General features: G+C 60.9%; 48 protein-coding genes and 1 tRNA gene (1 of these 49 only partly in view). 25 read left to right on the top strand and 24 right to left on the bottom strand.

The window, feature by feature from the left end; all coding sequences use genetic code 11:
• Positions 1-861, bottom strand: partial view of a DcaP family trimeric outer membrane transporter gene (locus B5E60_RS05915; RefSeq protein WP_087310280.1) — the 5' portion only. Its footprint begins 492 nt before the window's first position; only the first 861 of its 1,353 coding nucleotides appear in the window; its start codon is at positions 859-861; its stop codon lies beyond the left edge, outside the window.
• 329 nt (positions 862-1,190) lie between these two features.
• Here B5E60_RS05915 and B5E60_RS05910 point away from each other — a divergent pair, with 329 nt between their 5' ends.
• The 6 genes from B5E60_RS05910 to B5E60_RS05885 all read left to right on the top strand — a co-directional run bounded on the left by B5E60_RS05910 (position 1,191) and on the right by B5E60_RS05885 (position 8,412).
• Positions 1,191-2,348, top strand: a complete 1,158-nt coding sequence (locus tag B5E60_RS05910; protein WP_087310278.1) for a metallophosphoesterase — start codon at positions 1,191-1,193, stop codon at positions 2,346-2,348.
• On the top strand, positions 2,339-3,424 hold the full coding sequence (locus B5E60_RS05905; protein WP_087310276.1) for a dihydrofolate reductase family protein: 1,086 nt from the start codon (positions 2,339-2,341) through the stop codon (positions 3,422-3,424). Before B5E60_RS05910 ends, B5E60_RS05905 begins: the two co-directional genes overlap by 10 nt.
• 109 nt (positions 3,425-3,533) lie before the next feature.
• A complete protein-coding gene (locus B5E60_RS05900; RefSeq protein WP_087310274.1) occupies positions 3,534-4,988 on the top strand; it encodes a TolC family protein in 1,455 nt (484 codons plus the stop codon).
• Between the two features lie 12 nt (positions 4,989-5,000).
• Entirely contained in the window at positions 5,001-5,990 is a 990-nt protein-coding gene (locus B5E60_RS05895) for an HlyD family secretion protein (protein WP_087310272.1), read from the top strand.
• Positions 5,991-5,993: 3 nt separating this feature from the next.
• On the top strand, positions 5,994-7,172 hold the full coding sequence (locus B5E60_RS05890) for an ABC transporter permease (RefSeq protein ID WP_087310270.1): 1,179 nt from the start codon (positions 5,994-5,996) through the stop codon (positions 7,170-7,172).
• Between the two features lies 1 nt (position 7,173).
• The gene (locus B5E60_RS05885) at positions 7,174-8,412 is read left to right on the top strand and encodes an ABC transporter permease (protein WP_087310268.1); all 1,239 of its coding nucleotides are present in this window, start codon (positions 7,174-7,176) and stop codon (positions 8,410-8,412) included.
• Between the two features lie 252 nt (positions 8,413-8,664).
• Here B5E60_RS05885 and B5E60_RS05880 read toward each other — a convergent pair whose 3' ends face one another.
• From B5E60_RS05880 to mazG, 7 genes are all read right to left on the bottom strand, one after another.
• Complete coding sequence (locus tag B5E60_RS05880) at positions 8,665-8,946, bottom strand: hypothetical protein (RefSeq protein ID WP_087310266.1); 282 nt, start codon at positions 8,944-8,946, stop codon at positions 8,665-8,667.
• A gap of 83 nt (positions 8,947-9,029) precedes the next feature.
• On the bottom strand, positions 9,030-11,999 hold the full coding sequence (locus B5E60_RS05875; RefSeq protein ID WP_087310264.1) for an outer membrane beta-barrel protein: 2,970 nt from the start codon (positions 11,997-11,999) through the stop codon (positions 9,030-9,032).
• 229 nt (positions 12,000-12,228) lie between these two features.
• The gene (locus B5E60_RS05870) at positions 12,229-12,681 is read right to left on the bottom strand and encodes a DUF4890 domain-containing protein (RefSeq protein ID WP_204246447.1); all 453 of its coding nucleotides are present in this window, start codon (positions 12,679-12,681) and stop codon (positions 12,229-12,231) included.
• 158 nt (positions 12,682-12,839) lie between these two features.
• On the bottom strand, positions 12,840-13,607 hold the full coding sequence (locus B5E60_RS05865) for a LytR/AlgR family response regulator transcription factor (RefSeq protein ID WP_087310401.1): 768 nt from the start codon (positions 13,605-13,607) through the stop codon (positions 12,840-12,842).
• Positions 13,607-14,911 (bottom strand): histidine kinase, encoded by a 1,305-nt coding sequence (locus tag B5E60_RS05860; protein ID WP_087310262.1) that lies wholly within the window; start codon positions 14,909-14,911, stop codon positions 13,607-13,609. The genes B5E60_RS05865 and B5E60_RS05860 overlap by 1 nt, the downstream gene beginning before the upstream one ends.
• A 96-nt stretch (positions 14,912-15,007) precedes the next feature.
• Positions 15,008-15,538 (bottom strand): gamma carbonic anhydrase family protein, encoded by a 531-nt coding sequence (locus tag B5E60_RS05855; RefSeq protein ID WP_087310260.1) that lies wholly within the window; start codon positions 15,536-15,538, stop codon positions 15,008-15,010.
• A gap of 53 nt (positions 15,539-15,591) precedes the next feature.
• Positions 15,592-16,368: a nucleoside triphosphate pyrophosphohydrolase gene (mazG, locus tag B5E60_RS05850; RefSeq protein WP_087310258.1), complete on the bottom strand. Its 777-nt coding sequence runs from the start codon at positions 16,366-16,368 to the stop codon at positions 15,592-15,594.
• Positions 16,369-16,459: 91 nt separating this feature from the next.
• Here mazG and B5E60_RS05845 point away from each other — a divergent pair, with 91 nt between their 5' ends.
• Positions 16,460-18,676 carry a beta-N-acetylhexosaminidase gene (locus tag B5E60_RS05845; protein ID WP_087310256.1) on the top strand — a complete coding sequence of 739 codons (2,217 nt, stop codon included), beginning with the start codon at positions 16,460-16,462 and terminating at the stop codon, positions 18,674-18,676.
• 152 nt (positions 18,677-18,828) lie between these two features.
• On the opposite strand, the gene dinB is transcribed toward B5E60_RS05845, so the two are convergent.
• From dinB to pheT, 4 genes are all read right to left on the bottom strand, one after another.
• Positions 18,829-19,884, bottom strand: a complete 1,056-nt coding sequence (gene dinB, locus B5E60_RS05840) for a DNA polymerase IV (protein ID WP_087310254.1) — start codon at positions 19,882-19,884, stop codon at positions 18,829-18,831.
• Between the two features lie 107 nt (positions 19,885-19,991).
• Positions 19,992-20,372 carry a DUF4186 domain-containing protein gene (locus B5E60_RS14465; protein WP_446697997.1) on the bottom strand — a complete coding sequence of 127 codons (381 nt, stop codon included), beginning with the start codon at positions 20,370-20,372 and terminating at the stop codon, positions 19,992-19,994.
• A 251-nt stretch (positions 20,373-20,623) separates the two neighbouring features.
• Positions 20,624-21,262 carry a nitroreductase family protein gene (locus B5E60_RS05830; protein ID WP_087310250.1) on the bottom strand — a complete coding sequence of 213 codons (639 nt, stop codon included), beginning with the start codon at positions 21,260-21,262 and terminating at the stop codon, positions 20,624-20,626.
• Between the two features lie 306 nt (positions 21,263-21,568).
• A complete protein-coding gene (pheT, locus tag B5E60_RS05825) occupies positions 21,569-24,034 on the bottom strand; it encodes a phenylalanine--tRNA ligase subunit beta (protein WP_087310248.1) in 2,466 nt (821 codons plus the stop codon).
• Positions 24,035-24,407: 373 nt separating this feature from the next.
• Here pheT and B5E60_RS05815 point away from each other — a divergent pair, with 373 nt between their 5' ends.
• Positions 24,408-25,769, top strand: coding sequence for a TrpB-like pyridoxal phosphate-dependent enzyme (locus B5E60_RS05815; RefSeq protein WP_087310244.1), 1,362 nt, complete (start codon positions 24,408-24,410; stop codon positions 25,767-25,769).
• A 73-nt stretch (positions 25,770-25,842) separates the two neighbouring features.
• On the opposite strand, the gene B5E60_RS05810 is transcribed toward B5E60_RS05815, so the two are convergent.
• Entirely contained in the window at positions 25,843-26,742 is a 900-nt protein-coding gene (locus B5E60_RS05810; RefSeq protein WP_087310242.1) for a DMT family transporter, read from the bottom strand.
• Positions 26,743-26,826: 84 nt separating this feature from the next.
• A complete protein-coding gene (gene lysA / locus B5E60_RS05805) occupies positions 26,827-27,990 on the bottom strand; it encodes a diaminopimelate decarboxylase (RefSeq protein WP_087310240.1) in 1,164 nt (387 codons plus the stop codon).
• Between the two features lie 133 nt (positions 27,991-28,123).
• Between lysA and lepA the strand changes: the two genes are divergently transcribed.
• From lepA to B5E60_RS05770, 7 genes are all read left to right on the top strand, one after another.
• Positions 28,124-29,914 (top strand): translation elongation factor 4, encoded by a 1,791-nt coding sequence (gene lepA / locus B5E60_RS05800; RefSeq protein WP_087310238.1) that lies wholly within the window; start codon positions 28,124-28,126, stop codon positions 29,912-29,914.
• Between the two features lie 5 nt (positions 29,915-29,919).
• Entirely contained in the window at positions 29,920-31,827 is a 1,908-nt protein-coding gene (locus B5E60_RS05795) for an AMP-dependent synthetase/ligase (protein WP_087310236.1), read from the top strand.
• Between the two features lie 63 nt (positions 31,828-31,890).
• Positions 31,891-31,966 (top strand) — tRNA-Gly (locus B5E60_RS05790).
• A gap of 366 nt (positions 31,967-32,332) precedes the next feature.
• Positions 32,333-33,622 (top strand): aldo/keto reductase, encoded by a 1,290-nt coding sequence (locus B5E60_RS05785; RefSeq protein ID WP_087310234.1) that lies wholly within the window; start codon positions 32,333-32,335, stop codon positions 33,620-33,622.
• A gap of 43 nt (positions 33,623-33,665) precedes the next feature.
• Positions 33,666-34,847 (top strand): iron-containing alcohol dehydrogenase, encoded by a 1,182-nt coding sequence (locus tag B5E60_RS05780; protein WP_204246446.1) that lies wholly within the window; start codon positions 33,666-33,668, stop codon positions 34,845-34,847.
• 53 nt (positions 34,848-34,900) lie between these two features.
• On the top strand, positions 34,901-35,560 hold the full coding sequence (locus tag B5E60_RS05775; RefSeq protein ID WP_087310230.1) for a flavodoxin: 660 nt from the start codon (positions 34,901-34,903) through the stop codon (positions 35,558-35,560).
• Between the two features lie 12 nt (positions 35,561-35,572).
• A complete protein-coding gene (locus B5E60_RS05770; RefSeq protein WP_239403238.1) occupies positions 35,573-36,616 on the top strand; it encodes an amidohydrolase family protein in 1,044 nt (347 codons plus the stop codon).
• Here the strand turns inward: B5E60_RS05770 and B5E60_RS05765 are convergent.
• A complete protein-coding gene (locus B5E60_RS05765) occupies positions 36,579-37,478 on the bottom strand; it encodes a helix-turn-helix domain-containing protein (RefSeq protein ID WP_087310226.1) in 900 nt (299 codons plus the stop codon). The two genes, B5E60_RS05770 and B5E60_RS05765, sit on opposite strands and share 38 nt — an antisense overlap.
• 234 nt (positions 37,479-37,712) lie before the next feature.
• Here B5E60_RS05765 and B5E60_RS05760 point away from each other — a divergent pair, with 234 nt between their 5' ends.
• Positions 37,713-38,660 (top strand): flavin reductase, encoded by a 948-nt coding sequence (locus tag B5E60_RS05760; RefSeq protein ID WP_239403244.1) that lies wholly within the window; start codon positions 37,713-37,715, stop codon positions 38,658-38,660.
• Between the two features lie 65 nt (positions 38,661-38,725).
• Here the strand turns inward: B5E60_RS05760 and B5E60_RS05755 are convergent, their stop codons facing one another.
• A complete protein-coding gene (locus B5E60_RS05755; protein ID WP_087310222.1) occupies positions 38,726-39,610 on the bottom strand; it encodes a radical SAM mobile pair protein B in 885 nt (294 codons plus the stop codon).
• A gap of 128 nt (positions 39,611-39,738) precedes the next feature.
• On the opposite strand from B5E60_RS05755, the gene B5E60_RS05750 reads away from it, so the two are divergent.
• On the top strand, positions 39,739-40,638 hold the full coding sequence (locus tag B5E60_RS05750; protein WP_087310220.1) for a helix-turn-helix domain-containing protein: 900 nt from the start codon (positions 39,739-39,741) through the stop codon (positions 40,636-40,638).
• A 302-nt stretch (positions 40,639-40,940) separates the two neighbouring features.
• On the opposite strand, the gene B5E60_RS05745 is transcribed toward B5E60_RS05750, so the two are convergent.
• The 8 genes from B5E60_RS05745 to glpA form a co-directional block, all read right to left on the bottom strand.
• Complete coding sequence (locus B5E60_RS05745) at positions 40,941-41,627, bottom strand: MIP family channel protein (RefSeq protein ID WP_087310218.1); 687 nt, start codon at positions 41,625-41,627, stop codon at positions 40,941-40,943.
• Positions 41,628-42,011: 384 nt separating this feature from the next.
• Positions 42,012-42,785, bottom strand: a complete 774-nt coding sequence (locus B5E60_RS05740) for a DeoR/GlpR family DNA-binding transcription regulator (RefSeq protein ID WP_087310216.1) — start codon at positions 42,783-42,785, stop codon at positions 42,012-42,014.
• Between the two features lie 38 nt (positions 42,786-42,823).
• Positions 42,824-43,573 carry a hypothetical protein gene (locus B5E60_RS05735; RefSeq protein WP_087310214.1) on the bottom strand — a complete coding sequence of 250 codons (750 nt, stop codon included), beginning with the start codon at positions 43,571-43,573 and terminating at the stop codon, positions 42,824-42,826.
• Between the two features lie 13 nt (positions 43,574-43,586).
• Positions 43,587-44,324 (bottom strand): MIP/aquaporin family protein, encoded by a 738-nt coding sequence (locus B5E60_RS05730; RefSeq protein WP_087310212.1) that lies wholly within the window; start codon positions 44,322-44,324, stop codon positions 43,587-43,589.
• Between the two features lie 197 nt (positions 44,325-44,521).
• On the bottom strand, positions 44,522-46,015 hold the full coding sequence (gene glpK / locus B5E60_RS05725) for a glycerol kinase GlpK (RefSeq protein ID WP_087310210.1): 1,494 nt from the start codon (positions 46,013-46,015) through the stop codon (positions 44,522-44,524).
• Between the two features lie 111 nt (positions 46,016-46,126).
• A complete protein-coding gene (gene glpC, locus B5E60_RS05720) occupies positions 46,127-47,350 on the bottom strand; it encodes an anaerobic glycerol-3-phosphate dehydrogenase subunit GlpC (protein ID WP_087310208.1) in 1,224 nt (407 codons plus the stop codon).
• Between the two features lie 25 nt (positions 47,351-47,375).
• Positions 47,376-48,632 (bottom strand): glycerol-3-phosphate dehydrogenase subunit GlpB, encoded by a 1,257-nt coding sequence (glpB, locus tag B5E60_RS05715; RefSeq protein ID WP_087310206.1) that lies wholly within the window; start codon positions 48,630-48,632, stop codon positions 47,376-47,378.
• Positions 48,629-50,248: an anaerobic glycerol-3-phosphate dehydrogenase subunit A gene (glpA, locus tag B5E60_RS05710; protein ID WP_087310204.1), complete on the bottom strand. Its 1,620-nt coding sequence runs from the start codon at positions 50,246-50,248 to the stop codon at positions 48,629-48,631. Before glpA ends, glpB begins: the two co-directional genes overlap by 4 nt.
• A 644-nt stretch (positions 50,249-50,892) precedes the next feature.
• Here glpA and atpD point away from each other — a divergent pair.
• Genes atpD through atpG form a run of 8 tightly spaced genes read left to right on the top strand, consistent with a single transcriptional unit; the run spans position 50,893 to position 57,601 of the window.
• On the top strand, positions 50,893-52,413 hold the full coding sequence (atpD, locus tag B5E60_RS05705; RefSeq protein WP_087310202.1) for a F0F1 ATP synthase subunit beta: 1,521 nt from the start codon (positions 50,893-50,895) through the stop codon (positions 52,411-52,413).
• A 23-nt stretch (positions 52,414-52,436) separates the two neighbouring features.
• Positions 52,437-52,712, top strand: coding sequence for a hypothetical protein (locus B5E60_RS05700; protein ID WP_087310200.1), 276 nt, complete (start codon positions 52,437-52,439; stop codon positions 52,710-52,712).
• Entirely contained in the window at positions 52,712-53,788 is a 1,077-nt protein-coding gene (gene atpB, locus B5E60_RS05695; RefSeq protein ID WP_087310399.1) for a F0F1 ATP synthase subunit A, read from the top strand. Before B5E60_RS05700 ends, atpB begins: the two co-directional genes overlap by 1 nt.
• Positions 53,789-53,840: 52 nt before the next feature.
• Complete coding sequence (gene atpE / locus B5E60_RS05690) at positions 53,841-54,056, top strand: ATP synthase F0 subunit C (RefSeq protein ID WP_087310198.1); 216 nt, start codon at positions 53,841-53,843, stop codon at positions 54,054-54,056.
• Positions 54,057-54,077: 21 nt separating this feature from the next.
• On the top strand, positions 54,078-54,596 hold the full coding sequence (gene atpF, locus B5E60_RS05685) for a F0F1 ATP synthase subunit B (RefSeq protein ID WP_087310196.1): 519 nt from the start codon (positions 54,078-54,080) through the stop codon (positions 54,594-54,596).
• On the top strand, positions 54,581-55,138 hold the full coding sequence (atpH, locus tag B5E60_RS05680) for an ATP synthase F1 subunit delta (RefSeq protein ID WP_087310194.1): 558 nt from the start codon (positions 54,581-54,583) through the stop codon (positions 55,136-55,138). Before atpF ends, atpH begins: the two co-directional genes overlap by 16 nt.
• A gap of 2 nt (positions 55,139-55,140) precedes the next feature.
• Entirely contained in the window at positions 55,141-56,730 is a 1,590-nt protein-coding gene (gene atpA, locus B5E60_RS05675; RefSeq protein ID WP_087310192.1) for a F0F1 ATP synthase subunit alpha, read from the top strand.
• A gap of 4 nt (positions 56,731-56,734) precedes the next feature.
• On the top strand, positions 56,735-57,601 hold the full coding sequence (atpG, locus tag B5E60_RS05670) for an ATP synthase F1 subunit gamma (RefSeq protein WP_087310190.1): 867 nt from the start codon (positions 56,735-56,737) through the stop codon (positions 57,599-57,601).
• Positions 57,602-57,671 lie beyond the last annotated feature (70 nt).

The raw sequence follows: 57,671 nt of genomic DNA, 5'->3' as shown, positions 1-57,671 counted from the left end.
GACGCCCGATGCCCGGATATGGCTGTCGCGGTCGGCTCCCCAGGCATACTGCAGGTAGAGCGGCACGTCGGGAACCCGCTGGCGCAGCGAGGCGAAATTGTCGTTGTAGGTACCGCTGACGTTGGGCATCTCGGCCGCAATACCGAAGGTCAGGTGGTCGCGGGCGAACGTCTTCTCGTAACGGATCATCGTTGCGAAGTTGAAGTTGTAGGCGTTCGGACCCTGGAAATCAATGGTCGTGGGGGCGGCCGTCAGATCGCAGAAGGTCGTTACGTCGCGGCCCAGCGTGAGGCCCAGCATCGAGACGTAGGCCGAACGCACTCGCGGCGTATAGCTGCCCGGAGCCCCGCCGCGGAAGTCGGCATCCATGAAGATCACCACACGTCCCAGCGTTGCGGTATTCGTCACGGCCTTCATGTAGAGCCGCGAGGTCGAGGCATCCATGATCAGTTTCTGGCGCGTATCGTAGCTGCTCGTGGTCGAGATGTCGTAGGGTATGAAGTCGAGGTTGTTCGAGATACCCTCGAAGTCGTAGCCGGCGCGCAACTGCACGAAACCGCCCAATGCAAACGAGAAGCGGTTGTTCTTCGTGGCGAAGATGAACTGGGGCTTCTCAACCTGCTGGAAACCGGGTCGATGCGTATCAAGATAATCCTGTGTGGCCTGGTTCATCGCCTGGTTGTTCATCGCCACGGCCCGCTGAACCGCCGAGGGCGAATAGTAGATCGTATCGGTCTGATGCAGCGAGATGAGATAGACCGTCGGAGAATAGTCTCCGCGCATGGCCCGGCGTTCGTGATGCTGGGCCGAGGCCGTGCCCGCAAGCAGCAGGGCGACAAGAAGAAGTCGGAATGTTTTCATAAGCCTGTAAAAATGGTTTCGTTAATGTTCTTTCCCGTTCTCAAGGAGTTGATGTTCACCGGCAATTTCGCAAGTTATATGCCAAAGAAATTTCGGAGCTCTGCAAATTTTTCTATCTTTGTTTCCCGGGGCTCGGGATGAGGCGTTCCGATGCCGCGTTTCGGAGGGTGGGGCAGAATCGGCTCACAAGGGGTCAAGAGACCGCTTCACGGCGAAAAGGCCGCTGAATCCCGGCCGACGGATACCCTTTTGCCGAAAGGCTCGGCAGCAATACGATTTTCCGGGGCTACACCGTTATAGTTATATATACATACAAACTGGATGGAAAGATGCTTCTGACACTGACTTTGATACTTACCCTGGCTGCTTTTGCGGCCGACTGGATCCATTTCCGCCGTCAGCGCCGCCGCGGAACCCCCGCACGTCGGGTTCTGATCGGCTGGGCTCTGGCAACCGATGCGCTGCCGCTGGTCTCGGCGCTTGTCGGAGCCGTGAGCCGCGATAACTCTCCGGCTCTGATGACTCTCTACATGTGGCTCATCTGGGCATGGATCGTCACGGTCATCCCGCGGCTGCTCTACTATGTGTTCCACTTCCTGAAACTGCGCCGCACGGGAGTGGCGCTGGCCGCCCTGCTGACACTCTTTCTGGTGTGGGGCACCACCTTTGGACGCACGCGAATCCGTGTGAACCGGGTCGAAATCTGCTCCGACCGCATCCCCGCAGTCTTCGACGGATTCCGTTTCGTGCAGTTCTCCGACGCCCACGTCGGGGCACTCGTGCGGCCCGAACGCGAACTCACCCGGCTCGCCGATACGATCAATGCGCTGCATCCCGATGCCGTCTTCTTCACGGGCGATCTGGTCAACATCCGTTCGGCGGAGCTCGACGCTCAGACAATGGCCCTGCTGCAGCGCATCGAGGGTCCGGTTTGGTCGGTGACGGGCAACCACGACGTCGGCACCTACATCCGCGATTCGATCCGCTTCCCGGCCGATGTCGAAGCCCGTACGGTCGTCGAACGGCAGCGGGCGATGGGGTGGTGCGTGCTGGAGGATACGACCGTCTATCTGCGGCGCGGCGGCGACAGCATCTCGCTCACGGGCATCTCGTTCGACCCGGCCCTGCGCAAGCGCCGTCACGACCGCCATCTGCCGGCCGACAACCTGCCCGAAATCTATGCGGGCGTACCCGAATCGTCGTACAACATCACGCTGGTCCATCTGCCGCAGCTCTGGGTGCTGGTCACGGCGGCCGGACGCGGCGATCTGACCCTCTCGGGACATGTTCATTCGATGCAGTTCAAGATCCGTCCCTGGGGGCGCGGCTGGTCGCCCGCCCGGTGGATCTACGACCGCTGGAGCGGCCGTTACGACGAGGGGCGGCACACCCTTTATATCAACGACGGCACGGGATACGTCGCCTATCCGATGCGTCTCGGCGCCTGGCCCGAAGTCACACTCTTTACCCTGAAGCGATGCGAATAACCCTCTCCTTTGCCACGACGGCCGACGGATACCTCGATGACCGGAGCGACCGGCGGCTGATGATCTCCACGCCCGAAGACTGGGCGGAGGTTCTGCGCCTGCGGGCCCGGCAGGACGCCATTCTGGTCGGCGCCGAAACGCTGCGCCGCGACAATCCGGCCCTGCTGCTGCACAATCCCGACGCACGGCTCCGGCGCATGACCGACGGGCTGCACCCCGATCTGACCAAAGTGACCGTAACGCGTTCGGGAAGACTCGATCCGGCGATGAAGTTCTTCACCGAGGGCGATGCCGACCGGTACGTCTTCTCGGAGCGGGAACTCCCTGCGATCGAGCCCTTTGCAACGGTCATCTCAAGCCATGGTCCGCTGACGGCCGCCTTCGTGGTCACCGAACTCGAACGGCGCGGCATCGGAAGCCTGCTGGTCGAGGGCGGCGCCGAGGTCCTGCGCATGTTCCTCGACGCAGGGCTGGCCGATATCGTGCGGCAGGCGGTCAATCCGGCCCTGCATCTCGGCGAAGCGCAGGGCGGCGCGCGATTCCTCTTCGAACCGCCCAAGGAGGCCTGGTGCACGACGGAGCGCCTCGGAGGCATGGAGGTGCTGACGGCCGTTCTGCACCCCGACACCCGAAAGGAGGATCTGGTATGGCTGACGCGTGCCACGCAGGAGGCTTTCCGCTGCACGCCCTGCGATTCGTGCTACTGCGTGGGGGCGGTGATCGTCCTGCGCGACGGCCGCACCTTCACGGGCTACACCCACGAAACCTCACCCACGCATCACGCCGAACAGGAGGCCCTGGCCAAGGCCCTGGCAGCCGGTGCCGGAGCCGATCTGCACGGTGCGGCGATCTACTCCTCGATGGAGCCCTGCTCGAAGCGCAGCAGCGAACCCGAAAGCTGTACGCAGCTGATCCTCCGCTACGGATTCGCGCGCGTGGTCTTTGCGGCCTACGAACCCGACTGTTTCGTGCAATGTCAGGGCGCTCAGCAACTTCGAGAAGCCGGTGTCGACGTGAGGGTCTACCCCGAGCTGGCGCAGGCCGTACGCAAGGCCAATGCCCATCTGGAACGTTGATTCGGTACGATTTGTGTTCGTTATGGACTAAAAATGTTCTAAAGTGCCGGTCAGGCGCAATTCTTGCCGCCGGATTGCCTATATTTGCGGAATCAAAGATTTTCAACCTATGAAAAAAGCTTTTACGATCCTCCTTGCGGCTTCGGTGGCGGGCCCGGCGCCCCTCTTCGCCCAGTCCTCGGGACAGATGATCTCCCTCGAGGAGGCGATCACCGTGACCCTGACCGAGAATCCCGCTCTGAAGGCCGCCGCCTACGAGGAGCGGGCCGCACAGCAGGAACGTCGCGCCGCAATCGGTCTGCGCATGCCGCAGATCAACCTCACGGGCGCTTACGCCTACATGCAGAAGGACATCGGACTCGACTTCAACGACATGAAGGGGCCCGTCAAGGATTTTACGGGCAAGGTGCTCGGCAGCGGAATCATCACCGACCCGGCGCTGCTGCAGGGAATCCAGGGGCTGCTCAACCCGATGATGAATGCCGACTGGTTCCTCACGCTGCAGGACCAGAGCCTCGGATTCGTCGGCGGCGAGGTGACCCTCCCGATCTGGATGGGCGGCAAGATCAACGCCGCCAACCGTGCCGCGAAGATCAATGAAAAGACGGCCGTCGAACAGGGCAACCAGACCCGCAACGCGCTGATCTCGGAGCTCGTCGAACGTTACTTCGGACTGGCGCTGGCACGTCAGGTCGTCCTCGTGCGGCAGCAGGTCGTCGACGGCGTGCGCCGCCACCTGGAGGATGCCCGGGCGCTGGCCCGAAACGGCATGATCGCCCAGAGCGAACTCCTCTACGTGGAGTTCAAGATGGCCGAGGCCGAACGCGAACTGGCCAATGCCCGCCTGCAGGCCGAGACCATCGCCAGCGCCCTGTCGAACACCCTCGGCAAGGAGAACGACTGGCAGCCCGTCACGGCCATGTTCATGCTCTCCGAAGTCGAGGAGCTGGCCTATTACCAGGATCTGGCACAGGCCCGCAACCCGCTGCTCACGCAGGTTTCGCTCAAACGCCAGTTGGCCGAGGAGGGGATGCGCGCCCAGCGGGCCGGATTCCTGCCGCAGGTGGTGGCCATGGGCGGCGGATCGTTCTATAATTATCAGGTGGCAGGGTTCATCCCCCGGTGGGCCGTGGGAGTCGGCGTGAACATCAAGCTCTTCGACGGTCTGAACCGTGAATACAAGTACTCGGCCGCCCGGCAGACCGTGCGCCGCGTCGGCGAACTGCAGAACAAGGCCGGACAGGATGTCTCGGTACTGGTCGAGAAACTCTACAACCAGATGATGAACTACCGCAACCAGATGACCTCGATCGACGCTTCGCTGGCCTTCGCCGAGGAGTATCTGCGCATGAAGAATGCGGCGTTCCTCGAGGGGATGAGTTCGTCGTCGGATCTGATCGACGCCGAGCTGAATCTGGCCGCCGTTCGCACCGAACGCCTGCAGGCCGCCTACAACTACGACCTGCTGCTGGCCCAGCTGCTCGAGGCTTCGGGCATCAGCGAGGAGTTCGCCGCCTATGCCCGCCGCAGCGATGCCCGTCCCATTCTTTTCGACAAAAAATAATACAGACTCGATATGAAACGAAACAACGTTATCGGAATTCTCGTGACCGCACTGGTCATCATTCTGGCGGTCGTACTGGTCAGCTGGTATCTCGACAGGCGGACCCCGATGCTGATTCAGGGTACGGTCGAATGCACCACCTACAAGGCTTCGTCGAAGGTCCCCGGACGTATCGACGACATGAAGGTCGAAGAGGGCGAGCGGGTCGAAAAGGGACAGTTGCTCTACACGCTCTCGACCCCCGAACTGGATGCCAAACTCCAGCAGGCGCAGGCCGTGAAGAGCGCCGCGTCGGCCCTGGATCAGGCAGCGCTGGCCGGAGCCCGCGTGCAGCAGATCGAGGCCGCCATGAACATGTGGCAGAAGGCGCAGGCCGGGCTCGAACTGGCCCGCAAGACGCTCGACCGGGTGCAGAACCTCTACAATCAGGGGGTCATCCCTGCGCAGAAACTCGATGAGGCCACGGCCAACTACCAGGCCATGGAGGCCACGGCTCAGGCCGCCAAGGCACAATACAATCTGGCCATGGACGGCGCCCGCAAGGAGGACAAGGAGGCCGCCGCAGCCCGCGTCCGCCAGGCCGAAGGAGCCGTCAGCGAGGTAGAGTCCTACATCCGCGACGCCATGGTCTATTCGCCCGTCACGGGCGAGGTGTCGACGATCATCGCCGAACAGGGCGAACTCGTCGGCAGCGGCTATCCCGTGGTGGCGATCCTCGACATGAGCGACATGTGGGTCACCTTCAACGTCAAGGAGACGATGCTGCCCGGCATCAAGACGGGCATGCACTTCACGGGACACGTCCCGGCGCTGGATGCCGACGTGGAGCTCGAGGTGACCTACATCGCCCCGCAGGCCGACTTCGCCACCTGGGCCGCAACCCGGACGCAGGGCGGGTTTGACATCCGCACCTTCGCCATCAAGGCCAAGCCCGTCTCCGAGGTCGAAAACATGCGTCCCGGCATGAGCGTACTCGTCAACTGGGACCAAATCGGCAAATAGGCAATGCCCGGATTCTTCCAGAACCTCTGTGCCGTCGCCCGGCGCGAAACCCGGCGGTTGATCCATCAGCCGATGTATCTCGTACTGATGGTCATCCTCCCGGTGGTGTCGTTCTCGTTCTTCGCCATTCTGTTCGGGCAGGGAGCCATCCGCAACGTCCCGATCGCCGTGCTCGACGAGGACAACACGACGCTTTCGCGCAAGGTCGTGCAGATGATCGACGAAACCCCTACGGCCATGGTCTCCTACGGCATTCAGGACATGGCCGAGGGCGAACGCCTCATGCGCGAAGGCAAGGTCGTGGCCATTGTCCAGATCCCGGACTCGTTCGAGAAGTCGATCCTGAGCAACTCGCAGACCCACCTCGAAAACTACGTTTCGGGAACCAACATCACGGTCAACGGTCTCCTCTCGAAGGATATCCAGACGGCCGTGACCACCTTCTCGGCCGGCATTCAGCTGCAGCTGCTCATGAAGCAGGGGCTGACCGAGGCACAGGCCATGGCACAGCTGATGCCCGTGCGCTTCGACAAGCACGTGTTGTTCAATCCGCACATCAACTACGGATACTATCTGGCTCCGAGCTTCATGCCCATGATGCTGATGATCTTCGTCGTCATGGTGACCATCTTCTCCATCGGCACCGAACTCAAGAACGCCACTTCGCGCGACTGGATCCAGACGGGCGGCGGTTCCATCTGGGCGGCTCTCGTCGGCAAACTGGCCCCGATCACCGCGGGGATGTTCCTCATCTCGCTGGTGATGCTGATCATCAACTTCAAGGTAGTCGGCACGCCGCTGAACGGCAGTCTTGCGGTGATTCTCCTCGGCACGCTGCTCTTCATCCTCGGCTACCAGTCGATCTCGGTGCTGATCGTCTCGCTGCTGGCCAACCTGCGTCTGTCGCTCTCGATCGGCGGCGGATACTCCGTGCTGGCCTTCACCTTCTCGGGACTCACGTTCCCGATCATGGCCATGTGGGAACCCATGCAGTGGGTGAGCCGGATCTTCCCGTTCACCTACTACACGGACATCTTCGTCGATCAGATGCTGCGCGGCACGCCGTGGGTCTATTCGCTGCCCGATCTGGGATGGATGCTGTTGTTCATTGTCTTACCGCTGCTCTGTCTGCCGCGTCTGAAACGCGTCGCCACGGAGGAAAAATTCTGGGGGAGGTTGTGATATGAGTCGCTTTTCGAAACAGATGGCCTCCTACTGGCAGCAGACCGGGGCCGTCATTCGCAACGAATTCCGCACGGTATTCACCGACAAGGGGGTCGTGCTGATTCTGGTCTTTGCACTGCTGATCTATGCCACGGCCTACTCGCTGGCCTACGGATCGCAGGTGCTGCGCAACGTCCCGATCGGCGTGGTCGACGAGAGCCGCACGCCGACAAGCCGCGCCCTGATCGACGCCTTCAATGCCGGACCGAATACCTACGTCGCCTATACCCCCGCATCGATGGAGGAGGCCCGCGAATTGTTCAACGCCCGCAAGATCTACGGCGTGGTCTACATTCCGGCCGACTACGAACGATGCCTCTACGGCGGGCAGCAGGCCAACGTGGCCATCTACTGCGACGCCAGCTACTTCCTGATGTACCGGCAGGTCTTCCAGGAGGTCGTCACCTCGATCGGTCAGACCGGCGCCATGGTCGAATTCCAGCGCCTGGTGGCCAAGGGGGCCAACATCCCGCAGGCACAGGCTACGACGCAGCCCGTCATCTACCAGTCGCACAACCTCTTCAACCCCTATCTCGGTTACGGAACCTTCGTCATGCCGGCCATCATCATGGTCATCATCCAGCAGACGATGCTCATCGGCATCGGCATGATCGGCGGCACGTGGCGCGAATTCGGGCTCTACCACAAGCTCTGCCCCGCAGGGCGGCGGCGCATGTCGACCCTTCCGATCGTTGCGGGACGGGCGCTGGTCTACGCACTGATCTACGCCGTGACGTACTCGCTCGTACTGGGGCTGCTCTACCGGCTGTTCCACTTCCCGATGAACGGCGATCCGTGGACCGTCGGGATCTTCCTGACAGCCTACGTCGCAGCCTGCATCGCCATGGGCATTGCCGCCTCGACGCTCTTCCGCTACCGCGAGAATTCGCTGCTGCTGATGTTGTGGACTTCGATTCCCGTGCTGATGGTCAGCGGCGTCTCGTTCCCGCGCGAGGGCATTCCCGAGTGGCTCTACAACCTGGGGCAGCTGCTGCCCAGCAGCCACGGCGTCGACGGCTTCATCCGCATCCAGACCATGGGCGCCTCGATGTCGGAGGTCTTCCCCGAAATCAAGTGGCTCATCATCCTCACGATCGTCTACGGCGGTCTGGCCTGCATCGGCATCCATCAGGTCATCCGGCGTGAGTTGCGCCAGCGGCAGCAGGGACAAATCCCCGAAAGCTGCGATAAGGAGTAGGGGCGCCCGGAAACACCCCCATGGCCGTCATGGCTCCGCCTCGACATCCGAAGGGGCGCCGGCAAAGGATTTTCGGATCTTCCGAACCGGCCAAAACGTTTCGAGTCAGACCCGCCGCAGCGGGTCTGACTCGTTTTTATTCCGGCGTGCAGCCTCCGGTTGGATCTTTCATTCCCGGGCCGCCGTTCCGCCGGCAGGAACGCCAACGAACAGGCCCTAAGTCTGTTCCGCTACCTCCTTTCCGCAGGCATTTCAGGCCCTCCGGTCCGCTTTCACAAACTCCGCGCAGCGACGCTTCAACGCCTCGGCGTAAGGCCGCCACGAATCCTTGTTGACCGGAATATTCCGCATGGTTATGGGGAATGGCAGATCAAAATCGGGAATCAGCCTCCCGTTCTCCATTTTCATCCGGTTGAAGAAATCGCGCAGGCCTCCCAGGCGGCAGGAACTGACCTCGGCATCCCGCGCTTTTTCGATGTATACGACCGGAGTCTCGAGCCCCAGACACGGCAGGGCTTTGAGCGATTCAAACAAACCCGGGAGGGTAGCGGGTTGTTGGCATCCATACGAAAACAGCCGGGGCAATCCCCGGCTGTTTTCGTATCCGCAGAGACGGATCAATGGAAACGCCCCATGGGTGGAGGCCCGCCCGGCCCCCGACGTTGCGGGGCATCGCCCATACCCTCGTAATCGCGGATGTCGTGCGACCCCTTCTTGCCGAAACGGCGCAGGTTGTAGGTGAACTGAACCATGTAGTAGCGCCCGATGACGCTGTTCGTGGCGTTCTGCGTCCAGCCCGAGCCCGTCGTGCGGACAAAGGACTTGTTCTGGTTCAGCAGATCGTTCACGCCGACCATGATCTCGCCGCGCTGATTGCGGAAGACCTTCTTGCCCAACCACGCATTGCAGAGCAGGTAACTCTCCCGGTAGTCGTTCGTAAAACCGATGTACTGCGTATAGGAGGCACTCGCCGTCAGCGTGAAGCCCAGCGGGAAGATCAGTTTCAGGTTGCCCTGGGCCGTATGGTTGAAGTAGCGGTTCTTGGCCCGGGAGGCATCCATCGAGTTGGTCGCCTCGTTGTAGGTTCCGTTCCACGAGAGGGTGAAGTCGACGTTCTCCGAGATGTTGCTGCCCAGCACGGCCCGGAAATCATACCCCATATTCCGGGCATCGTTGCGCTCTCCGCCCGAAATCAGACCCGTCTCGGGATCAATCTCTCCACCCAGCATGCTCGGCGTCTTGGTGTAGATGACGCCCGCTTCCACGTTGAAGTTCGACTTGAGGAAACCGATCGGAAATCCGTAATTCATATGGGTTCGCAACTGCCAGTAGCCGTCGAGATTCGTCGTCGACGAGTAGTAGAGCGGATTGTAGGTGTTGTTCTCGATCTGCAGCGTTCCCGGATTCTGAATCAACTGGGTGGCCGTGTAGTTCTGCGTGGTGTTCATCGAGAACATCCACATGAAGGTGCGCCCCTTCTCGACGTTCGAATTCACGTAGTGGAAGTTCACCCGATGGGTGTACGAAGGCTTCAGGTATTTGTTGCCGTGGGAGATGTTCTGCGCATCCGAGACATCATAGACGCTCTGCAGTTCGGTGACCGTCGGGCTGTCCGTATACGAGGAGATGAATAACCGCAGCATGTTCTCGCGGTTGATGTTCAGCTCGCCCATCATGAAGTAGGTCACGTTGTCGTACGAATGGGAGATCTTCTCCGAGCCGTTGCGCGTAATCTCGCCGTCGAGCGTCGATCGCTGGTAATAGACGTTGGCGATGAAGCGGCTGCGCTCCTTCGCATAGCGGAAGCCCGGACCGACACTCTGTGTCAGATAGCCGCTGCGGTAGGAGTTCGACAGCAGCGGATCGGGCTTCAGACCGGCAATCGAGAAGGTGTCGTCCGCCGTGATGTAGGAGCGCGTGTCTCGCTCCTGCGAGCTGTAGGTCATCCGGTACTGCAGACTCACCTGTGCATATTTGGCTACGGGTTCCGTGTAGGTGAAGTTTCCGCGGACGCTGTACGACGTCGACGGAGCCAGAGTACGCAGGTAACGGCGCGTCAGGTAGGCCGCCGGATCCCAGATGAAGGGAATTTCACCTTCGGCTCCTTCCATCACCTCGGGACGATCGGGCTGGCTGCCCATTTCGTTCGACCAGGAATTGGAGTTGTTCTGGTTGTCGGAGTAGCTGAACGAACCGTCGAGGGTGATCGTACGTCCCGCCTTGCCCAGTTTGGCCCGGTAGACGGCACTCGTCCCGACGTTATAGCCGTGGCGCAGGGCATCACTGAAGTTGTCCGTATAGCTGTAGCCGCTGCCGCCGGCCGACGGGGCGCCGAACTGCCAGCCGGTAGTCTGGCTCCACGGATCGTTCGACTGGTAGCTGAAGCGCGGGCGGAGCATCAGGTTCTGGTTCTCCGAGATCTTCCACTCCAGACGGGCATTGAAGCGGTGGTTGAAGCCCCGCGTATCGGAATAACCGCGCGTCATCAACGTGTCGGGGATCATCGGCGCTTCGTACCACTTGTCCGTGGTCGAGTGGTTCACCGTATTGGTGTTGTTGAAGAAGTAGCTGCCCTGGAACGTCACCTGGTCGCGTTTGCCCCACGTGTCGGAGTAGTTGACGCCGATGGCATTGACCCGCGCCACACCGCTCTGCGGGCGCGTCATGTACTGGCCCACACCGCCGCGACGGCCTCCGTTGCCGCCCGTCACACCCAGAATATCCTCGAACGAGAAGTTCTGCTGGTTGACGTTGTTGAACAGTCCGAGGAGCGACAGGCGGCTGTCACCCGAAAAGATGTTGGCATTTCCGCCGGCCAGATACTTGAAACGCTCGTCGCTGCCCTGTTCGGCATCGTAGCCGAAGCCGGCATAGAGTTTGCCGAACTGACCCTGCCGCATGCCGGGTTTGGTGACGATATTGATCGCCTTGTAGCCTTCGCCGTCGTCCATGCCGGAGAACTCCGCGGCATCGGAGAGCTTGTTGAAGACCTCGACCCGATCCACGGCCTCGGCCGGCAGCGACTTGATGGCCGTCGTGACATCCTCGCCGAAGAACTCCTTGCCGTCGACAAAGATCTTCTTGATCTCCTCGCCCTGGGTTTCGACCACACCGTCCGTCACCGTAATGCCGGGCATCTTCTTCAGCAGGCCCTCGACGTCGGCGTCATTGGTCACCTTGAAGGCCCCGGCATTGTAACTCACCGTGTCGCCCTTCTGCGACGTACGCAGCGCCTTGGCCTCCTTGACCACCGTTTCGATCTGCACGCCCGGCTTCAGACGTAACGTCCCGAGATTCAGACGCGGGGTCGAGAGGCGGAACGTCGTGTCGAGGTTGTTGTAGCCGATGAACGACACCGACAGGGCATACTCTCCGTAAGCCAGGGCCGGAGACGACGCCGCGCCCTTGTAACCCGATGCAAAGCCCTGTTTCTTGTCCGGAGACTTCGTCGGAGAGACGCTCAGCACCGCGCCTACCACGCTGTTTCCGGTATCCGCATCGACAATCGTGGCCGTCACGGTACCCTTTTGGGCGAATACCGCAGCGGAGACAACCGTCAGCAGGGTAGTCATTAGTAAACGTTTCATGCTTCTCTGTTTGGTAAATACCTGAATAATAGTTACTTATCTTTCCATTCCGGCCGCGACCGATTGCGGAATTAACATGCCATCGGCTTTGCCGTGAGGCCGTTCCATCATGCGAATTTACGTTTTTTTCACCATTTTTTGTCTCTTCGGCCGGTGAATCGACAAAAAAAAGGTGTCAGTCGACCAGATTGACACCTCTTCCGCCAGTTGCGTGGCTCGCAGCGGGTTGCTACTTCTTATCGGCAGCCTGCGCCTTGCACGGGCAATTCTTCTTGCCGGCCATCGGGCAGTCACCATGATGCGGTCCCTTCTTGCCATGCTTCATCTGCGGACCGTTGCCCGGCTGGCCCGGACACGGACCCTGCATCTGCGCCCACTGCATGAACTGCTCGGTCGAAAGAATCGACTTCATCTTGTCGGCCTGAGCCATACGGGCCTGACGCATCTTCTCGCGCATGGCCTGCATCTGCTTGATCTGGTCGAGATTGAGCTGATAGACCTGTTTGGCCTGGGCGTCGGTCAGGTTCAGACGCTGCGTCATACGCTCGGTCTGGCGTTCGGCCAGCTGTTCGGCCGTAGGCGGCGTCTTGGGCTCCACTTTCGGTTTGGCCTCCTGGGCGAAAAGGGTCGTCGTTGCCATCAGGCAAAGTGCCGTTACGGCTGCAAAAATCTGCTTTTTCATTGCTTTGCGTTTTTACGGTTGGACTTCATTTTCCGGTCGGATCCTCCGGATTCGCTCTTCCGATCCGACTTCCGGGGTTCCTGATGCAAAGGTAGGGCCAAATCCGGGATTCGCACCCGGCTTCGCGGTGAAACAGCCAAAATCAACCGGTCAACCGCCTATTCAGTCGGGTGAACCGCCCGCAGCCAGGCCTTGAATTCCGGGACCCGGGCCTTCGAAATGATGATCCGCTCGGGGGTTTCGAGGGTCAGATGCAGCGCCAGCCGGCTCCCGAACCAGACGACGATCTCCTTCACGGCGCGGCGCGCCACGATGAACTGACGGTTGGCCCGGAAGAAATCCTGCTCGGGCAAGAGCGACTGCAGGGTCTCCAGTGTACGGTCCAGCGGATAGGCCGCACCGTCATAGCCGTAGGCCGTCACGCGTTCGTTCGACGTATAGCAGTAGGCGATCTGCTCGCGATGGAGCGGGATGATCCGGTCGCGGATATGAACCAGAAAGACCTCCTCGCCGCCACGGCGTTCGGCGGCCATCGTGCGGATGCGCGATCCGTAGCTGCGGCGTTCGGACGAGGTGAGCCGTTCGAGTTTGGTCAGCGCCCGCCGCACGTCGGCCTCGTTGAGCGGTTTGAGCAGGTAGTCGATGCTGTTGACCTTGAAGGCCTCCAGCGCATACTGGTCGTAGGCCGTCGTGAAGATGACCGGCGCGGTGATCTCCACCGCATCGAAGATCCGGAACGAATCGCCGTCGGCCAGATGGATGTCCATGAACAGTAGGTCGGGTTCGGGATTCGCACGCAGCCACCCGATGCTCTCGGCCACGCTTTCGAGCGTCGCCACGATCTCCACATCGGGAGCCACCGTGCGCAGAATGGCCGCCAGATTGCGGGCCGCAGCCGTTTCGTCTTCGATAATGAGCGCCTTCATCATGCCTCGGGATTTTGGAGCGGCATCCGCACGCGGAACGTCTCACCGTCGTCGATGACCACGATCCGCCGTCCGGTGATCAGTTGCCAGCGGTTGCGCAGGTTCTCCAGACCGATGCCCGTCGAGGGCTCCGGCTCCAGTTTCGGAATCTTCGGATTCGCTACCTCGAGCCATTCGCCGTCGGTCCGGATGGTGATATGGAACGGTTTGCTGCGCGTAATTGCGTTGTGCTTGACGGCATTGCCGATGAGCGGCTGCAGCGACAGCGCCGGAAGCCGCCACGATCGGTATTTCGGATCGATCTCGATGTCGAAAAAGAGCTTGTCGGCATAGCGGATCTTGAAGAGGTAGCTGTAGGCATCGACGAACTTCAGCTCCTCGTCGAGGGTGATCAGCGTCGACTGGCCGTTCTGGATGATATAGCGGAACGTGTAGGAGAGTTGGTCGATGTAGGTGAGGGCCTTCGCGTCCTGTCCCTCGCGCACGAGCATGGCCAGCGAATTGAGCGAATTGAAGAAGAAGTGGGGGTTGATCTGTCCGACAAGCAGGTTGTAACGCGTGGTGAGGTTTTCGTTCTTGAGGCGTTCGTTCTCCACCACGACGGCCTGACGCTGCGAGATAAGCACGTAGATCCGTCCGTAAAGGACCGACACCGCAACGGCAAACGAACTCTTCAGCAGCAGCATGCTGTCGAACGGATGTCCGCTCATGAAGTTGGGCAGGATGCGCCCCGAGTGCCACCCCGTGACGGGAGCCACGCAATAGAGCCCGACGGCCGCCACGCAGCACCACAGACAGCGCCGCAGGTAACGTTTCATCGAGTAGTTGCGCCGCACGGAGGTCAGAATCGACAGCATGACGAACGAAACCACCAGATAGTACAACAGTTGCAGCGCAAGTTCCGTTCCCCGCGACGGACGGTTGAAGAGCAGGCTGTAATCGAACGCCTGACCGTTTCGGCAGCGGATCTTCTGCATCATGGGGTGCCCTCCCGAACGCCGCGGCGGAGTTACCTCGGCCTCGATCCGGTCGTCGGCCTTCAACCGCAGGCGGTTGATCCGCTGGTTGGGGACGTAGACGCTGTCGCCGTTCTCACAGACGAGGTATCCGTAACCGTCGGGATGGACACACAGAACCCCCTTTTCCGTACGGATACGGGCTCTTTGGGGCGAGGAGGGCTGTGAACTCTCGCTGTTCAGGTCCACAAGCAGAAGCAGCACGTAGGAGAAATTGACCACCAGGCTGATCGCTACGGCAACCAGCAGGTTCAACACTACATCAGCATATTTCGGCTGCAGTTTCATCGGCGGAGTTTTTTGACAAGAAGGCCTCATCCGGCGGAGCGGGCGGCAAGGCCCTCCGCGCGGGAGGAGGCCGTCCGGAGAGGTGCTCCCGGGGGATTACTCCTCCTTATACCACGAGGCGTAGAGCATGTAGTCGTGGGCCGTACGGCGCACGATCTCGTCGCGCTGTTCGGGCGTCACCTCCTTGACCTTGCGGGCCGGGACTCCGGCATAGACCGAATTGGGCTCCAGCCGGGCGTTGGAGAGAACCAGGGCGTTGGCGGCGATGATGCAGCCCGACGGAACGTGGGCATTGTCGAGGATCGTGGCACCCATGCCGATCAGGCAGTTGTCCTCGATGACGGCCCCATGGATGGTGGCGTTGTGGCCCACCGAGACATTGTTGCCGATGATCGTCTGCGAGGGGTGTTTCGCCTGGTCGTAGATGGTGTGGAGCACGACGCCGTCCTGAATGTTCGTGCGGTCGCCGATGACGATGCGGTTGACGTCGCCGCGCAGCACGGCGTTGTACCAGATCGAGCAGTCGCGACCGATGGTCACGTTGCCCAGAATAACGGCCGTTTCGGCCAGGAACGTATTGTCGCCGATTACGGGTTCGTAACCGCGGACTTTGCGGATCAATGCCATATTCTTCTTGAATTTTTACGTTTACACAATACGGTTTGTTGCCAATGGAGAGGTTACTCCTCGCTTTTGGCCTGCTGCCAGAGTGCCTCCATCTGGTCGAGGGTCAGATCGTGCAGGGCATGTCCCTGGGCCGCAGCCTGTTCCTCCATGTAGTTGAAGCGGCGCATGAACTTGTTGTTCGTGCGTGAAAGGGCCGATTCGGGATCCACGCCGTAGAGCCGTGCCGCATTGACCAGCGCGAAGAACAGATCGCCGAATTCCGCTTCGAGATCGCTCTTGCCGCCCGATTTCATTTCGCTCTCGACCTCCGCGATCTCCTCCTTGACCTTGGCCCAGACATCCTCCTTGTGCCCCCAGTCGAAACCCGTTCCGGCGGCCTTTTCGCCCATGCGGTAGGCCTTGACCAACGCCGGCAGCGAACGCGGAACTCCGCCCAGCGTACCGCTCTTGCGGTTCTTCTTGCGCAGTTTCAGGGCCTCCCAGTTGGCCATCACCTCGGCCGGCGTATTGGCATGAATATCGCCGTAGACGTGCGGATGGCGGTAGATCAGTTTGTCGCACAGGGCATTGGCCACATCGCCGAAGTCGAAGGCGCCCTCCTCTTCCCCCAGTTTCGAGTAGAAGACCACGTGCAGCAGCAGGTCGCCCAGCTCCTCCTTGATCCCCTCCAGATTATGGTCGGTGATGGCATCGGCCAGTTCGTAGGTCTCCTCGATGGTGTTGCTCCGCAGCGACTCGAAGGTCTGCTCACGGTCCCAAGGACACTCGCGGCGCAGGGTGTTCATCACCTCCAGCAGCCGGGCCGTAGCCTCCAGACGTTTGTCTTCCATAGTTGTTTGATTGTATTTCCGTTCCTGCAAAGGTAGTGTTTTCGGCGAAAAAATCGTAATTTTGTTTTCGACAAATTTTCTTCGCTTCAGCATGAAACAAACCCTTCTACTCCTTGGTGCCGTGCTTCTCGGCGGTCTCTTTTCACTCGACGCCCAACCTGCGCAGGGCAACCGGACTCCGCTCCCGGGCAGTTTCACCTTCGACGCCTCGACGACCATTGCCGCCGACGAGGAGCTGCAACCCCTGGCCGAATACCTGGCCCGATACCTCGGATGCACGATCCGCAACGACGTAACCGGCGACGGAGCCATCACGCTGACACTCGATGCTGCGGCAACGCCCGCTGCCACGGCCGAGGATCCCCAAACGGCGGCAACTGCCGCGGAGGCCTATCGGCTGGAGATCTTGCCCGAGCACATCCGCATCGGAGGCGAGCGTTACGGCGGCGTCTTCAACGGCATACAGGCGCTGTTCCGGCTGCTGCCGCCCGAAGTCTACGCCCGGCAGGGGATCACGCCCGGGACGGAACTCCGGTGTGCCGTCATCGAGGATCGTCCGCAATACGCCTATCGCGGCATGATGCTCGATGTGGCGCGCACGTGGATCGGCATGGATGCCGTAAAGCGTTACATAGATCTGCTTTCCTATCACAATATCAACAAGCTGCATCTTCACCTGACGGACGACGAAGGGTGGCGCATCGAGATCCGTTCGCACCCCGAACTGACCGAGGTGGGGGCCTATCGCGGCGGCGATTCGCCCGTGAGACCCGTATATGGCAAATGGTCAGAGAAATACGGCGGTTACTTCACACAGGAGGAGATGCGCGAACTGATCCGCTATGCCGCCCTGCGCAACGTGGAGATCATCCCCGAGATCGATCTCCCGGGCCACAGCCGAAACATCGCCTCGGTTCACCCCGAAATCCGCTGCAACTATCCCCCCGACACCGTCTCGACCCACGGATACGACTACCGCTCGGCCTGGTGCGTGGCGCGCGAGGAGAACTATCGTCTGCTGGAGGATATTCTGGGTGAAATCTGCGAACTCTTCCCTTCGGAGTATGTCCATGTGGGCGGCGATGAGGTCGACATGTCGCAATGGAAACAGTGCCCCGACTGTCAGGCGCTGATGCGCCGGAAGGGGATGACCGATCCCCACCAGCTGGAGGATCTCTTCATGGAGCGCATGGCGGAGATTCTCCGCCGGTACGGCAAGCGTCCGGCCGTCTGGAACGAAGCGGTCCGGACCGGAGAGCTCTCCCGCGAGAGCCGGGTTCACGGATGGAAGGATGTCAAGGCCGGTCTCGACGCTACGGCCAAGGGATACCACACCGTCATCATGCCCGCCGCCTTCTTCTATTTCGACATGCGGCAGTCTTCACTCGAAGACGGGCACAACTGGGCCGGCATTTTCGATGCCCGGAAAACCTACGGATTCACGCTCGCAGGCAAAGGATTCTCCGATGAGCAGATGAGCCGTGTCGTCGGGCTCTCCGGCGCCTTCTGGAGCGAAGTCTACGTCTCGCACGAACCCGAAAAGCCCGACTACCTCGACTACATGACCTTCCCGCGCATCTGCGCTCTTTCGCGCATCGCCTGGAGCGGCAACGAGGAGGGGTGGGATGCCTACTACAAGGAGCTCAGAACGATGCACTACGACCGGATGGCGGCCATGGGTATCCGCTTCCGGCTCTTCCCGCCGAAGCTCTCCTTCTCGGGGGCAAAGGGCGGCGAGGGGCTGCTTAAAGTCACGGTCGACGACGATTCGGAGATCTTCTATGTGGTGGACGGCTCGGACGAGGAGCTCCGCTACGAGGAGCCGATCCGCACGTCGGAGCCCTGGCGCTACCGCTTCTTCAGCCGTTACGGCACGGCCCGAAGCCCCTATGTGGCCGACGATTCGCGCTGGAAGACCATCCGGCCGGCCCTGCGGATCGAATCCTCGATGGAGGAAAACAGCCGCTTCCCCTATACGAACGCCTCGACCTACCGCGGAATGTCCTGCACGGCTCGTACCTGCGGTCAGCAGGATTGGATCCGCTACACGTTCGAAAAACCGGTCGTTTGCCGCCAGATGATGCTGCAGACCGGCTATCGGCAACTGCCCAGGGCCATTATTCTGACCGGTTATGCTGAAGTGTCGTACGACGGGGAACATTTCGAACGGCTCGGAGAGCTGGTGATGGGCCGGATCACCTTCCAGCCGAAGCGGGCGGTCAAGGCCGTCAGGATCGTCTCGACATGCAACGGCAACAGCGCCCCCTATGTGGTCATCCTGTCGCCGCAGGTATATCCAAAGCTGTAAACATTCGGAGCATCAGGCAAAAGGCGAATAACGGCAGGCTGTCGTTATTCGCCTTTTTTGTGTCGGGGTCATGGGTGGAGGCCGCTGCGAGGCTGTGGCCCCGGACGAAGCCGTCGGATAGTTCGGAAAATCCGGGATGCGACCGGCATGGGTCAGAAGTCGAAGCGCAGCTGGATGCAGTCGGCGTCGGCGTCGGGCGTATTGCCCACCGTCAGACCGATAAGCCGGACCTTGCGGCCGTGAAAATCGACACCGGCCAGCAGCTCCTCCGCAATCCGGGCCAACTGCGGTTCGGATTCAACGGCCGAAAGGAGCGTCCGCGAACGGGTGATCTGCTGAAAATTATCGTATTTGAGTTTCAGCACCACGGTCTTACCCCGGAATTCGTGGCGCTCCAGACGGGTCCAGACCTCCTCGCGGACCCCGGCGAGCTCATCCTGCAGGCGCAGCCGGTCGTCGGTATCCTCGGCAAAGGTGGTCTCGGCTCCCAGCGACTTGCGAATGCGGTTCGGCGTCACGGGCCGGTCGTCGATTCCCCGCGCATAGCCGTAGTACAGGTGGCCTGCCTTGCCGAAGTGGTGGACCAGCGCCGACTCCTCCCACCGGCGCAGGTCGGCTCCCGTGCGGATCCCCAGGTTGTGCATCTTCTCGGCCGTGACGGCCCCGATTCCGAAAAAGCGTTCGACCGGAAGGCCCGCCACAAAGTCGTCGATCTGCGCCGGAGCGATGGTGAACAATCCGTCGGGTTTGCGGTAGTCGGAGGCGATCTTGGCCAGCATCTTGTTCACCGAAACCCCGGCCGAAGCCGTGAGGTGCGTCTCGGCGAGGATCCGCGACTTGATTTCGCGCGCAACAAGGGTGGCCGAGCGGAGATGCGTAACGTCGAGGAAGGCCTCGTCCAGCGAGAGCGGTTCGACCAGGTCGGTATAGTCGCGGAAGATGGCCCGGATCTGCTGCGAGACGGCCTTGTAGACCTCGAAGCGGGCCGGAATGAAGATCAGCTCGGGGCAAAGGCGACGGGCCACGGTCGACGAGAGGGCCGAATGCACACCGTAGGGGCGCGCCTCGTAGCTGGCCGTAGCCACCACACCACGCGGTCCGTCGTAGCCCACGGCGATCGGACGCCCCCGCAGGGCGGGGTTGTCGCGCTGTTCGACCGAGGCGAAGAAGGCATCCATGTCGACGTGTATGATCTTGCGGACGGGCATTTCGTGATGGGTAGAGATTGGTTCAATCGGACGGGGGGGGGAGAAGCGGGGGAAGTCGGGCGAATGGTGTCGACGGTCCGTATGCGGATCGGGGCCCGAAGCGGGGATCAGCAGCCGAGTTGGCGCAAGATCCACGTCAGCAGCACGCGGACGATATAGTGTTGTTCGGCTTCGGTCAGCGGTCGCCCCGCCGGAATGCCGTGCCATTTGGACAGGCAGCCCCGGCAGCAGCAGCCCGTGGCGTGCTGGGCGATGAAGACCGGATGGCCGCGCATCGGGGTCTGACGGCCGTCGTTGGGCGGCAGGGCCGGAGCCAGCCGCATGCGGACGAACTCTTCGGCGTGGCGGCGGAGTGTTGGGAAGCCGATGCGTTCAATATAGGTACGTTCCGTCGTGCGCAGGCGGAAGCGGCTTCGGAATGCCGATCGGGCCAGCCGGGCAAAGAGCGGCGCAAAATCGTCGGCCGGCAACGACTCGTCCGTCGGCACCGGATCAGTCGGCGGCGTGTTGCTCTCCGTCTGCGCGGTCTCCAGGCCATCGTCCGAAGAGATCGGCCCGTCGGGGATTGCATTCCGGTCGGGAGTCAGCGGCGCCTCGGCGTTTGGCGGTCCATCGGGCCCGGCCGAAGACGAAAGCGGCGACGAGAAGTTCGTCGCCGGGATTTCGTCTGCGGGGAAGAGCTCGGGTTCGCGGGTCGGATCCGGCCGCGTCGAGCGGTTATGTCGTGTCCCGCGAAGCATCAGTCAATGAAGCGGACCTTTGACTCGTCACGTGGTTTGGCGGCCGGAGATTCGTCCGGATAACCCACTCCAATGGCGTAGAGCAGCGTATAATCCTCCGAGAAACCCAGTTTCTCAAGGTAGGGCGCCGCCTCGGAAGCCTCCTTCATGAAGCGGATCGGACCGCCCAGGCAGCAGGTGCCCAAGCCGAGCGATTGCGCCGCAAGGACCATGTTCTCTCCCAGCAGTCCGCAATCCAACTGTCCGCTGCCGTTCGACGGCGAGGCAATGAAGATCACGGCCGGAGCATTGCGGAACATGTTGTGGAAGGTCGTATCCTCGGCCACCTTCGGGTTGGCCTTCACGTAGAGGGCCGTCAAAGAGTCGATATAGGCCGCATTGTCCACCACGCGGACCTCCCACGGCTGTTTGTTCAGACCGCTCGGGGCGTTGATGCCGCATTTGACGATCAGTTCGAGTTTCTCGCGTTCGACGGGCTGTGTTGTGTAGCGGCGGATGCTGCGGCGCGCAAGGATCGTCTCGATCACCGCATTCTCCGACGTCGGAGCCGTCGTTTCGGATTGCGTAGCGCCCTGTGGAGCGCAGCTGCTCAGGGCAAACAGACCGGCACACAGCCAGGTCAGATTTCGTGATTTCATTGTTTTGCGTTTTTGGATCGCCTAAAATTACGCATAAATTCCGGTTTCAGGAAGTGCTTCGGCGCTCTTTTTTCACCTTTTCGGACAAAAAAATGAGGAACCGCCACGTCGGCAGTTCCTCCATACTGTTATTAGGGCAGGTTCGAAGATCTGGAATCCGATTCGTATCACCGGTTTTCTTTCTTCACCGCCTCTCACTACACTGACCCTTGCTTCTCCGGTCCTTCGCTTCTCCAGTCCTTCGCTTCTCCAGTCCTTCGCTTCTCCAGCCTCCTCGCCTCTTTTGCCCCCTCTCTCGGCCCCGGGTCAGGCGCGAACCGTAGCGCCGCAGCGCTGTTCGAACTGGCGGACCAGATTTGCCATCACCCGCTCGATGGTCTTGTCGTCCAGCGTGCGGCTCTTGTCTTCGAGCACGAAGCTCAGGGCGTAGGATTTCTTCCCCTCCGGAAGTTTGTCGCCTTCGTAGACGTCGAAGAGCGAGACACTCTTGAGCAGTTTGCGCTCCGTGGAGAAGGCCACCTCGCGCAGGGCGGCGAAGGTCATCTGACGGTCGACCAGCAGGGCCAGATCGCGTTTTACCTCGGGATATTTCGACAGCTCCTCGGCCGTGATCTTCAGTTTTTTGGTCGACTTGCAGAGCAGATCGAAGTTCAACTCCAGGTAGTAGACCTCCTGCTTGACATCGGTCATTCGGCGGATCTTCGACGCCACGGTGCCGATCTCGAGCAGCCGTTTGCCGTTGAGCTCCATCACGAGCCCCTCGCTGAAGAGGTCGCTCTCGATCGGGGAGGTCTTCAGTGCGTAGATGTCCAGTCCGAAGCGGCGCAGCAGTTTCTCGGCCACGGCCCGCAGCGTGAAGAACGAGGCCTTCACGGGTTTCGTGTTCCACGACTGGGGCTCGGTCGTCCCGGTGACGGCCACCGCCAGCCGGTACTCCTCGGAGTAGGCGGCCAGGTGGTTCTCCTCCGTGCGTTTGGCGGCGTCGTAGAAGTAGCAGTTGCCGAACTCGTAGAGTTCCAGATCACCGTTCTTGTGGTTGATGTTCAGCGCAATGGCCTCCATCATGTTGAAGAGCAGCGTCTGACGCAGCACGTTCAGATCGGCGCTCAGCGGATTCATGATCCGCACGCAACGGGTGGCCGGGCACGCAGTCAGCCCCTCGTAATAGGCCGCCCGAGTCAGCGAGTTGGACATGATCTCCGTGAAGCCGTTGTCGGTCAGGAAATCACCCGCCAGGTTCATCAGCTTCATGCGGTCGGGTTTCGGCGCATAGGAGAGCGTCGAGCGGACCCGCGAGGGGATCTCGACGTTGTTGTAGCCGTAGATGCGCAGGATATCCTCCACCAGATCGGCTTCGCGTTGAACGTCGACGCGGTAGGGTGGTACGGCCACCGTCAGCACGTCGCCCTTCTCGGCGAGAATCTTCACCTCGAGGGCCCCCAGAATCGTGCGGATCGTCTCCTCGGGGATCTCCTTGCCAATCAGCGCCCGGGCCCGCGAAATCGAGAAGTCGAAGACGAAATCCCGGATCGGATGCGGGTAGATATCCGTAATGTCGCTCGAAATCCGGCCGCCGGCCAACTCCTTCATCAGCAGCGCGGCCCGCTTGGCGGCGTAGATCTGCAGATTGGGGTCGACGCCCCGCTCGAAGCGGAACGACGAGTCGGTATTGAGTCCGAAACGCTTGGCCGTCTTGCGCACCCACACCGGATTGAAGTAGGCGCTCTCGATGAAGACGTTGGTCGTCGTGTCGCTGATGCCCGAATCCAGTCCGCCGAAGACGCCCGCCAGGCACATCGGCCGCTCTGCCGAGCAGATCATCAGATCCTTGTCCGTCAGTTTGCGCTCAACGCCGTCCAGCGTCACGAACGGCGTTCCGGCCTCGCACGTGCGGACCACTACCTCGTGTCCCTCGATCTTGTCGGCGTCGAAGGCGTGCAGCGGCTGCCCCAGTTCGAAGAGGACGAAGTTCGTGATGTCGACCAGATTGTTCTTCGGGTTGATGCCGGCGGCCCGCAGGCAGTTCTGCATCCACTCGGGCGAGGGGCCGATCTTGCAGCCCGTAACCGTCACGCCCGTATAGCGCGGGGCGGCCTCCTCGTTCTCGACGCGGATCTTCACCTCCAGATCGTGATTGTCCACGGCAAAGGCCGAGACGTCGGGCCACTTCACCTCGGCCTGCTCGCCGCGGCTGCGAAGCCACGCCGCCAGGTCGCGCGCCACGCCGATGTGCGAGGCGGCATCCACCCGGTTGGGGGTCAGGCCGATCTGGATCAGATAGTCGTCCTCGATGTGCAAGAACTCCCTGGCGCTCATGCCCACGGGGGCGTCGGCCGGAAGTTCGATGATGCCCTCGTGCGAAGAGCCGATGCCCAGCTCGTCCTCGGCACACAACATGCCGAGCGACTCCACGCCGCGGATCTTCGAGCGTTTGATCTTGAACTCCTCGTCGCCGCCGTTGGGGTAAAGCACCGCGCCGATCTTGGCGCAGAGCGTCTTAAGCCCGGTGCGGCAGTTGGCGGCGCCGCAGACGATCCGCAGCGGTTCGCCCTCGCCGACGTCGACCGTCGTTACGTGCAGGTGGTCCGAATCGGGGTGCATCTCGCACGTCAGCACCTGGCCGACAACAACTCCCGCAAGGCCGCCCTTGACGGTTTCGATCTTCTCGAAGCCCTCGACCTCCAGGCCGATCTCCGTAAGCACCTCGGCAATCTTCTCGGCCGAAAGGTCCGTCGCGAGGTAGCGTTTGAGCCAGTTGTACGAAATATTCATATCGTCGTGTTTTGATTTTGCAGATTATCATGCAAAAATAGTAATTTTTCCCGAAAGTACGCCGCTTTTACGACGCGATTTCATTTTGAAGCCCCTTATATATTCGAGGTATCAAAAATAATTCGTAAAAAATTTGCTTTTCTCTTTCCGATCCCTTATATTTGCGGAAAGCAAGTTCGATAAAAAAGATGCTTCTTAACTTCAACATACAGGCTTGGTGGTGGCACCCGTTGACGCTCGTGAACAATGAGTGCGCCTCGTCGCGTGTATGGTGATCACCCGATAGCAGAGACCGAAGCCCGTTGTTTACGAAGGTAAGCAACGGGCTTTTTTCATTCACTCCTTCCGACAAACCCTTTAAATCACTTTTGTTATGAAAACCAAGAAATTCTGTCTCTCCGAGAGCCAAATGCCCACGCAATGGTACAACATCGTGGCCGATATGCCGACGAAACCCCTGCCGCCACTCAACCCCGCCACCAAACAACCCGTCACCAAGGAGCAGATGTCGGCTATCTTCGCCGAAGAGCTCATCGACCAGGAGATGTCCACCGAACGCTTCATCGACATCCCCGAAGAGGTGCAGGAGATCTACCGCATCTGGAGACCGACGCCCCTCGTGCGGGCCTACGCCCTCGAAAAGGCCCTCGACACCCCGGCAAAAATCTTCTTCAAGAACGAAAGCGTCTCGCCCGCCGGTTCGCACAAACCCAACACCGCCGTGCCGCAGGCCTACTACAACTGCAAACAGGGAATCAAACATCTGACCACCGAGACGGGCGCCGGGCAGTGGGGTGCCTCGATCGCCTTCGCCGCCAAGCACTTCGGCATCGATCTGAAGGTCTTCATGGTCAAGGTCAGCTACAACCAGAAACCCTACCGGCGGCTGATGATGAACACCTGGGGCGCCGAGTGCCTGGCCTCCCCGTCGACCATCACCGAGTCGGGCCGAGCCGCCCTCAAACGGGATCCCGACTGTTCGGGAAGCCTCGGGCTGGCAATCTCCGAGGCCGTCGAGATGGCACTGCGCAGCCCCGAGGATACGCGCTACTGTCTGGGCAGCGTCCTGAACCACGTGCTGCTGCACCAGACCGTCATCGGGCAGGAGGCCGTCACGCAGATGGAGATGGCCGACGCCGAACCCGACATGGTGATCGGTTGCTTCGGCGGCGGCAGCAACTTCGCCGGAATCAGCTTCCCGTTCCTGCGCAAGAACTTCGCCGAAGGCAAAAAGATCCGCATGATTGCCGTCGAACCCGAAAGCTGTCCGAAACTCACCCGCGGGCAGTTCCAGTACGACTTCGGCGATGTGGCCGGCTACACGCCCCTGCTGCCGATGTATACGCTGGGCCACAACTTCCAGCCCTCGGACATCCACGCCGGCGGGTTGCGCTACCACGGCGCCGGGTCGATCGTCAGTCAGCTGCTCAAGGACGGACTGATCGAGGCGCAGTCCATTCCACAGAACGAGACGCTGGCAGCCGGAGTCCTCTTCGCCCGCACCGAGGGGATCATCCCCGCGCCCGAGTCGACCCACGCCATCGCCGCAACGATCCGCGAGGCCCTGAAGGCCAAAGAGGAGGGGCGCGAGAAGACGATCCTCTTCAACCTATCAGGCAACGGCGTCATCGACCTCTATGCCTATGAGCAGTATCTGGCCGGAGCACTGAAAGACTACACGCCGTCGGATGCCGAAATCGCCAAGACGGTCAATCAGTTGGAGAAGCTCATCTGAAGCGGCTCTCGAAGATGAAAAGAGCGGACTGCCCGGTTTGCAGCCCGCTCTTTTTCATCCACCCCGATCGGATCTACCGCGAGCCCAGCCACAGGAAGATCATACCCACCAGAATGAAGGCCAGGTCAACGGCCTTCGAACGCAGGTTGCGTTCGTGGAACAACACCGCACCGCACAGGAACGAGACCACCACCGAGCCCCGGCGGATCATCGAGACGATCGAGATCATCGCGTCGGGGTCCTGCAGCGCGTAAAGGTAGGCAAAGTCGGCCAGCGTCAGAAAAACCGAGATCAGCGGAATGGCCCAGCTCCATCGGAAAGGTGTCGTGTGGCCCCGTCGCGGCAGCCACAGGATACAGACCACGACGGCCATCATCACAAACTGGTAGAGGTTGTACCAGCTCTGCACGAAGACCGGATCGAGGCGCGACATGATATATTTGTCGTAAAGGCCGCTCACGGCACCCGTGACGGCCGACAGGGCGATGAAGAGAATCCAGAGGTTATGGGTGAAGTCGACCCCCTCGCGGCGGCTCGAGCGGCTCAGCAGGAACAACGATACCAGGGCCAGCGCCACGCCGATCCACTGGTAGGCGTTCAGCCGTTCGCCGAAGATCAGAAAGGCCCCAACGAGCACCATCACGGGCCGCGTGGCGTTGATCGGCCCCACGATCGTGATCGGCAGGTGTTTCATGCCGAAATAGCCGAAGATCCACGACGTGAGGACGATCACCGACTTGAGGATCACCAGTCCGTGGGCCGTGGCCGTTCCCCGGGAGGCCTCGAGCAGCGTGCCGTCGAACCACCCCAGGCCGAACTCCGCGGAGAGAATGGCCGGAACGAAAAACAGCGTGGAAAACAGCGTATTGAGCAGCAGTACCGGAAGTACGGCGTTATTGGTCAATGCCTGCTTCTTGGCGGCATCGTAGAGGCCGAGCAGCGCGGCCGAGGTAAAGGCAAGGGTCAACCACATGGTATGCGTATTGCGTTCGTCGTTTCAAAACAGCAGGAAGGCGGCCGTCGGGCCGCCTTCGGTCGGGGAGGATAGAACACTCCGTTATTCGATCTCGTCGCTGTAAACTGCGCCCGGGAGGTCATGCAGGTTGTAGCGCGAGGCCATCGACATGCCGTAGGCCCCGGCCGACTTGATCGCCAGCAGGTCGCCCCGCTGCGAGCGGCGCAGCGTCACGTTCTCGTCAAAGACGTCGGTCGACTCGCACGCCGTACCGACGACCGTATATTTATCGGTCGGGGCGTCGTCCGGTGCCGTGATGTTCTCGATGTTGTGGTAGGCGCCGTACAGCGCCGGGCGGATCAGTTCGGTCATCGAGGCGTCGACGATCAGCAGCTTGCGTCCCGTGGCCGTCGTCTTGTTGAATAGGACCGTCGTGATCAGCTCGCCGCACTCGGCCACGATCGAACGGCCGAATTCGAAGTGGACCTCCCGGTCGCCCACACGCAGGTGGTTGTGGACAATCGAGAAGAGCGAGGCGAAGTTCGGGATCGGCTCGTTCTCCGGCACGTCGTAGTTCACGCCCAGACCGCCGCCCACGTCGACGAAGCGCAGCTCGAAACCCAATCGCTCGAGGTTCTCGACGATGACGTTCACCTTGTTGCACATGTGCTCGAAGACGTGCAGTTCGCGGATCTGCGAACCGATGTGCAGGTGGAGACCCACGACGCGCAGGTGGGTGAACGAACGGATCTCTTCGGCATGTTCAAGCACCTCTTCATAGGAAATGCCGAACTTGCTGTCGGCCTGGCCCGTATCAATGCAGTGATTGGTCTTCGGGTCGATATCCGGATTGATGCGCAGGGCCACCTCAGTCACCTTTCCGGCCTCGGCCGAAAAACGGTCCACAAGCTCCAGCTCCTGGATCGACTCGCAGTTGATCGCCAGGATGCCCTGTTCGATCGCATAGCGCAGCTCCTTGTCGCGTTTGCCAACGCCCGCATAGACGATCCCTTTCGGGGCGAAGCCCGCCTCGATCGCCTTGCGAAGCTCGTTGCCGCTCGCGCAGTCGATGCCGAGCCCGTATTCGCGGATGATCGAGAGCAGGCGATCGTCGTAGTTCGCCTTGATGGCGTAATGCACCTTGTAGCCGTACTTGTTCGACTCCGATACGACGCTCTCCAGCGTCTGGCGAAGCAGGGCCGTATCGTAAAGGTAAAACGGGGTTTCGTAACCCCGGAGCTTGGTCGCGATCTGTCTGCTTAACATATGAACCTGAACTTAACCTGTTTGCAGTTCGCAAATATAAACGTTTTTAATTATTTTTACAAATCCATTTCGCTCTCAATTCCTTTATAATTCAAAATATTTAGTATCTTTGCGTGAGATTTCACACGCTTTTATGAAAAATATCCGCAACTTTTGCATCATAGCCCATATCGACCACGGCAAATCCACGCTCGCCGACCGCCTGCTGGAGAAAACCAACACCCTGAACCAGCGCGAAATGCAGGCCCAGGTGCTTGACGACATGGACCTCGAACGCGAAAAGGGGATCACCATCAAGAGCCACGCCATTCAAATGGAGTACACGGCCCGCGACGGAGAGCACTATACGCTCAATCTGATCGACACGCCGGGACACGTCGACTTTTCGTACGAAGTCTCGCGCGCAATCGCCTCGTGTGAAGGCGCCCTGCTCGTCGTCGATGCCACGCAGGGAATTCAGGCCCAGACCATCTCGAACCTCTATCTGGCCGTTGCCCACGATCTGGAGATCGTCCCCGTGCTGAACAAGATCGACATGGAGTCGGCCATGATCGACGAGGTGAAGGATCAGGTCATCGACCTGATCGGCTGCAAGGAGGAGGATATTCTGCTCGCCTCGGGCAAAACGGGGCTGGGCGTCGAGGAGATTCTCGAGGCCATCGTCCAGCGCATCCCCGCGCCGAAGGGTGACGACAACGCTCCGTTGCAGGCCCTGATCTTCGACTCGGTGTTCAACCCCTTCCGCGGTATCATCGCCTATTTCCGCGTCTTCAACGGCACGATCCGGAAGGGCGAGCACGTCAAGTTCTTCAACACGGGCAGCGAGTACGATGCCGACGAGGTCGGCGTCCTGAAGCTCAAGATGCAGCCCCGCGACGAAATCCGCGCCGGAGACGTCGGCTACATCTGCTCGGGAATCAAAACCTCGGCCGACGTCAAGGTCGGCGATACGATCACCTCGGTGGCCAATCCCGCACACGAGGCTATTGCCGGTTTCGAGGATGTCAAGCCGATGGTCTTTGCCGGCGTCTATCCCGTCGAGGCCGACCAGTACGAGGATCTGCGCGCTTCGCTCGAAAAACTCCAGCTCAACGACGCCTCGCTGACGTTCGACCCCGAAAGCTCACTCGCCCTCGGATTCGGATTCCGCTGCGGTTTCCTCGGACTGCTCCACATGGAGATCATTCAGGAACGCCTCTACCGCGAATTCGACATGGACGTCATCACCACCGTCCCGAACGTCTCCTACCGCGTGACCACCACCCAGGGCGAGGTCGTCGAGGTACACAACCCCTCCGGTCTGCCCGAAATCACGAAAATCGCCAAAATCGAGGAACCCTATATTCTGGCCCAGATCATTACGAAGTCGGAGTTCCTCGGAAACGTCATCAAACTGTGCATCGACAAGCGCGGCGTGATGAAAAACCAGACCTTCATCACCCAGGACCGCGTCGAGGTCAACTTCGACATGCCCCTCTCGGAGATCGTCTTCGACTTCTACGACAAGCTCAAGAGCATCTCAAAGGGGTACGCCTCGTTCGACTATCACCGGACGGGGTTCCAGCTCTCGAAACTCGTCAAGCTGGACATCCTCCTGAACGGAGAACCCGTCGACGCCCTCTCATCGCTCACATACACCGACCATGCCTACGACTTCGGCCGCAAGATGTGCGAGAAACTCAAGGAGCTCATCCCGCGCCAGCAGTTCGATATCGCCATCCAGGCCGCCATCGGTGCCAAGATCATTGCCCGCGAAACCGTCAAGGCCGTCCGCAAGGATGTCACCGCCAAGTGTTACGGCGGCGATATCTCCCGAAAACGCAAACTCCTCGAAAAACAAAAGAAGGGCAAAAAACGCATGCGGCAGATCGGCAACGTCGAAGTCCCCCAGTCGGCATTCCTCGCCGTGTTGAAAATGGATTGAAAACCATGAAGAAAACCATCATCGACCTCTTCGAGGCCTCCGTCGAAAAGTATGGCGGGAAGACCTTCCTGCTCGAAAAACGTCACCACAAGTTCGAGCCTACAACCTATGCCGAAACCAAAGAGCTCGCTCTGGAGGTCGGAGCCGGCCTCGCATCCATCGGGATCCGCCCCAAGGACAAGGTCGCCATTCTGTCCGAAGGTTGCAATGCCTGGATCATCTCCGAACTGGGACTCTTCTACGCCGGGGCGATCAGCGTGCCGCTCTCGGTCAAGCTCGAAGAGTCGAACGATCTGCTCTTCCGCCTGCGCCATGCCGAGGTCAAGGCCCTCTTCGTCTCGAAGTATCAGCTGCCCAAAATCCGCCGTATCCGCGCCGAACTGCCCCAGGTCGAGCACATCATCGTCTTCGGACACATCCCGCTCGAAGCGGGCGAAACCGCCTACGGAACCCTCCGCCGGCTGGGCCGCGACTACCTCTCGAAGCACAAGGAGGAGTTCCTGAAAATCGGGCAGGCCATCGAGAACGACGACTACGCCACGATCACCTATACCTCCGGTACGACGGCCGATCCCAAGGGCGTTGTCCTCACACACCGCAACTACACGGCCAATGTCGAGCAGTCGCTCTCGCGAATCGACATCCCGTCGCACTACCGCACGCTCATCATCCTGCCGCTCGACCACTGTTTCGCCCACGTCGTGGGGTTCTACATCATGATCGCCTGCGGTGCCTCGGTCGCTACGGTCCAGATCGGCAAAACCCCGATGGAAACCCTCAAGAACATCCCGCTCAACATCCGCGAGGTACAGCCCCATTTCCTGCTCACGGTGCCGGCCCTGGCCAAGAATTTCCGCAAAAACATCGAAAGCTCGATCCGCGCGAAGGGTCCCTTTGTCGAGCGGCTCTTCCGAATGGCCCTGAAGGTCGACTACGCCTACAACTGCGACGGGTACAGCAAGGGGCACGGCTGGCGTTTCCTGCTCAAACCGCTGGTCGCTCTCTTCGACGTCGTGCTGTTCCGCAAGGTCCGCGAGGCCTTCGGCGGCTGCATGAAGTTCTTCATCGGCGGCGGCGCACTGCTCGATGCCGAGCTGCAGCGTTTCTTCTACGCCATCGGCATCCCGATGTTCCAGGGCTACGGCCTCTCGGAGGCTACGCCCGTCATCTCGACCAACTCGCCCAAGTATCACTGGCACCGCTTCGGGTCGTCGGGCAAGATCCTCATTCCGCTCGAGCTGAAGATCGTCGACGAGCAGGGGCGTGAACTCCCGCGCGGCGAGAAAGGGGAGATCATCATTCGCGGCGAAAACGTCATGGCCGGTTACTGGAAAAACCCCGAGGCTACGGCCGAGGCCATTCGCGACGGGTGGCTCCATACGGGCGACATGGGGTATGTCTCGCAGGACGAGTTCCTATACGTTCTGGGCCGTTTCAAGAGCCTGCTGATCGCCTCGGACGGCGAAAAGTACAGCCCCGAAGGGATGGAAGAGGCCATTGTCGACAATTCACCCTACATCGATCAGATCATCATCTACAACAATCAGAGTCCCTTCACGGGGGCCATCGTCGTACCGAATGCCGAAGCGTTGCGGCACGAATTGGATCAACGCAAGGTGGCTGAAGAGGCTCGTCCGGCCGAAGCGGCAAAGATACTGGCTGCCGAAATCGACAAATATCGCGCAGGAGGTGCTCATGCCGGCGAGTTCCCGGAACGCTGGCTCCCGGCAGGTCTGGCCATTGTCGACGAACCGTTCACCGAGCAGAACGGGCTGGTGAACAGCACGATGAAGATTATTCGGTCGAAAGTCGAAGAGCATTTCCACAACCGGCTCGACTATCTCTACTCGCCCGAAGGCAAGAGTGTGGCGAATGCAGAAAACTGCAAGGCGTTGAAAAATTTACTCCGATAGGGGATTTTCATCGTCCGAAAACTTGACTTTTCAAAAATTCGGAGTATCTTTGTACTCCGTAACGCGGAAATAGCTCAGTCGGTAGAGCATCAGCTTCCCAAGCTGAGGGTCGCGGGTTCGAATCCCGTTTTCCGCTCCAGAAGGGGCCAGAGGGGCCAGAGGGGCCAGAGGGGCCAGAAGGGGCCAGAAAGGGCCAGAAAGGGCCAGAAGGGGCCAGAAAAAGGGAGAGCCGTAAGGTTCTCCCTTTTTGTTGTGCAAGTTGTCCGCGGACGGAAAAAGGTGAGCAGAAATCCGACCGCCCTGTATTCTTCCTCTCCTGTTAAAACAAAAGGCAGCAATTGTCTCACACCTTAATTGGATCCATATTCAACCAAAATCCGTAAAAGCCGCACATTCTTCCATGAAATCGTTACGTCGGTTTGCACCCCGTCGGATTACCTTTGCAGCAGACACAACGGCCACAATTCTGTCTGACCGGGGTCGGAGCAGATAAACGGAAAGCGATATGGATAGACGCGATTTTCTTAAAAGCGGACTTTTTGCCGCAGCTGCCAGTGCGATAATCGGTCCGAAAGCCCTGGCGCAGGAGGTTGAAAAACAAACCGTACGGGAGCGGTTGTCGAGAGAGATTCTCAATTACAATCCGCAGATGCAGTACCGCCCGATGGGGCGGATCGGCGTGAAGGTCTCGGCGCTGGGTTTCGGCATGTTGCGGTTGCCGATGAAGAACGGTCACGTGGATTTCGACCAGACCACGCCCATGGTACGCCGTGCCATCGAAGGCGGTGTGAACTACATCGACACGGGGCGTGTCTACCTGGGCGGAGAGAGCGAACAGGCGGTGGGTCGTGCTTTGGCCGGAGGCTGGCGCGACCGGGTGTATGTCACCTCCAAGATGCCATGGTGGGAGATGCGGTCGGCGGACGATTTCGAAAAGTTCTTCGACCAGTCGCGCCGCACCATCGGCACGGACGTGATCGATTTCTACCATATCCACATGATCATGCACCGCGCGTGGAAGGATTATGTGCTGCCCTACCGGCTCATCGAAAAGATGGAGCGGCTGAAGGCCCAGGGCAAGATCCGCTTCATGGGCTTCTCGTTCCACGACAGCCTGCAGCTGTTCAAAAAGGTGGTGGAATACACCCCGGCCTGGGATTTCTGCCTGATTCAGCACAACTACCTGGATTACGAATACGAGGCAGGGGTGCTCGGCCCGAAGTATGCCGCAGCCAACGGAATGGGGCTGGCGGTGATGAAGCCCGTCCGCACGGGATTTCTGGCCCGTCTGCCGCAGACGATGCACGATGCACTGGCCTCGACGGGGATCCGCAAGCCCGATGCGGAGTGGGCGTTGGACTATCTGTGGGATATCCCCGAGGTGAGCGTGGCGGTCAGCGGCATGGGTTCCATGGCAGATGTGGAGGAGAATCTGAGGTATGCCGCCAAGGCCCGGCCGAACATGCTCTCGCCGGCCGAGCGCGAGGCGTTGGGAGCTGCCATCCAGGCCTACCGCCAAGCGCCGGGTCATATCGACTGCACGGGCTGCTACCAGTGTATTCCCTGTCCGCACAACGTGGCCATCGGCTACATCTTCGCCTATGTGTACAACAACTACCTGCTGCACGGCAACCTGCAGCGGGCGCTGGCCGACTATACCGTGTCGATGTCGCCCGTTCAGCGCGGCGACCCGGCCTCCTCGTGTGTCGCGTGTGGCGAATGCCTGGCCAAGTGCCCGCAACACCTCGATATCCCGAACCTGCTGGCCCGGGTCCGGGAGACGATGGGTAAATAAAGACAGACAAACAAGATACTCTCACATAAAACAATTCTAAAAGATGGAAACCAATCTTATGTACGACATGTATGTTCCGACCCGGGTGATGTTCGGGGCCGGGATGCTGGACAAACTGAGTGAACAGCCGATGCCGGGACGCCGCGCCCTGATCGTGATCTCCAGCGGAAAATCGACCCGGGCCAACGGCTACCTCTCGCGCACGGAGGAGCAACTGCACAAGGCCGGTGTGGAGACGGTGCTCTTCGACGGCGTGATGCCGAACCCGACGGTCAGCAACGTCGACGCCGGGGCAAAGGTCGCCCGCGAGCACGGCTGCGATTTCCTCGTGGCGCTGGGCGGCGGCAGCGTGATGGACTGCACCAAGGCCATTGCCGTGATGGCGACCAACGACGGGGAGCTTTGGGACTATGTGCCCATCGGTTCGGGCAAAGGCAAACAGATTGCCGTCCGTCCGCTGTCCATCATTGCCATTACCACCACGGCCGGAACGGGTTCGGAGACGGACAATTCGGGCGTCATCACTAGGGAGGATACCTTCGAGAAGGCCTTCGTGGGCGATGCTTCACTCTTTCCCGTCCTCTCGATCGTCGATCCGGAGCTGATGGCCAGCGTGCCGCCGACCTTCACGGCCTACCAGGGCTTCGATGCCCTGTTCCACAGCACCGAAGGCTACATTGCCCGGGGTGCGAACCTGATGAGCGACATGTATGCCCTGACGGCCATCGAGAATCTGGCGACGTACCTGCCCCGTGCCGTGAAAGATGGCAAGGACATGGAGGCTCGCACCCACGTGGCTTTCGGAAACACGTTGTCGGGTGTGGTGATGTGCCTCACGCTGATTACGAGCGAACACGCGTTGGAGCATGCCCTTTCGGCCTATCATCCGGCACTGCCTCACGGTGCAGGGCTGATTATGATCAGCCGGGCCTACTACAAATACTTCATCGAACGCCACGCCTGCGACGAGCGCTTCGTTCGCATGGCGCAGGCCATGGGAATGACCGAAGCCTCGAAGCCCGAAGACTTTCTCACGGCTCTCACCCGGCTGCAGGAGGCCTGCGGCGTGGCCGACCTGAAGATGTCCGACTACGGCATCACGCCCGACGAATTCGAGACCTTGATGCGCAATACGCGCGAGGTGATGGGCATCATGTTCACCAGCGACCGGGTGCAGATGAGCGACGAGGAGATCGTGCGCATCTACCGGGAGTCGTACAGATAGTCGATTCCCGATCCGGACTTTGGAAAAGCGTCAAGCCATTCAAAGAGAAGCGTATGAAAAAGTTGTTTTTGATCCCCTGGATGCTGCTGGCGACGCTTGCCGTGACAACGGCCTGCGGCGAAACCCATCCGTCATCGAACGAGCCGGAACAGACCCGGCCCGAGGACGACGGGAACGACGAGGAAGGCGGCAACGTGAACGGAGCCGACGGGCGTTACCTTGTCCTCTACTGCTCGCGCACGGGCAATACGGAGCGGATGGCCCGGACCATTCAGTCCACATTGGATTGCGAGATGGCGGAGGTGGAGCCGGCTGTGCCCTACGATACGGACTACAACGCAATGCTCGACCGCGCACAGACGGAGCTGGAGGCCATTGCACAAGGCAATTTCCCGGCCATTACCACCTCAGTCGAGAGTCTTGACGAATATGATATTATCTTTGTCGGCTATCCGATCTGGTTCGGGCACATGGCCTCGCCGATGCAGACCTTCCTGCACGATCATGCCGCGTTGCTGGCCGGGAAGCGGATCGCTCTCTTTGCCAGCAGCGGGAGCAGCGGCATCGGAACCTCCGAACGGGATGCCGCTGCACTGGTTCCCGATGCCACGTTCGAAGAGTCGCTGCTGCTCACCTCCGGTTCGTTGGGCAGCATGGCAACCCGCATCCCGGCCTGGCTGGAGGAGCTCGGAGCAGACCGGGAGGAGCATTAAAAAACACGCGACATGAGAAAGCGAATGTTCACTTTGCTGCTTGCGGGCATGCCTTTCGGGACGGCGCCCCTTTACGGGCAGACGGTCGATCTCCACGCCCACATCATCCTTCCGGAGTATCTCGAGGTGCTGAAGGCGCACGGCGCGGAGCTCGAAGAGAGTTTCCCGCTGCCTGCGTGGGATGCCGCGCGGCACATCGACTTCATGGACCGGGCGGGCATCCGAACGGCCGTGCTGACGATGCCGGCTCCGCAGCCCTACTATGGCGACACGGAGGAGTCGGTCCGCTGCATCCGCCGTGTGAATGAGGCCTCGGCCGAACTGAAACAGCGATACCCCGGCCGGTTCCGGTTTTGTGCCGCGCTGCCGCTGCCCGACGTGGAGGCCGCCATCCGCGAAGCAATCCATGCGCTCGATACGCTGGGGGCCGACGGGGTGAAACTGGCGACCAACAGCCGGGGACAGTATGTGGGTGACGAGGCGCTGGATCCGCTGATGGAGGTGCTCAACGAGCGACATGCCGTCGTCATCCTCCATCCGCACCGCCCGACGCCCTGTCCCGAAGAGATTATCGCCACCACACCGCTGGCCATGTACGAATATCCGGCCGAATCAACCCGGGCCGTGGTCAACATGTTGGCGCGGAACGTGCTGGTCCGTTACCCGAATCTGAAGGTGGTTGTGCCCCATTGCGGTTCGTTCCTTCCGCTGGCATTGCCGAGAATGAAATCCATCCTCCCGGCGATGGTGTCGCAGGGCTGCATGCAACCGATTGAGTGGGAAGCAAACCTGTCGCGCCTCTATTTCGACCTGGCGGGGAATCCCACGGCAGAGGTTCTGCATGCACTGCTCACCATCACCACGCCCGACCATATCCTCTACGGTTCGGACTATCCCTATCTGCCCGATGCCGTGTTGCAGGCCAATCTGGAACGATTGAAACAGACGCTCGCTGCCGACGGGGAGCTGGCCGGGTATGCCGACCGGATTCTGGGGCGGAATGCCGAACAGCTGTTTGTCAGGAGCGCCGCCTGCGGCTGTACTCCGAGGGAGTGATTCCCTCCTGTCGCCGGAACATGCGGCTGAAGTGCTGCGAATACTCGAATCCGAGGCGGTCGGCCACCTGCGCGACACTCTCGCCGGCGGAGAGGCCGTCCTTGGCAAGCTGGATCACGAACCGGCGGATGTGTTTGCTGGCCGTCTCGCCGGTCGTCTTCCGGATGACGTCGCCGAAATAGTTGGGCGAGAGGCACAGCCGGTCGGCGCAGTACTGCACGGTGGGCAGCCCGAGGGTCAGCTGGAGCCGCTGCTCATAATAGTCGGCGAGCAGCTGGTTGAAGCGGACCAGAATGTCGGAATTTTCGATCCTGCGGGTCTGGAACTGGCGGTTGTAGAAGCGCTGGCAGAAGTTGAGCACCAGCCCGATGTAGCCGACCAGAATGGCATCCTGCTGCGCGTCGCGGTCGTTGTCGAGCTCTTCGCGCATCCGGCGCATCAGCGAAACCAGGATGTCATGCTCCCGGTCGGTCATGTGCAGCGCCTCGTTGACGCGATAGTCGAAAAAGGAGTAGTCGCGGATCCGTTTTTCGAGCGGCGTGCCGCGCAGCAGATCGGGATGGAAGAGCAGCGCCCAGCCCGTAATCGAAACCCGCTCGCCGTTGTCCTCCTTGCCGCCTACCTGGCCCGGGGCCACGCACAGCAGCGTTCCCTGGTTGTAGTCGTAGCGGCCGCAGCCGTAGTCGAGCTCCACGCTGGCGTCGTCGCGCAGAAAGAGTGCGTAGACGCCGTAGTTGTTCAGACTGTGGCGGATGGGCGAAACCTCGGCATAGTCGATAACGCTCACCAGCGGATGACGGTCGGTGTGTCCGACCCAGCGGCTGTAATCGCTCACGCTGTTTATCTTCAGAATCCGGCTCATCGGGAAAAGGCTTGAGGGGTTGTCTCCACAAAATTAACAAATCCCGGTCAAAATCCCAATCGGGCGGCGGGCGATGCGGTAAAACGGGTATGAACTTCCGGAGTATCGGTATCTGCGTGAACGGGTGAACCGCTACTTTTGCAATGTACAAACGTCAAAAAACGGCTATCCATGACAAACCGCATGATCTCTTTCGCGTGCCTGCTGCTGGGCCTGACGCTCTCGGGCGGCAGCATGGCGCAGACTCAACCGTCGAATCCTTCAAATACAATCACCATGGAAAAGAAACTCATTGGAAATACGCTGGCACTCTATCCCATGCCGCTGACGGTCGTCGGGGCCGAGGTGGAGGGCCGCGTCAACTGGCTCGTCGTGGCGCACGTCGGGATTATCGGGCACGACCGGATTCTGGTCAGCATGAGCCAGAGCCACTACACCAACCGGGGAATCCGCGCCTCGCGCAAACTCTCGGTCAATCTCGTCAGCCGCGAAATGCTTCCCGAAGCCGACTATGTGGGGCGTGTGAGCGGAGCCCGCGAGGACAAGTCACAGGTCTTCGCCTGGCATCGGGGCGCGAACGGCGTGCCGGTGATCGACCGCTCGCCGCTGGCGATGGCGTGCGACGTCGTGGATATTTACGAGACGGAGGGCTTCGACAACTTCATCTGTTCGATTGCGGCGACCTACGCCTCGCCGGAGGTGTTAGACGACCGCGGCCGGATCGACTACGCGCGGCTGAAGCCCGTGCTGTTCGAGTTCCCGACCTACTCCTACCTCTCCACGGGCGAGGTGATCGGCCGCTGTCTGCGGCTCGACAGCGAGCCGTCGATGTGCGCCAAGGAGCCAATGGCGGAGGACGGCATCGTGCGCCTTTCGAAGATCGAGGTCCGGCCGGAGTATCTCGACGAATATATGGCGTTTGCCGCCGAAGTGGGCGAGGTCTCGCTGCGTACCGAGCCGGGCGTGCTGACGATGTATGCCGTGGCCGAGCGGGAGAATCCGTGCCGGATCACCATCCTCGAAACCTACGCGAGCCGCGCAGCTTACGAGAAGCATATCGCCTCGGCGCATTTTCAGAAGTACAAGCAGGGAACGCTCCACATGGTCCGATCGCTCGAACTGACCGACCAGACGCCGCTCAACCCGGCCAACTGCCTCCGCAACTTTATCCGACTCCGATAGGCGGTCGGCAGGCGCCCCGTCCGTCACACGGTTCCGGACTGCGGCTCCGGTGCGAAAAGGCCCCGTCAACGGTTGCCGAGCCGGATCTTTTCGTGGTAGAAGTAGTTGACCACAACCGGATGCCCCTTTTCGGAGCGGCCGTACGGCAGGTCGTTCACGCGATACGGCAGGCCGTTTGCGGCGGCATAGGCGGCCATCTCCCGCTCGAGCGCCTGCCAGTAATCCGTCCGGCGGCGGTTGTAGATCTCCTCGTATAAAGGCACCAGTTCGGGATGTTTTTCGCGGATGTAGGCCAGGATCGCCGCCTTGAACGACCCGCGCAGGTTGAGATTTTCGAGCCAGACAAGGTCGGTGAACTCCCGGACCCGCTCGATGATGGCCTTCGGATCGGTGATGCCCGGAAAGATCGGCGAGACGAAGCAGACGGTGCGGATGCCCGCCTCGTAGACCTGCCGCATGGCCTCGAGACGCCGCCCGATGCTCACGGCGCGGTCCATGTCGGCGCGGAACGCTTCGTCGAGCGTATTGACCGACCACGAAACCGTCACGCGCGGGAACTCCCGCAGCAGGTCCAGATCGCGCAGCACAAGATCCGACTTCGTGCAGATCAGGATCTCGGCCGTCGTACCGCGCAGCTCCTCGAGCAGATGGCGCGTGCGCTGGAAATGCTCTTCGAAGGGGTTGTAGCCGTCGGTCACCGAGCCGATGACGATGCGCTGGCCGTCGAAACGGTGCGGATTGCCGACGGGTTTCCAGTGCTTGACGTCGAGAAACGATCCCCAGGGCTCGGTGTGGCCCGTGAAACGCTTCATGAACGAGGCGTAGCAATACTTGCAGGCGTGGGGACACCCCACGTAGGGGTTGACCGAATAGCCGCCCACGGGCAGCGACGAACGGGTCATGACGCTCTGCACGTCGATGTCGCGGATGATCTCCTCTTGCTGGTTCATATTCCGGATGTTTTGTGAGGCAAAGATCCGAAGATTTTTTGTGCAAAACCATGCCAGAAAGGGGGTAATGTATGCCATTTTGATAAATGATGTCGTATCTTTGCCTTCGGACAAACCGGATGCGAGCGATGAAGACAACGACAAATCCCCGACGGCTGGTCACCGTGCCGTTCAGCAAGACGCAGTGCGGCGTCGACTTCTACATCAATACGGGTCGCAGCGAAGAGATCCGCGGCGTACTGACCGAGCATCCGCTCTTCCGGACCGACTTCTTCGAGTTCTTCTTCCTCAGACGGGCCCGGGGCGTGCTGCTGCTCGGCGGACGCCGCGTCGAGCTGCACGACGACATGGTGCTGCTCCTCTCGCCCCACCAGCAGCAGCGCTGGCTGGCGGACGAGGCGGAGCTCGACTACACGTTTCTGATCTTCCGCGAGGATTTCATGCGCACGTTCCTCGCGGACAAGTTCTTCGTCTACCGCCTGCTCTATTGCTACCAGACCGACACGCCGCCGTGGTTCGATGCCGGGCCGGAGGCCTTTGCGGAGTATCTCCGGCTGCTCGGAAAGATCAAGGCGGAGCTGCGCGCCCCGACTTCGGACAGCTACAACCTGATCGTTTCGGTGCTCTACTACCTGCTGGTGACGCTCAACCGCGACTATGCCGCCGCCTACGGACTGCCCGTGACGTTGCCGCGCAACAACTGTGCGTTCCGCTTCAAGGCGCTGCTCGAAGAGCATATCCGTGAGGTACAGCGCGTCGAAGAGTATGCCTCGATGCTGCGCGTGAGCCGCGTGACCTTGAACCGGGCTGTCATGGATCAGTTCGGCGTCACGGCCGTGCACCTGCTGAAACAGCGGCTGCTGGAGGCCGTGAAGAACGACCTGCTGTTCGAGGGGCGCAGCGTCAGCCAGCTGGCCGATGCGTACGGTTTCTCGGACCCGAGCCACCTGATGCGTTTCTTCAAGCAGCAGACCGGACGTACCTGCTCGGCCTTCCTTGAGGATTATCGGCGCGGTGCGGGTGAATAGAAGGGGCTTCGGACTCCCGGCACAGGCCGCCGGGACTGTTCTCCGAAAAGAAAAATGGCATGTCGCTTCATGATTTAATCAATCATTTTGAGTCCGGATCGAATTGCACTGTACCGCCGGTTGAAGGGAAACCCGGATGATCAGACTCTGAAACTCCTGTTGCTGTTGCTCTGCATGCAGCGACAGAAAAGACAGAGACTCCGTCTATCACCGTCCCGGAGAGGCGCAAGAACTCCGAATCCGAAAACAACCCCGCTTCCGAAACCGAAAGCGGGGTTGTGTGTTTTGCAAAACGGCTGCTGTCAGACCGTCCTGCCGTTCGAGACAAGTTTCCACACCCCGGCACTCAGAGCCGCACCGACAAACGGCGCCACGATGAAGAGCCACAACTGCGAAAGCGCCGCTCCTCCCTCGAAGAGAGCCGGGCCGATCGAACGTGCCGGGTTGACCGATGTCCCGGTGATCGGAATGCAGACGATATGGACCAGCACCAGCGTCAGACCGATGGCCAGTCCGGCAAAGTTGCCCGCTCCGTGTTTGGCATCCGTGGCGCCGAGAACCACCAGCACGAAGATAAACGTGAAGATCATCTCCGCCAGGAAGGCCTGCAGCATCATTCCTTCGCCGTAGCTGTTCGCGCCGGTTGTGGTCGGACCGCCGTTCGCTCCGCTCGAAACAAGCACATAGAGTACCGCCGAGCCGAGGATAGCCCCGAGGACCTGGAAGATCATGTACCATGCAGCATCCTTGCCGCTCATGCGTCCCGAAAGAAAGACACCCAGCGTAATGGCCGGATTGATATGGCAGCCCGACAGGTTGCCGATCGTATAGGCCATGGCTACCACCGAGAGGCCAAAGGCCAGCGCCACTCCGATCGTGCCCACTCCGGCACCTACGGTCCCGGCCACGCTCCCGGCAAACGCCGCGCTGCCGCAACCCATCAGAACGAGAACCATCGTTCCGATCATTTCCGCAATGTACTTTTTCATCTTTTTGAGGTTTTATGGTTGTTCGGTTGTTGGTAAAGTTAATCAAATTCTACCGAAAAGACAAGTATTTGTCGATCATTCGGACCTCCGGAACTCCCATTCCGGACGTTTTACGCCGAAGTGAACAACCTTTCACCCAAAACCGTTCGCTTTGTACAAAGCGTAATGCCATGATCTTTATGCAAAGATTTCTGCTTCTTGCGGCCGTCTTGTCGACAGCCGCAGTGTCGGCGGCACGGGCCGTGCGGAATCCGGATACCGCAACCGCCGCCACGGCCCCGGAACGGCCGGTCATTCTGACGGGGCCGGATCGAATTGCAGAAGGACGAGCAGGGTCGTTATTACCGGCTGGCCCGCATGGCTCTTGCCCGGCGCAGCGTAAGGCTACTCCTCGGGGTAGGGGACCACCGCCACCTTGACCCCCTGCTCGTTCATCGCCTCGAGCATCTTCGGCGAGACCCGCGAATCGGTAATCACCAGATCGATGTCACTCATGTCGCAGATCTTGCTGAAACCCCGACGACCGAATTTCGACGAATCGGCCAGTACGACGGTCTTCGTCGCAGCCTGGATCATCGCCCGGTTCAGACACGCCTCCTGCAGATGGGTCGTGCTCAGACCGTAGGTCGGATCAATGCCGTCGACGCCCAGAAACAGCTTGCTGCACGTGAAGTTTTCAAGCATCCGCACGGCATATTCGCTGACGACCGAAGCCGATGAATGGCGAATGATGCCCCCGAGCTGGATGATCTCGATATCGGGTTTGTCCAACAACTCCATGGCCACGTTCATCGCCGAGGTGATCACCGTCATCTTCATGTTCGGGATGCAGCGCGCAAAGGCCTGCACGGTCGTCCCCGAGGCGATGATCAGCGCATCCTGCGCGGCGAGCAGTTCGACGGCCCGCTGGCCGATGCGGCGCTTGACCTCGGGGTGGAGTTTCTCCTTCTCCGAGACCTTGCGCGTGGCAATGTACGGATCGGCCAGAATGGCCCCGCCGTGGGTGCGGTAGAGGAGCTTCTTCTCCTCGAGCTGATCCAGATCCTTGCGGATCGTCACGGCCGATACCTTCAGCCGCTGGCTCAACGACCCGACATCCACACTGCCCGAGTCACGAAGCAGGTCCAGAATGGTTTTATGTCTCTCCCGAAGTGTCATTTTCCGTAGTTGGATGGGTTATGCGTCTGCAAAGATAATCAAAATGCGAAGAGATTGACTCCCACCTGCAGATATCCGGCCCGCTGATCGGGATTCCACATCGCATGAGCGAAGACCGGCATGTCGAAGCGTCCCAGCTTCAGCTTGTAGGTCGCCCGCAGCGAAATCTGGTCGATGCCGTCGTAGCCGTAGAAATTCGCGCCGCCGTCGGCTCCGTCCCGGTTGAAGGCAAACGTGCCGCCCAGCCCGACATCCACGATCCAGTGCTCGTCGCGGAAGAGGCTGTACTCCGCATTGACGTAGGTCGAATAGCGGTTCCGGCCGGCCTGGTTCAGATCGCGCCCGGCGAAGATCGTCGCCCAGTAGAGGCGCAGCGGCACCTCGAACTTCGTGTCGAAGTCGTAGGCCACACTCAGATCGAGGAAGTGTCCCGTCGAGTGTTTGTTGTAGTTGAAGATGTCCTTGCTGAAGGGCAGGGCAGGCGAGTAGTTGAAGATGTCCCACACGGCCACCGTAAAGCCCGCTACCGAATAGGAGACATAGTAGTCGAACTCCTTGTAGTCGCCCGTAAAGTCGGTGCCGCCCCACAGGCCCACCTTCAGTTTGTCGTCCAGCAGTCCGACGTTCAGGTCGGCAGCCAGAACGCCTCCGTCGGCCACCTGCTGGCCGCGCCAAAGATGCATGTTCTGAAGGGTTCCGCTCAAGTGCATGCGGGCGGTCTGTCCGAAGGCCGCAGCCGTCAGGAACAGCGCTACACAAAGCGCTGCAAGATGTTTCAGGGTCTTCATGGCAATTCGGGTTTTAGTAGCAATAGATCAGGCAATAGAGGGCAGCAGCAAGGAATCCGCCGATGATCGGACCGATGACCGGCACCCACGAGTAGCCCCAGTCGCTCGTGCCCTTGCCCTTGATCGGCAGGATGGCATGCGCCAGACGCGGCGCCAGGTCGCGGGCCGGATTGATGGCGTAACCCGTCGTTCCGCCGAGCGACATGCCCAGCGCCACGATCAGCATCGCAACGGGGAAGGCTCCCAGTGCTCCCATGCCCACTTCGGAGGTGTTGCCGTCGATCGAAAGGGCCAGGATGACGAAGACCAGCACGAACGTGCCGATGATTTCGCAGATGAGGTTGCGGCCGTAGTTGCGGATAGCCGGAATCGTGCAGAAGGTACCCAGTTTGGTCGCCGGGTCCGACGTGGCATCGTAGTGGTCCTTATAGAAAATGTAGACCAGCACGGCACCCACGAAGCCGCCCAGCATCTGAGCCACGATATAGGGGACGACCAGCGCCCAGCTGAAGGTCCCGGCAGCGGCCAGACCCAGCGTCACGGCCGGATTGAGATGCGCCCCCGAGTAGGGGCCCGAAATGAAGACACCCAGCATGACGGCCAGGCCCCACGCCAGCGTGATGACCACCCAGCCGGCATTCTCACCCTTGGATTTCTTCAGCGTCGTGCAGGCGACAACACCGTCACCGAACAGTACCAGAATAGCCGTACCGATAAACTCGAACAGGCATTTCAACATTACGTCGTTCATAAGTCAGCAGGTTTTAGGTTTTCTTGGATTTTTGGAAATAAAGAACCCGGAAACCGGATTTCGGGGTTCGGGATGGAGAAGCCCCCCGGAAAATCCGGATGAATCGGCAAGCGGTTCCGATCCATGCCACATCGGGCCGCCGAAAGAGGCAAAAGGGTTGGGCTCCCGACCGCTTCCGGATCGGGAGCTCAACGCCATCATTTGGTATAGTCGCTCAGTGTGCGTTTGACGGCATCCTCCCAGCCGGCCTTTGCCGCCGTGACCTTCTCCTCCTCCATCGCCGGCTCGAAGACACGGTCGATCTGCCACTGCTTGCGGATCTCGTCGATGCTCGACCAGTAGCCCACGGCCAGTCCGGCCAGGTAGGCGGCGCCCATGGCCGTCGTCTCGACGATCTGCGGACGGATGACCTTCGTACCGAGAATGTCGGCCTGGAACTGCATGAGCAGGTTGTTGCGCGAGGCGCCGCCGTCGACCTTCAACTCCTTGAGCGGAATGCCCGCATCGCGCGACATGGCCGCCGTGATGTCCATCGTCTGGAAGGCGATACCCTCGAGTGCCGCACGGGCGATATGGGCCGTCGTCGTGCCGCGGCTGATGCCGATGATCGTTCCGCGGGCGTACTGGTCCCACCACGGGGCGCCGAGGCCCGTCAGTGCCGGAACGAAATAGACGCCGTTCGTGTCGGGCACGCGCGAAGCCAGCTCCTCGACCTCCGACGAGGAGTGGATCACGCCCAGTCCGTCGCGCAGCCACTGCACGACCGATCCGCCGACGAAGATACTTCCCTCGAGGGCGTAGTTTACCTTGTCGCCGATCTTCCACGCCACGGTCGTCAACAGGTTGTTCTGCGACAGAATCGGCTTCTCGCCGCTGTTCATCAACAGGAAGCAGCCCGTGCCGTAGGTATTCTTCACCATGCCCGGCTCGGTGCACATCTGTCCGAAGAGGGCCGCCTGCTGGTCGCCGGCAATACCGGCAATGGGCACCTTGTGGGCGAAGATCGTCGTCTTGGTGTGGCCGTAGACCTCGCTCGAGGACTTCACTTCGGGCATCATCGACCGCGGAATCTTGAACAGATCCAGCAACTCCTGGTCCCAGTCCAGCGTGTGGATGTTGAAGAGCATCGTACGCGAGGCGTTGCTCACGTCCGTCACGTGCACCTCGCCGCGCGTCAGACGCCAGATCAGCCACGTATCCACCGTACCGAACATCAGTTTGCCCATCTCGGCGCGTTTGCGGGCCCCCGGAACGTTATCGAGGATCCACTTGATCTTCGTGGCGCTGAAGTAGGCGTCGATGATCAGACCGGTCTTCTGCCGGATCATATCCGTAAGGCCCTGGTTCTTCAGTTCGTCGCAGTAATCCGACGTACGGCGGTCCTGCCACACGATGGCATTGTAGACCGGTTCTTCGGTGTCCGAATCCCACACGATGGTTGTCTCGCGCTGGTTCGTGATACCGATACCGGCAAGGTTCAGACCGTTGATGTCCATCATCGTAATGGCCTCGGCGATCACCGACGCCTGCGAAGACCAGATCTCGTGCGGATCGTGCTCAACCCAGCCCGATTTGGGAAAGATCTGACGGAATTCGCGCTGAGCAACAGCGCAAGTCGTGCCTCGCTCGTCGAAAACAATGGCGCGGGAACTGCTCGTCCCCTGATCAAGTGCAAGAATGTACTGTTTCATAGTAGTTTGTGGTTGGTTTTGGTTAATTGGTCGATTTTACAGGCGGCCCTCAGCAAGACCCGGCCGACAGGGCGGAATCCGCTCCCCGGGCCGCAAGCCGGATCCCTCGTGTCAGACCAGCCGCGAGGCAAGGATATGCAGCGGATGCTCGCAGGGCTTCGAGGTCGACATTTCGATCTGCCACTTGCAGGTCTCGCAGTCCGTGGCGACGATGTCGGCCCCCGAGGCCTCGATCTGCCGGAACAGCGGAGCTCCGATGGCCTGCGAGGCCTCGTAGTTCTCCTTCTTGAAGCCGTACGTGCCGCCGATGCCGCAGCACTGCGAGTCGAGCACCGTCACCTCGACGCCGGGAATCATCCGCAGCAGTTCGATCGAATAGTAGCTCCAGCCCATCTTCTCCATGTGGCACGGCGTGTGGTAGGCCACCCGCAGCGGCGTCGTATCCTTGAACTTCAGCTGCATGTCGCCCCGCTGGAGCAGACGGTAGATGTAGCGTGTGGCCAGCTCGATGTGGTCGCGCACGTCGGCATTCTCCAGTTCGAGCAGGTGGGGATACTCGTCGCGCAGCGTGAAGGTACAGGTCGACGAGGTGGTGATGACGTCCATGTTGCGCCCCTTGACCGACGTGCGAATCGACCGCAGGTTGGTCTCGGCCTGGCGCCGCGCCTGCTTGTAGAGGCCGTTCGAGATCAGCGCCACGCCGCAACACTGCTCGCGGTCGAGCAGCTGCACGCCGTAGCCCAGCGCATTCATGATCCGCAGCAGGTCCTTGCCCAGTTGCGGATTGTTGTAGTTGACGTAGCAGCCGTGGAAGTAGGCCACCTGGTGCGGGAAGGTCTCCTGCTCGGCGGCGGCATGTTTGCGGTACCACGACGTGAAGGTGCCGTGGGCGTACCTCGGGAAGATGCGCCGGTGGTCGATGCCCATCACCTTGTCCATCACCACGCGCACGGGCTTGAGCTTCACCGTGGCGTTGACGATCGGCGCAAAGGGGGTGGCCAGCGTGCCCACGAGGTCCGTATTGGCCAGCACGAAGTTCCGAAGCGAGGTGTTGTGCTGCGGGCCGTACTTGATGCGGGCCGCCTGGATGATGTCACCGATGCGCACGTTCGAGGGGCAGGCCACTTCGCAACGTTTGCAGTTCATGCAATATTTCAGCGCATTGTCGAAGAAGTCGGGGCGCTTGAGGCGCAGCCGTTCACCGTCGGGTCCGGCCTGCTTCGGGCCCGGATAGTCGGGATTCACCGCCGCAACGGGGCAGTACACCGTGCAGACCGTACACTTGATGCACTGTTCGAAATTGTTCTCACTGACGCTGTTCTGCTGTATGTTCATGGTCGTATAGCTTTTTATCGGATGGTCAATTCTTCAGAATGCGCTCCGCCACGTGGAGGGCCGAAAGGAGCGAAACACCCGCGCCGCACTCCTCCTGCACGGGATGGAAGCCCGAAAGACCGGCTCCGGCGCAGTAGAGATTTTCGAGCGCCGAGCCACTCTTCATGACCCGCAGACCGGCATCCGTGCGGACGCCGAAGGCCTGGTAGGCCTGACGGTCGAAGAAGCGGAGCGTATACCACTCCGAACGGCCGCCGGCGTAGACCGTATCGGCCCCGAAGACCGGTTCGACAATCCGGTCGGGCGTCGCCACCAGCCCCTTGCTGAAGAAGCTGCCCGTCGCCAGCACGAAGCATTCGGCCTCGAAGGGAATGTTGCCGTGGTTGGCCGTGAAGATCCGCCGCACGCGGCCCTGCTCCGTCTCGGCACGCAGCACGCTGTCGCCCAGAAAATACTCGCCGCCCAACGCCCTGAACCGGTGCTGCAGCGCCTGCTGGGCCCGGATGCCCGGAATCGACGGCGGAAGGGTGGGAAGCAGGTGGATCGGAGTGTCGACCCGCGACCGCAGATAGGCGAGCGAATCGTTGCGGTTCAATCCGATTACGGCCGGGACGATCAGGGCGTCGCATCCCTCGGACAACTTGCGCAGCGATTCGGAAAGCGCCTCCAGATTGGCTTCGCGGTCGAACACCCGGGCGATGTTGGCCGAACGCATCTCGCTCGGATTGCGCCGGATCTGCTCCAGATCGGGGTGATTGAAGTTGCCGAAACGGCACTCCACGCCCTGGCGATTGAACTCCTCGGCGATGAACTCCGGGTAGAAATCCAGAAAACCCTCGATGTTGGCGATGCATACGCGACGGAAGGGGAGGCGACCCGCCTCCTCCGTGGTCAGATAACCGTCGATGGTCAGCCACGTGGCCTTCGTCTTTCCGAGCGGCGTAATCCGGAAGTGGTTGCGGCGGCTGTCGCCCGCAACCGGGACGCCGGCCCGGCGCAGCAGCTCCGGAGCCTCCCCGGCATGGCGGGCGCAGGAGTCGGCGCCGATCACGGCATAGGGGTGCGTCGGGCACTGTCGGGCCAGCGTTGCGATGCCCGCCACGGGATCGCTGACCGCCGTGCCGTCGGGCAGGTGTCCCAACAGGTCGAACGACCCCGACGAAAAGTGAATGGCACTCTGTCCCTGCGAGACGATCGCACAGCGCTGTCCCGCTTCGGCCAGGCGGATGCCGCACGTCATGCCGGCCAGTCCGCCACCGATAATTACCGTATCGAATCTCATTTTGATGCTGTTTTTTCTTCGTCCGACAATCCGCAAACACTCTCGTAGACCCACGTCATGTATTCGCTTTCACGCAGCGTGTCGCCCCACGCAATGGGCTCCATGCCCTTCCAGCGCTCGTTCAGGAACGAAACCAGATCGGCCTTCGCCCGGCGGGCACAGATCGGGTCGCGACGCCCCATCAGACCCGCCGCCCGGCAGGCGCACAACTCGCCCTGACAGGTTCCCATTCCGATACGCGTCCGACGCCGCAGATCGATCAGGTTGTTCACCGAAAGGTTCTCCAGCGCGTACTCCACCTCGCCGATCGAGACCTCCTCGCATTCGCACACCAGGCTGTTCTGGATCGACGTGCGGCTGTCGATCTTCACGGCCAGATCGCCGTGGCGCGAAATCGACGAACGCCGCTGTGCCACGGGGCGGTTGCGCATCTTGCGGTCGACCTCCTCGCGGCTCTCCGTCGAGCCAGGCAGGGGAATCTCCGCCGTGCGGCACTTCTCGCCGTTGCCGATCTTCTTGCAGATGAGATCCGTGGCCCATTCGGCCATCAGACGGTAGGTCATCAGCTTGCCGCCCGTGATGGTGATGAATCCCTCGAGGCCGTCGCGCGTGGCGTGGTCCAGCAGCACGATGCCGCGGCTGACGGTGCGTCCGCTCGGGTCGTCGTCCGAGGCCACCAACGGCCGCACGCCCGCATAAGCCCGCAGAATGCGTGTCGTGGCCAATGCCGGAGCCAGCTTCTCACCCTCGCGCAGCAGCAGGTCGACCTCGTCGGGCGTGATGACCATGTTGTCGATCTGGTCGTAGGGGACCTTGCTCGAGGTGGTTCCGATGAGCGAGATCGTATCGCCAGGGACCAGAATATCGGCGTCGGCCGGCTTGCGGCAGCGGTTCAGCACCAGCTTGTTCACCCGGTGGCCGAAGATCAGCAGCGCCCCCTTGGCCGGGAGCATGCTGACCGTAATGCCCACCTTGGCGGCAATGCCGTGGCCCCAGATGCCGCCCGCATTGACCACCACCTGCGCGTAGAACTTCTCGGGACAATGGCGCCGGTGATCGTAGGCCTCGACGCCGACGATGCGGTCCTGTTCGCGAAGCAGCTCACGAACCTCGGTATAGGTGCGGATCTCGGCGCCGTGCGCCTTGGCATCAAGGATGTTCGACGAGGTGAGCCGGAAGGGGTCCACCGCACCGTCGGGAACCCGCACGGCACCGATCAGCGCCGGGTTGGCCGAAGGTTCGAGGCGCAGCGCCTCCTTCGGGTCGATGACCTCGGCGCGGATCCCGGCCCGGAGGCAGGCATCCACAAAAACGGACTGATATTCCAACCCGTCCTCGGGGAGTGAAATAAACAGTCCGTCGGTCTGTTCGACGCAATGCGCCGCTATTTTTCGCAGGATCATGTTTTCGCGGATACACTCCACGGCCGATTCGTGATCCGTCACGGCATATCGGGCGCCGCTGTGCAGCAGGCCATGATTGCGGCCTGTTGCGCCGGTTGCGATGTCGGACCGCTCCAGCAGCAGGGCCTTGATTCCACGCAACGAACAGTCGCGGGCAATTCCCGCGCCGGTGGCACCGCCTCCGATGATGATGACATCGTACGTATTGTCCATAGGTCGAAGAATTAAGTCATGACAAATATAAATACTTTTTTTCGAGGAAACAAAATAAAACGAAATAATTTTATTTCATTTTATTTCGAAAATAGCTTTGCAACTCTTCAATAGACCCCTTAATTCAGGTATTCAAAATAAAACAAAAGTATTTTACTTGTTTTGCGAAATAACCGGATTCCATTCGGAATTACGGTGCAGAAGCGATTTCCGCAAACCCGACCGGAGCGTTTCCGCCCGTCTTGCACCGGCTCACTGCATCGAAGTATATCCATATTTCACCAAAATTATTATCTTTGCACTCAAATTTCATTCCCGAACTCTCATCTGCAGCGATTACGCCCTCCCGCGAAACCGAGCGTGACGAAGACTCGGGAATGTGAAATCGGATCGATGCCTGCGACCACACCGGCCATGTGTTCGTCCTTACGGACGGCCATCCCGAATCCGTTCGAAGACTCCTTCCGCAAGGTATATATAATGTATGGCATCCGGCCCCGCATCAGATTCCGGATTCACAGAATCTCCTCGCGGCCAATCCGGACAACCAGGCGAAATGCCGCATTTGGAGAGTTTCGACGAAAAATTGACAAACGAACCGAACGGTGTTTCCCGTTATACGGAACAGAATCCAAACCTTAGATATGACACAGATAGAAGGATCCATTTCACAGATCGTCGGACCGGTGGTGGACGTGACTTTCCAGCCCGATTCACCGGATTTCCGGCTCCCGGCCATCAACGACGCCATGGAGATCCACCGCGACGACGGCCGCACGCTCATCGTCGAGGTCCAGCAGCACATCGGCGAGCACACCGTGCGCGCCGTTGCCATGGACTCCACCGACGGACTGCGCCGCCACATGAAGGCCGTCGCCCTGGGCCACCCGATTTCGGTCCCCACGGGCGACCAGATCAAGGGGCGTCTGCTCAACGTCATCGGCTCCGAGATCGACGGCATGAAGCCCCTCGACCGGACCCACACGCTGCCCATCCACCGCGAACCCCCGAAGTTTGACGAACTGGCCACCTCACAGGAGGTGCTGGCCACCGGCATCAAGGTCATCGACCTGCTCGAACCCTATGTCAAGGGCGGCAAGATCGGTCTTTTCGGCGGCGCCGGCGTGGGCAAAACGGTGCTCATCATGGAGCTGATCAACAACATCGCCAAGAAACACAACGGCTTTTCGGTCTTCGCCGGCGTGGGCGAGCGTACGCGTGAGGGCAACGACCTGCTGCGCGAGATGATCACCTCGGGCGTCATCCGCTACGGCGACGCCTTCCGCAAGAGCATGGACGAGGGACACTGGGACCTCTCGAAGGTCGACTACAACGAAGTGGCCAAATCGCAGGCCACACTCGTCTTCGGCCAGATGAACGAACCCCCCGGAGCCCGTATGTCGGTGGCCCTGTCGGGGTTGACCGCCGCCGAGTCGTTCCGCGACAGCAAGGAGGAGGATGCGCCCAAGGATATCCTCTTCTTCATCGACAACATCTTCCGCTTCACGCAGGCCGGATCGGAGGTATCGGCCCTGCTGGGCCGTATGACTTCGGCCGTGGGCTATCAGCCGACGCTGGCCACCGAAATGGGCCGCATGCAGGAGCGTATCACCTCGACCAAGCACGGTTCGATCACCTCGGTACAGGCCGTCTACGTGCCGGCCGACGACCTGACGGACCCCGCCCCGGCCACGACCTTCTCGCACCTCGATGCCACGACGGTGCTCAGCCGCAAGATCGCCGAGCTGGGTATTTATCCGGCCGTCGACCCGCTGGAGTCCACCTCGCGCATTCTCGACGCCAATATCGTCGGCGAGGAGCACTACACCACGGCCCAGCGCGTCAAGCAGATCCTCCAGCGCAACAAGGAACTGCAGGACATCATCGCCATCCTCGGCATGGACGAACTCTCGGACGAGGACCGGCAGACGGTCAACCGCGCCCGCCGTATCCAGCGTTTCCTCTCGCAGCCCTTCTCCGTGGCCGAACAGTTCACGGGTGTTCCGGGGCAGATCGTCCCGATCGAGGAGACGATCCGCGGCTTCCGCATGATCCTCGACGGCGAGGTCGACTACCTGCCCGAGCAGGCCTTCCTCAATGTCGGTACGATCGACGACGCCATCCGCAAGGGCGAAGCGCTCCTGGCCAAAACCAAACAGAACTGATTCACCGGTAAAAACAACGCATTATGATCCTGACCATTGTAGCTCCCGGCGGCACGTTGTGCAACACGACGACCGATCGGGTCTCGTTCCCGGGAACGGTGGGGCGCTTCACCGTCCTCAGAGGACACGCTCCGCTCATCGCGGGACTCGGCTGCGGAGAGATCGTCTATGCAGGCGAAGCAGGGGAGGTGCGTCTTCCGATCAAGAACGGATGCGTACGCGTCCATGAAGATCGGATCGAGGCCTGCGTCGAGCCGGCCGACGAATCGGTCACCAATAAAGAGGAGGTGAAACCATGATGAAGGCTTTTGCAAGAATCGCCGTGCTGCTCGCGCTGCTGATTCCGGCCGGAACCCTCCGTGCCGAAGAACAACAGCAGGAACCCGACATCAAGGCGATCGTTCTGGGACACATCGGCGACAGTTACGAATGGCACGTTCTCTCGACCGCCGGCGGCGAGTGGAGCATTCCGCTGCCGGTGATCGTCCACAGCCCCTCAAGCGGCTGGCACTGCTTCTCGTCGTCGCGGCTGCGCGAAGGCGCCGAGTACGAAGGGCTGCGCATCGCCTCGGAGGGCGAGCATGCCGGCAAGGTCGTCGAACGCCAGGCGGACGGTTCGGACCTGCGGCCGCTGGACCTCTCGCTGACCAAAACTGCCGCGGCCCTGCTGCTCAACAGCGCGATCCTGCTCTGCCTGGTGCTCGGTGTTGCCCGCTGGTACCGCCGCCACAAGGCCACGGACCGGGCTCCGAAAGGCTTCGTCGCCCTGTTCGAGATGCTCGTCTCGGGCATTATGGACAGCGTCATCAAGCCCTGCGTCGGCCCCAACTACCGCAAATTCGCCCCCTATCTGCTCACGGCCTTCTTCTTCATCTTCGTGAACAACCTCATGGGGCTGATTCCCTTCTTCCCGGGCGGCGCGAACGTCTCGGGCAATATCGCCGTGACGTTCATCCTGGCCCTGGCCACGTTCCTGGCCGTGAACATCTTCGGCACGAAGCACTACTGGAAGGACATTCTCTGGCCCGACGTTCCGGTCTGGCTCAAGGCCTTCCCGCTCATGCCGCTGATCGAGCTGGTGGGCATCTTCACCAAGCCCTTCGCGCTGATGATCCGTCTGTTCGCCAACATGTTGGCCGGACACGCCGTCATCCTCAGCCTGACGTGCGTGATCTTCGCCACGGCCGGCATGGGGGCCGTCATCAACGGTTCGATGAGCTTCGCCTCGGTCCTCTTCTCAATCTTCATGTACTGTCTCGAACTGCTGGTTGCCTTCCTGCAGGCCTACGTCTTCACGATGCTCTCGGCCGTCTTCATCGGACTGGCCCAGGAGCGACCCGAAAAGCATGCCGCCGAAACGGCCGACAACCACTGATCGCATACGAAAACGACTCACAAAACAAAAACTGATAAAAACTCAAACAGCTATGGAAAGTTTAGGTATTCTGGGCGCTGCAATCGGCGCAGGTCTGGCCGCCATCGGCGCAGGATTAGGTATCGGTAAAATCGGAGGTTCGGCCATGGAGGCCATCGGCCGTCAGCCCGAAGCCGCCGACAAGATCCGTACCAACATGATCATCATTGCGGCCCTGGTCGAGGGTGTTGCCCTCTTCGCCGTGGTAGTCTGCTTCCTGGCACTCTAATCCCAAAAATCGGTACGTGCCATGGGACTTCTGCAACCCGAATCGGGACTGCTGTTCTGGATGACGCTCGCCTTCGCGGTGGTCCTCGTCGTGCTGGCCCGCTACGGTTTCCCGGTCATCGTCAAGGCCATCGAGTCGCGCAAGGAGTATATCGACTCGTCGCTCGATGCCGCCCGGGAAGCCGAGCAGAAATGCGCCACGCTCGAGGCCCGCAGCCGTGAGATCATCAATGAGGCCGAGGTCCGGCGCAACGAAATCCTGCGGGAGGCCGACACCGAACGCAAACAGATTCTGGCCGACGCCCGTCAGAAGGCCGAAAGCGAAGGCGCCCGACTCCTCGAAAAGAGCCGCCTGCAGGCTGAAACCGAACGGACCGCCATCCTGGCCGATGCCAAACGGGAGATCGCCGCGCTGGCCGTGGCCATCACCGAACGCATGTTGCGCCAGGATCTCGACAACCGGGAGGCCCAGACGCAGCTGGCTTCGCGCCTGATGGAGGAGCTCGATCCGAAAAACCGCAAGACATGGACACCGGATTGATCGCCCTCCGCTATGCCCGGGCCCTGGCCGACTTTGCCGAACCGAAGGGTGAGATGAAACGGGTGGCCGAAGAGGCCGAAGCGTTCATCGAAGCCTACAACGGCAGCTTGGAACTCCGCGAGGTGCTCACCTCGCCGGTCCTGACGGCCGACGCAAAGCTCGATGTCGTGCGCAAGGCCTTCGATCACGAACTTTCGGCTTCGTTCGAAGGCTTCCTGCGGCTGGTCATCCGCCATCACCGCGAGAAGTGGCTCTGCCTCATGCTGCCGGCCTTCGTCGGCATCTACAAGCAGCGCTGCGGCATCGTCGACATGACGCTCACGACGGCCGCCGAGGTCGACGGTGAATTCGTCAACCGGCTCTCGGCCCAGGTCGGCATAGTCACGCACAGCCGCGAGGTCCGCGTCCACCGCAAGGTCGATCCGTCGCTCATCGGCGGCTTCCGCTTCCGCATCGACGACCGGCTGCTGGATGCCAGCATCGCCACGCAGCTTCGCCGCGTAGAACAGAAACTGGGCAGACTGCCCGAAAGAAAGATTTGAACATGAACAACAAAGAGAGAATAAAACCATCGGAAATCTCCGAAGTGCTCCTCTCCGAGCTCCAGGGGGTGGACCTCTCGGCACGGTATGCCGAGGTGGGCACCGTGCTGCAGGTCAGCGACGGCATGGTGCGGATCTACGGTCTGCAGAATGCCGAGGCCAACGAGCTGCTGGAGTTCGAGAACGGCATGCGCGCCGTGGTGATGAACCTCGAGGAGGACAACGTGGGTGCCGTGCTGCTGGGCTCGACCGACCGCGTCGAGGAGGGCGATCTGGTGCGCCGCACCGGTCGTACGGCCTCGATCCAGGTGGGCATGGGCATGCTCGGACGTGTGATCGATCCGCTGGGACAGCCGATCGACGGACTGGGCGAGATCGCGGGCGAACGCCTCGAACTGCCGCTCGAACGCAAGGCTCCGGGCGTGATCTTCCGCCAGCCGGTGACCGAACCCCTTCAGACCGGCATCAAGGCCATCGACGCCATGATCCCCATCGGCCGCGGACAGCGCGAGCTGATCATCGGCGACCGTCAGACGGGCAAGACCGCCATCGCCGTCGATACGATTCTGAACCAGCGTTCGAACTTCGAAGCCGGCGATCCGGTCTACTGCATCTACGTGGCCGTGGGGCAGAAGGCCTCGACGGTTGCCTCGCTGGTCGAGACGCTGCGGGCCCATGGCGCACTGGACTACACGATCATCGTGGCCGCCACGGCCGCCGATCCGGCCGCCATGCAGTACTTCGCCCCCTTTGCGGGTGCGGCCATCGGCGAGTTTTTCCGCGATACGGGCCGCCACGCGCTGGTGGTTTACGACGACCTCTCGAAGCAGGCCGTGGCCTATCGGGAGGTATCGCTCGTGCTTCGCCGCCCGTCGGGCCGCGAAGCCTATCCGGGCGACATCTTCTACCTGCACTCGCGTCTGCTGGAGCGTGCCGCCAAGATCATCGGCCAGCAGGAGGTTGCCGAGCAGATGAACGACCTGCCGGAATCGCTGCGCGGCAAGGTGCGCGGCGGAGGTTCGCTGACGGCCCTTCCGATCATCGAAACCCAGGCCGGCGACGTCTCGGCCTACATCCCGACCAACGTCATCTCGATCACCGACGGCCAGATCTTCCTCGATACGAACCTCTTCAACCAGGGCAACCGACCGGCCATCGACGTCGGTATCTCGGTATCGCGTGTGGGCGGCAGCGCCCAGATCAAGGCCATGAAGCAGGTGGCCGGAACGCTGAAGATCGACCAGGCGCAGTATCGCGAACTGGAGTCCTTCTCGCGCTTCTCGAGCGATCTGGACCCCGTAACGGCAGCCACGCTCGACCGCGGCCGCAAGAACACGCGTCTGCTCGTGCAGCCGCAGTACAGCCCGCTGTCGGTCGAGGAGCAGATCGCCGTCCTCTACTGCGGCACGCACGGACTGCTGCACGACATCACCATCGAACAGGTCCCCGAGTTCGAACACCTGCTGCTCGAACGGCTGCACACGACGGATATCCCCGAAGCGCTGCACAAGGGACAGCTCGACGAGGAGCTCGGCAAACGGATCGAATCGCTGGCCGCCAGTGTCACGACGGCCCTGAAGGCTAAAGCTTAAGGTCATGGCTGCGCTCAAAGAGATCAAGGCCCGGATCGCCTCGGTGGGCGGCACGCTGAAGATCACTTCGGCGATGAAGATGGTCGCATCGGCCAAACTGCACCACGTGCAGTCGGAGGCCGAGGCGCTGGCCGTCTACGAACGCCAGCTGGGCGCGATCACCGAGGCGTTGTTCCGCTATGCCGACGAGGAGCAGATCGAATCACCGCTGACGCTGCCCCACAAACTGCAGCAGCGGGCCGTCGTCGTGGCCGTGGCTTCGGACGGATCGCTCTGCGGAGGATTCAACGCCGAGGCCATCCGGCAGTTGGAACACACGCTCGAAGCGCTGCGCGGTGAGGGATTTCAGCAGATCGAGGTGTGGCCCGTGGGGGAGAAGATGCTGGCCCATGTCCGCAAGAGCGGCTTGACGTTCAACGACTCGTTCCACACCCTCTCGGGGCATCACGACTATGCGGGAGCGGTTCGCCTGGCCGACCGGCTGATGGAGGACTTCGAAGCGGGGAGAGTCGACCGCGTGGTGCTGGTCTACAACCACTACGCCTCGATGAGCCGCCAGACGCCCCGCAGCGAGACGCTGCTTCCGCTGGAGGCGCGTCCGGGCGAGGGGCAGACGCTTTCCGAAGCGGACTACATCTGCGAGCCGTCGCCCCGCGAACTGCTCCGTGAACTGCTGCCGCTCGCGGTCCGCACCCGCATGTACGAGGTGCTGCTCGACAGCGCCACGGCCGAACACGCCGCCCGTACGGTGGCCATGCAGACCGCCTCGGACAATGCCCAGGAGCTGCTCGACGAGTTGAAACTCTTCTACAACAAACAGCGTCAGCAGGCCATCACCAACGAGCTGGCCGACATCGGGCAGGCCGATTAGGCGCCCGAAAACGGGCTGCGCATCTTCCAAAGGCGTCGGCGGGTCACATCGGATCCGCCGACGCCTTTTT

The sequence above is a fragment of the Alistipes sp. An116 genome, from assembly GCF_002161005.1.
In the GTDB taxonomy this organism is placed as follows: domain Bacteria; phylum Bacteroidota; class Bacteroidia; order Bacteroidales; family Rikenellaceae; genus Alistipes; species Alistipes megaguti.
Note: the sequence above shows the minus strand (reverse complement) of the source record. Positions and strands in the feature narration are given on the sequence as shown.

Coding starts and splice junctions, on each gene's coding strand:
- B5E60_RS05815 (WP_087310244.1), top strand. CDS start 24,408: ATGAAAACCAAGAAATTCTGTCTCTCCGAGAGCCAAATGCCCACGCAA.
- B5E60_RS05865 (WP_087310401.1), bottom strand. CDS start 13,607: ATGAAGGCGCTCATTATCGAAGACGAAACGGCTGCGGCCCGCAATCTG.
- B5E60_RS05760 (WP_239403244.1), top strand. CDS start 37,713: ATGGCGCAGACTCAACCGTCGAATCCTTCAAATACAATCACCATGGAA.
- dinB (WP_087310254.1), bottom strand. CDS start 19,884: ATGCCCGTCCGCAAGATCATACACGTCGACATGGATGCCTTCTTCGCC.
- atpA (WP_087310192.1), top strand. CDS start 55,141: ATGAACAACAAAGAGAGAATAAAACCATCGGAAATCTCCGAAGTGCTC.
- B5E60_RS05855 (WP_087310260.1), bottom strand. CDS start 15,538: ATGGCATTGATCCGCAAAGTCCGCGGTTACGAACCCGTAATCGGCGAC.
- B5E60_RS05770 (WP_239403238.1), top strand. CDS start 35,573: ATGAGAAAGCGAATGTTCACTTTGCTGCTTGCGGGCATGCCTTTCGGG.
- glpB (WP_087310206.1), bottom strand. CDS start 48,632: ATGAGATTCGATACGGTAATTATCGGTGGCGGACTGGCCGGCATGACG.
- mazG (WP_087310258.1), bottom strand. CDS start 16,368: ATGGAAGACAAACGTCTGGAGGCTACGGCCCGGCTGCTGGAGGTGATG.
- B5E60_RS05860 (WP_087310262.1), bottom strand. CDS start 14,911: ATGAAACTGCAGCCGAAATATGCTGATGTAGTGTTGAACCTGCTGGTT.
- B5E60_RS05750 (WP_087310220.1), top strand. CDS start 39,739: ATGAAGACAACGACAAATCCCCGACGGCTGGTCACCGTGCCGTTCAGC.
- B5E60_RS05700 (WP_087310200.1), top strand. CDS start 52,437: ATGATCCTGACCATTGTAGCTCCCGGCGGCACGTTGTGCAACACGACG.
- B5E60_RS05740 (WP_087310216.1), bottom strand. CDS start 42,785: ATGACACTTCGGGAGAGACATAAAACCATTCTGGACCTGCTTCGTGAC.
- glpK (WP_087310210.1), bottom strand. CDS start 46,015: ATGAAACAGTACATTCTTGCACTTGATCAGGGGACGAGCAGTTCCCGC.
- lysA (WP_087310240.1), bottom strand. CDS start 27,990: ATGTTAAGCAGACAGATCGCGACCAAGCTCCGGGGTTACGAAACCCCG.
- B5E60_RS05785 (WP_087310234.1), top strand. CDS start 32,333: ATGGATAGACGCGATTTTCTTAAAAGCGGACTTTTTGCCGCAGCTGCC.
- lepA (WP_087310238.1), top strand. CDS start 28,124: ATGAAAAATATCCGCAACTTTTGCATCATAGCCCATATCGACCACGGC.
- B5E60_RS05735 (WP_087310214.1), bottom strand. CDS start 43,573: ATGAAGACCCTGAAACATCTTGCAGCGCTTTGTGTAGCGCTGTTCCTG.
- B5E60_RS05780 (WP_204246446.1), top strand. CDS start 33,666: ATGGAAACCAATCTTATGTACGACATGTATGTTCCGACCCGGGTGATG.
- glpA (WP_087310204.1), bottom strand. CDS start 50,248: ATGGACAATACGTACGATGTCATCATCATCGGAGGCGGTGCCACCGGC.
- pheT (WP_087310248.1), bottom strand. CDS start 24,034: ATGAATATTTCGTACAACTGGCTCAAACGCTACCTCGCGACGGACCTT.
- B5E60_RS05765 (WP_087310226.1), bottom strand. CDS start 37,478: ATGAGCCGGATTCTGAAGATAAACAGCGTGAGCGATTACAGCCGCTGG.
- B5E60_RS05810 (WP_087310242.1), bottom strand. CDS start 26,742: ATGTGGTTGACCCTTGCCTTTACCTCGGCCGCGCTGCTCGGCCTCTAC.
- B5E60_RS05875 (WP_087310264.1), bottom strand. CDS start 11,999: ATGAAACGTTTACTAATGACTACCCTGCTGACGGTTGTCTCCGCTGCG.
- B5E60_RS05795 (WP_087310236.1), top strand. CDS start 29,920: ATGAAGAAAACCATCATCGACCTCTTCGAGGCCTCCGTCGAAAAGTAT.
- B5E60_RS05730 (WP_087310212.1), bottom strand. CDS start 44,324: ATGAACGACGTAATGTTGAAATGCCTGTTCGAGTTTATCGGTACGGCT.
- B5E60_RS05910 (WP_087310278.1), top strand. CDS start 1,191: ATGCTTCTGACACTGACTTTGATACTTACCCTGGCTGCTTTTGCGGCC.
- B5E60_RS05755 (WP_087310222.1), bottom strand. CDS start 39,610: ATGAACCAGCAAGAGGAGATCATCCGCGACATCGACGTGCAGAGCGTC.
- atpG (WP_087310190.1), top strand. CDS start 56,735: ATGGCTGCGCTCAAAGAGATCAAGGCCCGGATCGCCTCGGTGGGCGGC.
- B5E60_RS05895 (WP_087310272.1), top strand. CDS start 5,001: ATGAAACGAAACAACGTTATCGGAATTCTCGTGACCGCACTGGTCATC.
- B5E60_RS05890 (WP_087310270.1), top strand. CDS start 5,994: ATGCCCGGATTCTTCCAGAACCTCTGTGCCGTCGCCCGGCGCGAAACC.
- B5E60_RS05745 (WP_087310218.1), bottom strand. CDS start 41,627: ATGAAAAAGTACATTGCGGAAATGATCGGAACGATGGTTCTCGTTCTG.
- atpB (WP_087310399.1), top strand. CDS start 52,712: ATGAAGGCTTTTGCAAGAATCGCCGTGCTGCTCGCGCTGCTGATTCCG.
- atpD (WP_087310202.1), top strand. CDS start 50,893: ATGACACAGATAGAAGGATCCATTTCACAGATCGTCGGACCGGTGGTG.
- atpH (WP_087310194.1), top strand. CDS start 54,581: ATGGACACCGGATTGATCGCCCTCCGCTATGCCCGGGCCCTGGCCGAC.
- glpC (WP_087310208.1), bottom strand. CDS start 47,350: ATGAACATACAGCAGAACAGCGTCAGTGAGAACAATTTCGAACAGTGC.
- atpF (WP_087310196.1), top strand. CDS start 54,078: ATGGGACTTCTGCAACCCGAATCGGGACTGCTGTTCTGGATGACGCTC.
- B5E60_RS05845 (WP_087310256.1), top strand. CDS start 16,460: ATGAAACAAACCCTTCTACTCCTTGGTGCCGTGCTTCTCGGCGGTCTC.
- B5E60_RS05775 (WP_087310230.1), top strand. CDS start 34,901: ATGAAAAAGTTGTTTTTGATCCCCTGGATGCTGCTGGCGACGCTTGCC.
- B5E60_RS05885 (WP_087310268.1), top strand. CDS start 7,174: ATGAGTCGCTTTTCGAAACAGATGGCCTCCTACTGGCAGCAGACCGGG.
- B5E60_RS05905 (WP_087310276.1), top strand. CDS start 2,339: ATGCGAATAACCCTCTCCTTTGCCACGACGGCCGACGGATACCTCGAT.
- B5E60_RS05830 (WP_087310250.1), bottom strand. CDS start 21,262: ATGAAATCACGAAATCTGACCTGGCTGTGTGCCGGTCTGTTTGCCCTG.
- atpE (WP_087310198.1), top strand. CDS start 53,841: ATGGAAAGTTTAGGTATTCTGGGCGCTGCAATCGGCGCAGGTCTGGCC.
- B5E60_RS05900 (WP_087310274.1), top strand. CDS start 3,534: ATGAAAAAAGCTTTTACGATCCTCCTTGCGGCTTCGGTGGCGGGCCCG.
- B5E60_RS05870 (WP_204246447.1), bottom strand. CDS start 12,681: ATGAAAAAGCAGATTTTTGCAGCCGTAACGGCACTTTGCCTGATGGCA.